This window comes from Marinococcus sp. LNSP9103-4 (genome assembly GCF_056034345.1).
This window is the reverse complement of sequence record NZ_JBQLIA010000020.1, coordinates 1-55,682: the sequence shown is the minus strand read 5'-3', so window position 1 is coordinate 55,682 and position 55,682 is coordinate 1. Positions and strand designations below refer to the sequence as shown.

Here is a 55,682-nt window from a genome sequence, read left to right as displayed (position 1 = left end):
CTGCTTTACAACAAGCTTCAATGTTTCAAGGTTGAAATACTCGTCGAGTTCACGGTCGTTTACAGTGATTTTTCCATCGCCTGGCTCAAGAAAAACTCTAGCCGATGAGTTTTTCCGGCGTCCAGTACCGTAATATTGTACTTGTGCCAAATGTAGTCCCTCCTTTTATTTTAACCGCGCAGTTGCAGTTCTTCTGGTTGTTGTGCGTGGTGTTTGTGCTCTGGGCCTTCGTATACGAATAACTTCTTGCCTTGTTCGCGGCCAAGAGTATTTTTCGGAAGCATGCCTTTAATAGCAATTTCGAGCATTTTTTCTGGTTTCTCACGGCGCATGTCGTCTGCGCGTGTAGATCTCAGTCCACCCGGATAACCGCTGTGACGGTGATAATACTTTTGAGAAAGTTTTTTCCCGGTTAAGTGGATTTTTTCTGCATTAACAATAATCACGTTATCCCCAACGTCAATGTGCGGGGTATATTGTGGCTTTGTTTTACCGCGAAGGATTGCAGCGACTTCACTGGCAAGACGTCCGAGTGTCTGGCCTTGTGCGTCTACTACGTACCATTTGCGTTTTACGTCGCCTGGCTTAGCCATGTATGTCGTACGCATAGTTATTTCCCTCCTAAATCAATTCTCTGCCGATTATATCATCGATCACTTGTCATATTTACGCTCATCATTCCGTATCCCGGGGCAGTGGGACGTGAAATGCCAAATAACATCGTATAATAATAGGGGCCAAATGTCAATGTTAAAACACCAGGAAACGTTGTTTTTTTATAATCAATTTTTTCCGTAGCCGGCTACGTTTTCAGCTGGCCTTAAAGACTGTTAACGCACGGCCAGCCAGAGTACTGTGTACAGTGCGCAGCCTGCGGCAAAATACCGGAACGTGCTCTTCCGGTGCTGAGGTATTTCTTCCTGCATTACCTGATAAATAATACCCCCGGAAATAAACGCATAGATAACTGACACCCACTCGTCCTTTAAATCAATGAGCAATCCAAAGAGCCAGCCTGCTAAAACTCCCGCTACTAAAAACCACCGGCCAAATTTATCAAAGAGACGATGATTGATGGAGCGCATGCTGATATCTGAGGTTAACAGATAGACCGAAAGGGCAGCGAAATAAAAGACAGTTTCCTTTGCTGTTCCCATTTGGCCATGAAGCAGCAGGTAGCCTACGATAACATTAAACAATGTATAAAATATAAGCGGAATTAAAAAGTAGAGGTTCCCGCTCCGAAGACGATCCCTCACGCTGTCTTCCCGATGAAACGAATGAGCAACCTTTTCAAGGGCATAGGTTAGAAGCAGGCCCCCCATAGCCACCAGGTAAGCATCATTATTTACCGTTTCTAAAAAAGCAGTACTGGTCTGGCTGTCAATCTGCTTTTGAGAAGTGCTCAAATTTGGCAGAGTGATAGAAAACACGTAAGCGATCGCTACTCCACCGGAAATCGAAATCAGCTTGCGGCGACCTGCGTTGGATATACGTCCGACAAATTTAACCGCAGCATGGACAGCAGCAAAAACAAGGACGAACAGAAAACTTACAAACGTCATAACCTCAGCTCCCTTAATTTTCTACCCACTACTGCTTTTTATAACCGGCCTGGATAAATACTTTCATCTGTCAGTAATTCACCTTCCAAAGATACAGACCGTGGCCGGGGGCCGTGTTACCGGCAGCAGCCCGCTCCTTCGTTTCAATAATAGATTTCATTTCTTCAGGGGAACGGTTGCCCTTTCCTATTTCGAGAAGCGTTCCCACAGCAATGCGAATCATATTGTATAAAAAGCCCGACCCGCGGAACGTAAACCACAGCTCCTCCCCGTCTAGCGTAGCATCTGCTTTGTATACCGTGCGGGTTTTTTCCTTCACGTCGGTATTGGCAGCGCAAAAGGAGGAAAAGTCGTGCTCCCCTTCAATGTAGCGGACTGCCTTCTGCACAGCTTCAACGTCCGTTGGATATGGGTAATAAAAGGCATGATTTCGGCGAAACACGTCACGCTCCTTACGCAGCAGCACGCAGTACCGGTACTCTTTCTCCACTGCGTCAAAACGTGCGTGGAAATCTTCATTGGCATACGCGGAGTGCCAGACGTGGATATCTTTTGACAGAAAGGATTCAAGGGCCTTTCCCCATTTGTGCTCCGGCAGCTGCAGCGGAGAATCAAAATGGAATACCTGGCCTTTTGCATGCACACCTGAATCCGTCCGGCCTGAAGCATGGATTGGCACATGGACACCTTTGTGCATTTTCTGGAGCGCCTCCTCGATTTCTCTCTGGACCGTCCGGCGGCCCGGCTGCACCTGCCAGCCTTCAAAAAACGTACCATCATACGCTACTGTTGCTTTCACTCTCGGCATTGGACTTTCCTCCTTTCGTTTACTGGCGTAAAAACAATAAAATAACTCCAAATGCCGCGATCAGAACGCAGCATAAAGTATCTCTCCAGCCCCACACGAGCAGACGGAGCTTTGTCCGCCCTTCTCCTCCGTTATAGCCGCGGGCCTCCATAGCATAGGCCAAATCCTCCGCCCGGCGGAAGGCACGTACAAATAACGGCACTAGAAGAGAAACAAATGCCTGCATCCGGTCCCGCATGGAGCCTTTGTTAAAATCAGCGCCGCGGGCCGTCTGGGCTTTAATAATTTTTTCTGTTTCCTGCAGGAGCGTAGGAATAAACCGGATCGCAATCGACATCATCATCGCCACATCGTAGGCGGGAAACCTAAAGCGCTCGAGCGGGGAAAACATTTGCTCTAATGCATCTGTAAGGTCAATCGGGCTCGTTGTCAGCGTTAAAAGCGACGTGAAATACACGAGCAGCAGCAAGCGAAGAGAAATAAACAGTCCCTGGCGGATGCCTTCCTCATAAAACGAAAATATACCGATCGAAAAGAGGATGTCTCCTTCTCTTGTAAAAAAAGCGTGCAGAAAAAATGTTAATATCACTAAAATAAATACCGGAAACATTCCCTTGCGGATATATCGAAATGGCACTCCGGAAAGAAAATAAACGGCTATCGCCGCCGCTCCGAAAAGCGCATATCCATTCCAGCTGTTCACGAGAAAAACTACAATGATTAAAAACAATACGGCGGCAATCTTCGCCCGGGGATCCATATGATGAAGAAAGGAGCGCCCCGGCAGATACTGGCCGATTATGACATTTTCAAACATGTGGCACCTCTCCGTTCTGAACGGCCTGCTCCCAGTAATCTGCAGCTTCTGCCGGAGAAAGCTTATAATGGGGGAAGCGGATGCCGCTGTCCCGTTCAATCTGCTGAAGCACCCGTACCTGCTCCGGGATATCCAAATCCATTCCCTGCAGCTTTTCCCGCTGGGCATAAATGGCTTCCGGTTTTCCCTGCATTTTGATCTCTGCATCCTCCATCACATACATGTACTCAGCAAATGCAGCCGCCTCCTCCATTTGATGCGTAATCATAATCGTTGTCGGCTGATACATAAGCTGCCAGTTCATAAATAGCTCCAGAATTTCTTTTTGTCCCTGGGGATCGAGACCAGCAGTTGGTTCGTCCAGAATAAGAATGTCCGGGTTGGTGGCAAGCACCCCGGCTATTGCTACCCTCCGCATCTGCCCCCCGCTCAGCTCGAACGGCGAGCGTTCCAGCAGTGTTTCACTAAGCCCCACCTGCTGCAGCAATTCTGGAAGCTTCTTTTGTATCTCCGCTATGTCCATTCCCTTATTTTTCGGCCCAAACAATAAATCTTTTTCGACGGTTTCCTCGAACAGCTGGTGCTCGGGATACTGAAACACCATTCCTACATGACTCCGCACCGTTTTGACCATTTTTCGCTTTGTTTTGGCTTCCAGCTGGTAATCCCCTACTGTTACCACGCCGGCGGACGGCTTAAGCAGTCCATTGATGTGCTGCACAAGTGTTGATTTCCCGGAGCCGGTACGCCCAATAACAGCCGTCACTGAAGAAGAGCGGAAGCAGGCATCTATGTTTTTAAGTGCTAATGTTTCAAACGGCGTTTTTTTCATATACACATGGCTTACGTTTTGAAAATTCACATCCATGCTGCTACTCTCCTTCAACCATGGTACGGAGCGTTCGTATATCGATCCTCCGCTTCTTTGCTTCTCTGTAAAGCTGATATTTATACGGAAGGGGCATCCCTTCTGCCTCCATCCACTCCAGCTGATCCGGGATGCTGGCCGTAGTTACATCTTTTTCGATTCGTCCTGCTTTCATGAACCAAATACGGTCGGACATAAAGGCTTCTTCAAGATAATGAGTAATCGATACGATTGTGATGCCCGATTCGCGGCACAGCCGGTTCATTGTTTCCAAAATTTCTTTTCTGCCATTCGGGTCAAGCATGGAGGTCGATTCATCAAACACCATCACCTGAGGGCGTAAAGCAAGAACTCCGGCTATCGCCGCCCGCTGCTTCTGGCCTCCCGACAGGCGGTGCGGCTCCATATGTAAAATATGCCCGATGTTTACCCAGCGGCTGACTTCGTCAATGCGTTCGAGCATTACTTCTCGCGGAATTCCGGCGTTTTCCATTCCAAAAGCAATATCGTCACGCACCGTCGGAGCCACAAACTGATGCTCAGGGTTTTGGAAAACCATCCCCACTTCCCGCCGAATCATTTGCAGAGAATTCTCATCTGTTGTCTTTTTACCCAGCACAAGAACAGCCCCTCCGGTCGGCTGGGAAAGGCCGTTAAAGAGACGGGAGAGTGTCGATTTCCCGGAACCATTGGCTCCTATAATCGAAAGCCATTCCCCTTTATGAATCTTTTTATTTAATCCTTTCAACACCTTTTCGTCGCTTTCCTCGTATTGATATTCAAGATTCTGGAGTTCGATAATCGCCATGCCCTCTCCCCTCCCTTTAATGTTCGATTTTTGCATAGAAAAAAAGCAAGACGCAGTCTTTACAGACATCGTCCTGCCTCTTTTACATGTTACCTTCATTTGCAAATGAAAGAAATGTATAAACGAGGGCTTCCCGTTTATACAAGTTCGATAATAGCCATTTCAGCAGCGTCTCCACGGCGCGGTCCGAGTTTCAGTACGCGCGTGTATCCGCCTTGACGGTCTTCGTAACGAGGACCGATTTCAGAGAACAGCTTCTGAACAGCATCCTGGCCTTCTTCATTAGCTGTTTCCTTGCGAACGAATGCAGCTGCCTGACGGCGGGCGTGCAAATCTCCACGTTTTCCAAGAGTAATAATTTTTTCTGCGATCGGCTGTACTTCCTTCGCTTTTGCGTGAGTTGTTTCGATCCGGCCGTTAATAATAAGGTCGGTAGTCAAATCACGAAAGAGCGCTTTTCTTGCCGATGTGTCGCGTCCAAGCTTTGAGTATGGCATTACAATTCCCTCCTTTGATCAAACAAATATTTATGATTAGTCCTCTTCGCGCAATCCGAGGCCGAGTTCACCGAGTTTTTCCTGAACTTCTTCCAGCGATTTGCGTCCGAGGTTGCGGACTTTCATCATATCTTCTTCTGACTTCTGCGTCAGCTCCTGCACAGTATTGATGCCTGCGCGTTTCAGGCAGTTATAAGAACGGACCGAAAGATCAAGCTCTTCAATTGTCATTTCAAGCACTTTTTCTTTTTGGTCTTCCTCTTTTTCCACCATAATCTCCGCATTCTGTGCTTGATCGGTCAGGCCGATAAAGATATTCAAGTGCTCATTCATGATTTTTGCACCAAGGGATACTGCCTCTTCGGGACGGATGCTGCCGTCTGTCCAGACATCCAACGTTAACTTATCGTAGTTGGTAATCTGTCCGACACGAGTATTTTCCACCTGGTAATTTACACGCTCGACCGGCGTATAAATAGAATCAATGGGAATGACACCGATTGGAAGGTCGTCGCTGTTGTTTCCTTCAGCCGGGACATAACCGCGTCCGCGATGAGCGGTAAGGCGCATATGCAGGTTGGCGTTTTTTGATAACGTAGCGATGTGAAGATCCGGATTTAGAATTTCCACGTCGCTGTCGTGCGTGATATCCCGTGCAGATATCGTACCTTCTCCCTGCACATCAACTTCAAGCACTTTTTCATCATCAGAGTACACCTTTAAAGCAAGCTTTTTCAAATTCAAAATAATGGTTGTTACGTCTTCAAGTACGCCTTCAATCGTAGAAAACTCGTGAAGAACCCCATCGATTTGAACCGTAGAAACCGCTGCTCCCGGTAACGAGGATAAAAGAATACGACGCAGGGAATTCCCCAGGGTAGTACCATAACCACGTTCCAATGGTTCAACAACAAATTTGCCAAACTTGGCATCTTCGCTCACTTCGACCGCTTCAATGTTAGGCTTTTCAATTTCGATCATTTGTTTGCGTACCCTCCTTCAAACGTCGTACATCCGGCAGCCGGTGCCGGAAAGTAAGGAAAACAGGAAAGCGAAATGCAAAAGCACTCCTTTTAGCCTGAATCCTTTGCAATAGTCATGTTCGCTTTCAGTTATGCACGTGGACGTTTTGGCGGGCGGCACCCGTTATGAGGTACTGGCGTAACATCACGAATGACCGTAACTTCTACACCGGTTGCCTGAAGGGAACGAATTGCAGCTTCACGTCCAGCTCCTGGACCTTTCACTGTAACTTCTACGCTTTTCAATCCGTGTTCCATTGCAGCTTTTGTTGCTGTTTCTGCAGTCATTTGAGCTGCGAATGGAGTGGATTTACGGGAACCTTTGAAACCAAGCACTCCAGCGCTTGCCCATGCAAGTGTGTTTCCCTGGACGTCCGTAATGTTTACAATCGTGTTGTTAAACGTCGAGCGGATATGAGCCACACCCGACTCTATATTCTTGCGCTGACGGCGTTTACGTGGTGCGTTCGACTTTGCTTTTGCCATAATAGGTAACCTCCTTTATGAATAAATTATTTACGTTTGTTTGCTACTGTACGACGCGGACCTTTACGGGTACGGGAATTGTTCTTCGTGTTTTGTCCGCGAAGCGGCAGTCCACGACGATGACGGATTCCACGATAGCTTCCGATCTCCATCAAGCGTTTGATGTCGAGGGACGTTTCACGGCGAAGATCCCCTTCTACCGTATGGTTGTTATCAATAGCCGTACGGATACGGGCGAGTTCGTCTTCTGTTAAATCACGCACACGGGTGTTTTGGTCAACGTCAGCTTCGTTCAGAACCTGAACTGCAAGCGATTTGCCGATGCCGTATACGTAAGTGAGTGAAATAGCAATACGCTTATCACGCGGAATATCTACTCCTGCAACACGTGCCATGCGGGCACCTCCTTTTTATTATCCTTGTCTTTGTTTATGCTTCGGGTTCGAGCAAATTACCATTACCGAACCTTTACGGCGAATAACTTTACAATTGTCACAAATCTTTTTAACGGAAGCTCTTACTTTCATTTTCCATTTACCTCCTTCACTGCATGCATGCCATGCATTGGTAAGAGTGCTCAAGAATGAACTTGCGGGTCTATTTGTAGCGGTACGTAATACGTCCGCGGGAAAGATCGTACGGTGAAATTTCTACAGTTACTTTATCACCAGGAAGAATCCGGATAAAGTGCATACGAATCTTACCGGAAACATGCGCTAAAATTTTGTGTCCATTTTCAAGCTCGACACGAAACATAGCGTTTGGAAGAGGCTCAACCACCGTACCTTCCATTTCAATAACATCATCTTTAGCCATGAATTAATTCTCCTTTTCAAATAAGGCTTCTTGTTCAAAAAAGGTGTAAAGAGCGTGCCGGATTTTCGCGTTAGTCACTCGGCCGGTTTCTATTAAACTCGACTGTACCTCCGGCGAAATATACGAAAGCAATTCTACGTGGGACGTGTTTTTTTTCTTTCCCCGATCGAACTTTCGTCTTTCCCCGTCCGCCAGCATCAGAAACTTATCATCCAGCACATCGATTACTACCGCGTACTGACCAGCTTCGCGCCCCCGGGTCACTCGAACGATTTGTCCCAGATCGGGTCGCCTTGACTCCGAATCTTTCATGCATGCATCCTCTTTTCCTTAGGCTTCGTTAGGATTTAGCAACCTGAAACCGTAATAAACGGACCAGGTTGTCCAACCATCGGAGAGGGTGTATACGTGTTTGCTCTAGGCAAATTCAGTGTACCCCTAAAATGATGGTATTGCATCATGTTCCCGGGTCGTATCCGATGGGCTCCGCGTTACTTATGAAACGCTTCTGCCACATCGCACTTCCCGTATTATAACGAGTTCCCGACCCGTTTTACAAACAATCATGCACGAAGGTCTTTCAAGAGTGCTTCAATGTCATGAAATACTTTATCTATATCCTGATCTCCATCGATGTTACGGAGATATCCTTTTTCTTCATAGAAATCAATCAGCGGCTGCTGCTGTTCAATGTTTACTTCCAAACGGCGCTTAACCGTTTCCGGTTTATCATCATCGCGCTGAACGAGTTCACTTCCGTCTACATCGTCAATCCCTTCCTGCTTCGGCGGATTGTAAATCACGTGATAAGTCCTGCCTGAAGAAGGGGAAACGCGACGGCCGGTAAGACGTTCTTCAAGTTTTTCTTTTGGAACATCGATGTTCAGTACGTAATCGAGCTGCCTGCCCATATCCGCCAGCATTTTTTCCAGTGCACCAGCCTGTGCCGGAGTTCTAGGAAAACCATCGAGCAAAAATCCGTTTCGGCAGTCTTCTTTCTGCAAACGTTCTTCAACAATACCGTTTGTGACTTCGTCTGGAACTAAATCACCAGCATCCATGTAAGACTTTGCCTGTCTGCCAAGCTCGGTCTCTTCTTTAATGGCTGCGCGGAACATATCCCCAGTAGAAATGTGGGGAATATTGTATTCTTCACTAATTGTTGCAGCCTGCGTGCCTTTTCCAGCACCCGGCAGCCCCATCAATATCAGATTCACGCTATCTCCTCCAACGACTATTTTACCCGAAGGGAAGCGGCATAGGCGAGCTTCGTCTTCGAGGCCAATTCTATTTAATGAAACCGCGATAGTTCCGTTTAACTAACTGGCTTTCTACTTGCTTCATCGTTTCCAAAGCAACCCCTACAACGATTAGAAGGCCTGTACCGCCAATTTGAATCGACTGTGGGAGACCCATCTGTGTGATGAAAAAGACTGGAATGATGGCAACCACGGTTAAAAACAGGGCTCCGACGAATGTAAGCCTGTAGAGCGTCCGCCGGATGTACTTTTCAGTGGCAAACCCTGGGCGTATGCCGGGAATGTAGCCCCCCTGCTTTTTCAGGTTCTCCGTCATTTGTTCGGGATTCACCTGCACAAAGGCATAAAAGTACGTAAACGCAATGATTAAAGCTGCATATACGACCATTCCTATAGGCTGCGTATAATCAAAGTTATTTACAATCCAGTTGGCAATCGCATTCTCTTCCCCAATAAAGCTCGCTGCTGTTGGCGGAAAAATAAATAACGCCAAAGCAAAAATTACCGGGATAACCCCTGCAGCGTTTACTTTTAAAGGAAGATGTGTCGACTGGCCGCCAACCGGGCTCCGTCCAACAGTTCGTTTTGCGTATTGAATAGGAATTTTGCGCAGCGCCTGCTGTACAAAAATGACGCCTACAATAATAGCAAGAACTGCTACTGCCAGAAGCGCTATAGTGATAATGCCTATATATAACTCTCCGCCAGCATCCTCGATCTGCGTCGCATAAATTTGGTTGATTCCATTAGGAATACCCGCCGCAATACCGGCAAAGATCAGGATAGAGATACCGTTCCCCACACCTTTTGCAGTGATTTGCTCACCAAGCCACATTAAAAAAGCCGTGCCGGCTGTCATTATCAACGCAATAAATATATACTTTGCAGCATTTGGGTCCGGAATAAGCCCTGGAAAATAGTTGTTAAACCCAACTGACATTCCAAGTCCCTGAACAAACGCAAGAACAATAGTAAAATAACGGGTGAACTGATTCAGTTTCCGTCTTCCTGTTTCCCCCTGCTTTGCCCATTCCGAAAATTTAGGCACAACATCCATACGAAGCAATTGTACCACAATTGAAGCGGTAATGTATGGCATGACGCCCATCGCAAATATGGAATACTGCGACAGCGCCCCGCCTCCAAACGTGTTTAAAAAGCCAAATGCACTTGCTTCATCAGAGAAATTTAGCACCTGGCGGTTTGTTCCAGGCACCGGAATAAAACTTCCGATCCGAAATATAATCAACATGGCTAAGGTGAACAACACCTTGTTTCGAATGTCACTCACACGAAACATGTTGATAATCGTGCGGAACATTAGACCACCTCGGTTTTTCCGCCTGCTGCCTCAATTGCTTGCACTGCTGAAGCAGAGAACTTGTTCGCGTGCACCTGAAGCTCTTTCTCCAACTTGCCGTCGCCTAAAATTTTCACGCCATCTTTGTACTTGCTGATTACGCCTTTTTCAAGCAACGCTTCTGGAGTTACTGTTGTACCGTTGTCGAAGCTGTTGAGCGTTTCCACATTAACAATAGCGTACTCTTTACGATTAATATTCGTAAAGCCGCGTTTTGGCAAACGCTTGAAGATAGGGTTCTGCCCACCTTCAAAACCTGGACGTACACCACCGCCGGAACGGGCGTTCTGCCCTTTTTGTCCGCGGCCGGAAGTTTTGCCGTTGCCGGAAGCCGGCCCGCGGCCTACACGGTTACGCTGTTTGTTTTTGCCTTTTGCAGGCTGAAGTTCGTGGAGTTTCATGTTGCCACCTCCCTGTCATTTAGGAATGAAATTTATTAGTTCAGTTCTTTTACCGTCAGCAGGTGAGATACTTTGTTCACCATACCGCGGATTGCAGGATTGTCTTCTTTTACTACCGTACGGTTGATTTTATGCAAACCAAGTGTACGGACTGTAACACGTTGTTCTTCCGGGCGCCCGATCATACTGCGGGTAAGGGTGATTTCCAATTGTTTGGCCATTTGCTTTCCCCCCTTATCCTAACAATTCTTCGACGCTCTTACCACGCAATTTAGCTACTTCTTCAGCTGTTTTCAAAGAAGTTAATCCGTTGATAGTAGCGCGAACCATGTTAATAGGATTGTTGGAACCGAGAGATTTCGACAGAATGTCCTGTACGCCGCCAAGCTCTAAGATGGCACGTACCGGTCCTCCAGCGATTACCCCAGTACCTTCAGATGCAGGCTTCAATAGAACGTTGCCTGCGCCGAAGTGACCAGTGATTTCGTGTGGAATAGTTGTTCCTACGATCGGAATCTGTACAAGGTCCTTTTTAGCGTTTTCTACCGCCTTACGGATTGCTTCTGGTACTTCAATAGCTTTACCCTGGCCAAAGCCGACGTGGCCGTTACGGTCTCCAACTACTACGAGTGCTGCAAAGCGGAAGTTACGTCCACCTTTTACAACTTTTGCGACACGGTTGATGGTTACAACACGTTCTTCAAGCTCCAGTTTATTCGGATCAATACTTTGCATTCTTGTCCCTCCCTTACTTTTTAGAATTTTAGTCCGTTCTCGCGGGCTGCTTCAGCGAGTTCTTGAACACGGCCGTGATAAACAAATCCACCCCGGTCAAAAACGACTGTGTCATAGCCTTTTTCTGTAGCACGCTTGGCGAGAGTTTCTCCGATTTTGCGGGCTGCCTCTTTATTGCCGCCATTTTCGATTCCGGAATTTTTCTCCATTGTCGATGCTGCTGCCAGAGTCACTCCTGCTTCGTCGTCAATCAGCTGCGCATAGATATGCTTTGCAGAACGGAAAACGTTCAGACGAGGACGTTCTGGTGTGCCGCTGATTTTGCGGCGGATACTCATATGGCGTTTCTTACGTTTTTCATAACTTGTTGCTTGAGCCATCGTACAGTTCCTCCTTTCGTGCTTGTTGCGATGTTAATTAACCGATTATTTACCCGTTTTACCTTCTTTACGGCGAACTTCTTCACCTTCGTAGCGGATTCCTTTGCCTTTGTAAGGTTCAGGAAGACGCACAGAGCGAATGTTGGAAGCTACTGCCCCGACGCGTTCTTTATCAATACCGCGGACGGTCACTTTCGTGTTAGAAGGTACTTCAATATCGATTCCTTCCTCGGAAACGAATTCTACCGGGTGGGAGTAACCAACGTTTAACACTAACTTCTCGCCAGTCTTCTGCGCACGATAACCTACGCCGACGAGCTCGAGGTTCTTTTCGTACCCTTTTGTTACACCTTCTACCATGTTGTTTACAAGGCTTCGGGTCGTACCATGAAGCGAACGGTACGTTTTATTGTCAGAAGGGCGTTCAAAAGTCACTTCCGACTCTCCAATATTCACAGTAATAACCGGGTGAAGATCACGGCTCAATTCACCTTTTGGTCCTTTAACTGTTACTGTATTTCCTTCTTTAGCGATTGTTACGCCTTCTGGAATTTCGATTGGTTTCAGGCCAATACGAGACATATTGCACACCTCCGTTCTTTATAACGATTTTATTACCAAACGTATGCGAGTACTTCGCCGCCAACGTTTTGTTTTCTTGCTTCTTTATCAGACATAACACCTTTAGATGTAGAAATCACTGCGATACCAAGTCCGCCCAGCACTTTAGGAACCTCGTTGGATCCTGCATAAACACGGAGACCTGGTTTACTGATACGTTTGATACCGGAAATAACTTTCTTGTTTTCCGTACCTGTTTTTAAGAATAAGCGGATCATTCCCTGTTTTTTATCATCGACATATTCAACGTCGCGAATGAAACCTTCCAGCTTGAGGATTTCAGCGATTTCTTTTTTAAGGTTCGATGCAGGAAATTCTACTTTCTCGTGGTTCACCATGTTTGCGTTGCGGATACGAGTAAGCATATCAGCAATCGGATCTGTCATGACCATTTGAATACCTCCCTCCCAGTTACGGGGTCGTGCGCCGGCGCCTGCCGGCGTTTACGTGAATAATTTATTTTTGAAATGGCATGCCCATTTGATCGAGCAGCTCGTAAGATTCTTCATCAGTAGAAGCAGTAGTAACGATAACGATATCCATTCCGCGTACTTTTTCTACCTGATCGTAGGAAATTTCCGGGAAGATCAATTGTTCGCGTACACCAAGCGTGTAGTTGCCACGGCCGTCAAATGCTTTGTTTGACACACCGCGGAAGTCACGGACACGTGGAAGCGTGACGTGGATTAATTTCTCCAGGAAGTCATACATACGTGCTCCGCGCAAAGTTACCTTTGCACCGATTGGCATACCTTCACGAAGTTTAAATCCTGCAATAGAACGTTTTGCTTTTGTAATCAAAGGCTTCTGCCCGCTGATTGCTTCCAGCTCTTCTACTGCTTTATCCAATGAGCGAGGGTTTTGTACTGCTTCCCCAACACCCATGTTAATAACAATTTTATCAACCTTCGGTACTCCCATTACGGAAGAGTAGTCGAATTTCTCGTGCAGACTCGGTACGATTGATGTTTGATACTTTTCTTTTAAAGCGTTCATTCGTGTGACCTCCTCTCGTCCTTTGTCTTACTTAGTTCAGGGCTTCACCTGATTTTTTGGCGACACGTACTTTTTTGCCGTTCTCTACCTTGTGACCAACACGTGTTGGTTCGCCGGATTTCGGATCAAGCGGCATAACGTTTGATACGTGAATGGCAGCTTCTTGGTTTAAGATACCGCCTTGTGGGTTTTCCTGGGAAGGCTTCGCATGTTTTTTCACGATGTTAACACCTTCGACGATTACACGTTCCTGTGCAGGCATTGCTTTAAGGATAACGCCTTCTTTGCCTTTATCCTTGCCGCTGATTACTTTTACTTTTTCACCCTGTTTAACATGAAGCTTATTTTGGGCCATTTTCGCACCTCCTTAACGGGACATCACGACTTCGCATGATATTTGTATTACAGAACTTCCGGTGCAAGGGAGATAATTTTCATATACTGCTCATCACGAAGCTCTCTTGCTACTGGGCCAAAGATACGTGTTCCACGTGGTCCTTTGTCCGTACGTACGATTACAGCTGCGTTTTCGTCAAAGCGAATGTAAGAACCGTCTGGACGGCGAACGCCGCTGCGGGAACGTACAATAACTGCCTGAACTATTTCGCCTTTTTTGACAACGCCCCCTGGTGTTGCTTGTTTGACAGAGCATGTAATCATATCACCGATATTAGCAGTTTTACGGCCGGAACCGCCTAAAACTTTTATGCACTGTACTTCGCGGGCACCAGAGTTATCCGCTACTCTTAAGCGTGATTCTTGTTGGATCATAAGTCACGGTACCTCCTTTCTTTAAAAACGATTTAAAGAATAACTGATTCTTCTATTACTTTCACGAGACGAAAACGCTTGTCTTTCGAAAGCGGGCGGGTTTCCATGATCTGGACGATGTCGCCAACTTTTGCAGTGTTTTCTTCATCGTGGGCTTTAAACTTTTTGGAGTCTCTGACACGTTTGCCGTACAACGGGTCTTTTTTATAAGTTTCAACAACAACAGCAATCGTTTTATCCATTTTATCGGATGTCACGCGGCCGTTATAAACCTTACGGTTGTTACGTTCTTCAGCCATATTGGTTTAACCTCCTTTTCCTTTTAGCCTTTGTTCATCCCGAGTTCACGTTCACGCAACACGGTTTTGGCACGTGCAATATCTTTTCTTACAGTACGGATGCGGGCGGGATTTTCCAACTGACCAGTCGCTAATTGAAAACGAAGGTTAAAAAGTTCTTCTTTCAGGCTTTTTGTTTGGTCTTCGATTTCTACTGTGGTTAGATCTCTCAATTCATTAGCTCTCATTTGCCTCACCACCCACTTCTTCGCGTTTCACAAATTTCGTTTTAATCGGTAACTTGTGAGCTGCAAGTCTCAAAGCCTCACGGGCAATTTCTTCGTTAACCCCGGCAATTTCAAACATGATCTTTCCTGGTTTTACAACAGCTACCCAGCCTTCAGGAGAACCTTTACCGGAACCCATGCGGACTTCGAGGGGCTTCGCTGTGTATGGCTTGTCCGGGAAGATTTTGATCCAGACTTTACCGCCACGTTTCATATAACGAGTCATAGCGATACGTGCAGATTCGATCTGGCGGTTCGTGATCCAGGAAGCTTCCACTGCCTGCAGTCCGTACTCGCCAAAAGTGATTTCTTTGCCGCCTTTTGCACGGCCTCTCATTTTGCCACGGTGTTCGCGACGATACTTTACGCGTTTTGGCAATAACATATTAGTTGCCTCCTTCCTCTTTGTTCGTTCCTTTCGTTGGAAGGACTTCTCCGCGATAAATCCAGATTTTTACACCCAGTTTACCGTACGTTGTATCTGCTTCTGCAGTGCCATAATCAATATCTGCACGCAACGTATGGAGAGGTACTGTTCCTTCACTGTATCTTTCAGAGCGGGCGATGTCTGCGCCGCCTAAGCGTCCGTTTACTTCTGTCCGGATCCCTTTTGCTCCTGCGCGCATCGTACGCTGAATAGACTGTTTCATTGCACGACGGAAAGAAATACGATTTTCAAGCTGGCGGGCAATGTTTGCCGCTACGAGACGGGCATCCATGTCTGCCTGCTTTATTTCTGCAATGTTAATGTGAACCCGCTTGTTAGTCAGGTTGTTCAAGTCTTTACGGAGTGCTTCCACTTCCGAGCCACCGCGGCCGATAACCATTCCTGGTTTCGCAGTATGGATCGTAATATTCACACGGTTTGCCGCACGTTCGATTTCCACAGTAGAAATAGAAGCGTCAACGAGCTTCGTTTCGATGTGACGGCGCACTCTGTAGTCTTCATGAAGCAAAGTCGCGTATTCTTTTTCCGAATACCATTTCGATTCCCAATCACGGATGACTCCAACACGAAGTCCGATAGGATTAACTTTTTGTCCCACGCGTTATCCCTCCTTTTTTTCTTCGACGATTACAGTAATGTGACTCGTACGTTTGTTAATGCGGCTTGCGCGCCCCATTGCACGTGGGCGGAAACGTTTGAGTGTTACTCCCTCGTCTACGAATGCTTGGCTGATGTAAAGATTTTCTGGTTCCATCTCATAGTTGTGCTCTGCGTTGGCGATAGCAGAGTTAATAACTTTCTCAACAATCGGAGACGCCGATTTTGGCGTGTTCTTAAGGATGGCAATAGCTTCTCCGACGGATCTTCCCCGGACTAGGTCTATCACAAGACGAGCCTTGCGGGGGGCGATACGGATCTGCTTTGCTACTGCTTTTGCTTCCATGTTTCTTTACCTCCCCTCAGGTCTTATCTTTTCGTTTTTCTATCGTCATTTTTATGGCCTTTAAACGTTCTAGTTGGTGCGAATTCACCAAGCTTATGGCCTACCATATCTTCAGATACATAAACAGGTACGTGCTTGCGTCCGTCGTACACTGCAATCGTATGGCCGACAAATTCCGGGAATACTGTGGAACGGCGTGACCAGGTACGAATAACTTCTTTATTGTTCGAATCGTTTAGTCTCTCGATTTTATTCATCAAGTGCAAGTCGACGAAAGGTCCTTTTTTTAAACTACGACCCATGAGAGAACCTCCTTTCGCGATTAACCTGCGATTCCGGAGAACCGCAGCTTCATCTTTTTATTATTTTTTCTTACGGCGACGGCCACGCACGATATATTTATTGGAATCTTTATTGCGTTTTCTTGTTTTATAGCCAACTGCAGGCTGACCCCAAGGGGATACAGGTGCAACGCGTCCGATTGGCGCACGGCCTTCACCACCACCGTGTGGGTGATCGCTAGGGTTCATTGCGGAACCACGAACGTGTGGACGTTTGTTTAACCAACGGGAACGTCCGGCTTTACCGATGTTCACCAGTTCATGCTCTACGTTTCCAACCTGACCGACAGTTGCACGGCAGGAAGCGAGGATTAGACGGGTTTCACCGGAACGAAGACGCACGAGTACGTACTTGCCTTCTTTACCAAGAACCTGGGCTTCTGCTCCAGCGGAACGAACGAGCTGTCCGCCGCGGCCCGGCTTCAATTCGATGTTATGAATAACAGTACCTACCGGAATATCACGAAGGTCCAATGCGTTACCAAGTTTGATATCTGCACTCGAACCAGCCATGATTTCCTGGCCGATTTTCAACCCTTTTGGAGCAAGGATGTACCGTTTTTCACCATCAACGTAGTTGATAAGCGCGATATTTGCTGAACGGTTTGGATCATACTCGATCTCAGCAACTTTACCTGGTACGTCGTTTTTATTACGTTTAAAGTCAATAACACGGTATTGACGTTTATGCCCGCCGCCCTGGTGACGACTGGTCATACGACCCTGGTTATTACGACCGCCTTTTTTGTGAAGCGGTTCAAGCAGCGAACGTTCTGGTGTTTCTGAAGTGACTTCGCTGTGCTTGTTTACCGACATGTGACGGCGGCCGTTTGTGGTCGGTTTATACTTTTGGATAGCCATGCTCATTACCCTCCTTCGTATCTATTTGTTAATTAAGCACCTTCGAAGAATTCAATATCTTCGCTATCTGCTGTAAGCGTCACGATCGCTTTTTTACGGTTGGGTTTGTACCCTTCATGACGGCCAAAACGACGGAATTTACCTTTTTTGTTCATTGTATTTACTTTCTCTACCTGAACATCAAAGATTTCTTCAACCGCGTTTTTGATTTGGAATTTATTAGCTTTCACGTCTACTTCAAACGTGTATTTCTTTTCGTCCATCAAGTCAGCGGAGCGTTCTGTAATAACGGGTTTTTTAATTAGGTCACGTGCTTCCATTATGCGAACACCTCCTCTACTTTCTTCACGGCGTCCTGTGTCATAACCAATTTGTCATGTTTCACAACGTCCAGGACGTTTACACTGCTTGCCGTGAGGAATGTTACGTTAGGAAGATTGCGTGCAGACAGACCGACTGTTTCATCGTCGTTGCCGGTAACAATCAATACCTTCGTATCAATGGAAAGAGAAGAAAGTACTTTAACCATCTCTTTCGTTTTCGGAGCATCAAACTTCAGCTCATCAAGCACGACAAGATCATTTTCCTGTGCTTTGCTTGCGAGTGCTGATTTGATAGCCAGACGGCGAACTTTTTTCGGAAGCTTATAGCCGTAAGACCTTGGCGTCGGACCGAACACGATACCACCTTTCACCCATTGCGGGGAACGGATGGAACCTTGACGGGCCCTGCCTGTGCCTTTTTGGCGCCATGGCTTGCGTCCGCCACCGCGGCGTTCGGAACGGTTTTTCACTTTGTGCGTTCCTTGTCGTAACGATGCTTGCTGCATGATTACTGCGTCATACAGGACGTGCTCATTTGGTTCAATACCGAAGACAGTGTCTGCTAATTCGATATCTCCTACGCGGGAACCGGTTTGGTTTAGTAAATCTACTGTTGGCATCTTGCGCCCTCCTTTCTATTATGCTTTTTCAGTGTTTGCTTTCACAGCGTTCTGTACTGTTACGTAGCTGCGTTTCGCACCAGGAACATTGCCTTTAACTAAAAGCACGTTGCGCTCGGTATCTACTTTAACAATCTCCAGGTTTTGTACTGTAACCGTGTTGTTACCCATACGTCCAGGGAGCTTTTTGCCTTTCAATACGTGGTTAGGGTCGATAACGCCCATCGCACCAGGGGCACGGTGGAAACGGGAGCCGTGCGTCATTGGTCCGCGGGATTGGTTATGGCGCTTGATAGCACCCTGGAACCCTTTCCCTTTGGATTTCCCAGTGACGTCTACGATATCTCCTTCTGCAAATGTTGCTACACTGACCTCTTGACCAACCTCGTAATCCTCTGGGTTTGTCCCGCGGATTTCTCTAACGAAGCGCTTGGGGGTCGTGTTTGCTTTCTCAGCATGTCCTTTTTCCGGTTTGATTGCGCGTGCTTCTTTTTTGTCGTGAAAACCTAGCTGAATAGCTTCGTATCCATCGGACTCAGTAGTTTTCTTTTGAAGCACAACGTTTGGTTCTGCTTCAATGACCGTAACTGGAAGCAGTTCGCCGTTTTCTTTAAACAATTGCGTCATGCCGAGTTTTTTACCCAAGATTCCTTTGGCCATGAGTCACACCTCCTAATAAATTTTGATTTTCATATATTTGTTATTATAATTTGATTTCGATGTCTACACCCGATGGTAGATCTAAACGCATAAGCGAATCTACCGTTTGTGGCGTTGGCGTTAAAATGTCGATTAAACGTTTATGTGTACGCATTTCAAATTGCTCACGAGCATCTTTAAATTTGTGCGTAGCACGAAGAATTGTATAAACAGATTTCTCTGTTGGCAATGGAATCGGTCCAGAAACACCTGCACCAGAACGTTTTGCCGTGTCTACAATCTTTTCAGCGGATTGATCCAACACTCTGTGATCATACGCTTTTAAACGAATACGAATTTTTTCATTAGCTGCCATTAAAAGCCCTCCTTCTCGTCCGATTTTACAGACATACTCCGCGAAAATTTCCTCACACCTGGTCATGGCAATGGACCCGGGTGTGTCAGCAACCTTCCGCATCATCGCCTGACCGTGGGTGGATATAGAAGTATTTCTATGTCTCCCATGGTCACACTTCATCTATTATAGTGATCGTTCGCCTTTTACGCAAGGGGTTTTTCAAAAAAATCTCGGTGTGTCCCCCCTTTTTCCCTTTTATCTTTAAGAGCTTTAATTAATATGGAAGAAATAAAAAAACCTCTAATGCTTTTCAGCATTAGAGGAGAATAATCGGGTGATTATTTTTGGATAGTAGAAACAACGCCGGCGCCAACTGTACGGCCGCCTTCACGAATAGAGAACTTAGTTCCTTCTTCGATAGCGATTGGGTTGATGAGCTCAACTGTCATTTCTACGTTATCGCCAGGCATTACCATCTCAACGCCTTCAGGCAGTTGGATGATACCAGTTACGTCCGTAGTACGGAAGTAGAACTGTGGGCGGTAGTTAGAGAAGAATGGAGTATGACGTCCACCTTCGTCTTTGGAAAGTACATAAACTTCTGCTTTGAAGTTAGTGTGTGGAGTAATCGAACCTGGCTTTGCAAGAACCTGGCCACGTTTGATGTCATCACGGGACACACCACGGAGAAGCGCACCAATGTTGTCGCCAGCTTCTGCATAGTCAAGAAGCTTACGGAACATTTCTACACCAGTAACCGTGGATTTGCGGGAGTCTTCATCGATACCGATGATTTCAATTTCGTCCCCAACGTTAAGAACGCCACGTTCAACACGGCCAGTTGCAACTGTACCACGGCCTGTGATAGAGAATACGTCCTCTACAGGCATCATGAATGGCTTGTCTTTGTCACGGTCTGGAGTTGGAATGTAGTTGTCTACAGCTTCCATCAGTTCAAGAATTTTGTTTTCATACTCTTCGTCGCCTTCGAGGGCTTTCAGAGCAGAACCGCTGATGATTGGTACATCGTCACCAGGGAAGTCGTATTCGGATAAGAGGTCACGAACTTCCATTTCTACGAGTTCGAGAAGCTCTTCGTCGTCTACCATGTCAACTTTGTTCAAGAAAACAACGATGGATGGTACACCAACCTGACGGGAAAGTAGGATGTGCTCACGAGTCTGAGGCATTGGGCCGTCAGCTGCGGACACAACGAGAATCGCTCCGTCCATTTGAGCTGCACCAGTGATCATGTTTTTAACATAGTCAGCGTGACCTGGGCAGTCAACGTGTGCATAGTGACGGGAATCAGTTTCATACTCAACGTGTGCAGTGGAGATCGTGATTCCACGCTCACGCTCTTCAGGTGCACCGTCGATTGCGTCATAAGCCATAGCCGTTCCGCGGGAATATTTTTTGTGAAGTACCGTTGTGATCGCAGCAGTCAAAGTTGTTTTACCATGGTCAACGTGACCGATAGTACCAATGTTCGCATGCGTTTTCGAACGGTCGAATTTTTCTTTTGCCATTATAATTGTCCTCCCTTTATTTCAGGTAATTAATGTTGTATAGCAGCCAGGCGGGCGCTGCTATCAGTAAACGCCCTACCTTAGCTTACAATAAATCCGTCATGCATACAATCATCAAGCTGCCGGATTTTTACTGTCCTGTTGCCTGCTTGATAACATCTTCAGAAACACTTTTTGGCACTTCTTCGTAATGATCGAAGAACATGGAATACGTTCCGCGGCCCTGCGTGTTGGAACGAAGAGTCGTGGCGTACCCAAACATCTCAGCAAGCGGTACAAATGACCGGATAACCTGAGAGTTGCCTCGTGCTTCCATACCGTCTACACGGCCACGGCGGGATGTTACATCACCCATAACGTCGCCCATGTATTCTTCTGGAACCACGATATCTACTTTCATTAACGGTTCAAGCAGTACCGGCTTACATTTTTGCTTTGCTTCACGCAGAGCCATGGAAGCCGCAACTTTAAATGCCATCTCGTTAGAGTCGACATCGTGATAGGAACCGTCAAAAAGAGTAGCTTTTACGTCGATAACCGGATAACCGGCGAGCATACCGCTTTGAAGGGACTCTTCAATACCGGACTGCACGGAAGGTACATACTCACGAGGTACCACACCACCGACGATTTTGTTTACAAATTCAAAGCCGGCGCCTTCTTCGTTTGGCTCAAATTTCACCCAAACGTGTCCGTACTGACCGCGTCCACCGGACTGACGTACGAATTTACCTTCGCAGTTAGCTTCCTGGCGGATTGTTTCACGATAGGATACCTGAGGGGCACCTACAGTCGCTTCTACTTTGAATTCCCGTTTTAAACGGTCAACGATAATGTCAAGGTGAAGCTCACCCATACCTTTGATGATCGTTTGTCCGGTTTCTTCGTCTGTTTCTGTCTGGAAGGTCGGATCCTCTTCTGCAAGCTTTCCGAGAGCGATACTCATTTTGTCATGGTCCGCTTTCGACTTCGGCTCTACAGAAAGGGAAATAACCGGTTCAGGGAAGTCCATCGATTCAAGCACGATGTTGTCTTTTTCTGCCACAAGTGTGTCACCGGTGCTCGTATCTTTCAAACCGACGCCCGCTGCAATATCACCGGCATATACCGTTGAAATTTCTTCACGGGAGTTTGCGTGCATTTGAAGAATACGGCCGACGCGCTCACGTTTATCTTTCGTGGAGTTTTTGACGTACGACCCGGAACTGAGTGTACCAGAATATACACGGAAGAAAGTCAGCTTACCGACATAAGGGTCTGTGGCCACTTTGAAGGCCAGTGCAGAGAACTTCCCGTTGTCGTCTGCCGGGCGCTCTTCCTCTTCTTCCGAATCCGGATATTTACCTTTAATAGCAGGAACATCCAATGGAGATGGAAGATAGTCGAGAACAGCGTCGATCATAAGCTGAACGCCTTTGTTTTTAAAGGCAGAACCACAAAGTACTGGATAAAACTCAACGTTCAGTGTTCCTTTACGGATTGCCAGTTTGAGTTCTTCATTTGTGATTTCTTCTTCTTCAAGGTATTTCATCATAAGATCTTCATCGAGTTCTGATACAGCTTCCACCAGCTTCTGGCGGTACTCCTGTGCCTGTGCCTGATACTCTTCCGGAATTTCACGCGCTTCCGCACGGGTTCCGAGATCATCAAGGTAGTAGTAAGCCTGCATTTCGATAAGATCAATAATTCCTTCAAAATCATCCTCAGCACCGATCGGAAGCTGAATTGCCTGAGCATTCGCGCCGAGACGCTCTGTCAGTGTGCTTAAGGAATAAACAAAATCCGCGCCTACCTTGTCCATTTTGTTAACGAAAACAATACGTGGAACATGGTAGGTAGTTGCCTGGCGCCATACAGTTTCTGTCTGCGGCTCCACGCCGGACTGCGCATCCAATACAGCAACAGCTCCGTCAAGTACACGCAGGGAACGCTCTACCTCTACGGTAAAGTCTACGTGGCCAGGAGTGTCGATGATATTGATACGGTGGTTTTTCCATTGGGCTGTCGTCGCAGCGGAGGTGATAGTAATACCACGCTCTTGTTCCTGCGACATCCAGTCCATTTGAGAAGCACCTTCATGGGTTTCACCAATTTTATGGATACGACCCGTGTAATAAAGGATACGCTCTGTTGCTGTCGTTTTACCAGCATCAATGTGAGCCATGATTCCAATATTACGGGTTTTTTCCAAGGAGAATTCACGTGCCATGGACTTTCTTTCTCCTTCCATTCATCAAAGTAGTATTTTCCGCGGTAGTGCTTACCAGCGGTAGTGAGCAAACGCTTTGTTTGCTTCAGCCATACGATGAGTATCTTCACGACGCTTAACAGCAGATCCTGTGTTGTTGGAAGCATCAAGAATTTCATTTGCAAGACGCTCTTCCATGGTTTTTTCTCCACGAAGACGAGCGTAGCTCACGATCCAACGAAGTGCCAGAGTCGTACGACGGTCTGGTTTAACTTCAATTGGAACCTGATAGTTAGCTCCCCCTACACGGCGGGCTTTTACTTCCAATACAGGCATAACGTTTTTCATAGCCTGATCAAAAACTTCCATCGGCTCCTGACCGGAACGCTCCTGCACGAGGTTAAATGCTCTGTATAGGATATTTTGCGCTTTTCCTTTTTTACCATCATTCATTACACGGTTGATCATGCGTGTAACAAGCTTGGAGTTATAAATAGGATCAGGCAGAACATCACGGCGTGGTGCTGGTCCTTTACGAGACATAAATCCTCCTCCTTTCTTTATATTATGAACGAGCTGTTATTATTTCTTTTTCTTCCCGCGCTTGGTTCCGTATTTGGAACGGCTTTGCATACGGTTTTGTACACCGGCAGTATCAAGAGCACCACGAACAACGTGATAACGCACACCAGGAAGGTCCTTAACACGGCCTCCACGGATCAATACTACGCTGTGCTCCTGGAGATTGTGACCAATACCAGGAATGTATGCTGTAACCTCGATTTGGTTAGTCAGGCGCACACGTGCGTACTTACGAAGAGCCGAGTTTGGTTTCTTCGGGGTAAGTGTGCCTACACGAGTACATACACCACGTTTCTGCGGAGCATTTTGATCTGTTGGGACTTTACGCAAGCTATTGTAACCTCGGTTCAATGCCGGAGAGTCAGTCTTTTTAGTCTTCATCTGACGGCCTTTACGAACCAGCTGATTAATAGTTGGCATAGTTGTTTTCCTCCTTTCCGACTAAGTTATTTCAAGACCACCGTTCCAGGTGGTTCATTGATAAGCAAAATGAAAGTTTTTGCCGATGAGATCCGAAATCCCACCAGCAAAAACTCGTTATTGCTTTTTTAAAGCGATCGTAGCCGCTCCTACATCAATTCCGCAAGCTTTTCCAAGTTTTTTCATCGAATCGACAAACTGGATGGAAACACTGCTTTCATTTGCAGCTTTAAGAATACGCTGCTGAATTTCTACAGCGGCATCTTCTGCCACAATGATTTCGGAAGCTGTGCCATGTTCAATCGCTTTAAGCGTTTGTTTAGTTCCAATTAAAACTTCGTCAGCCTGTGTTACTTTTTCATAAGACATCATTCATCCTCCAAAGCACAGGAGCTTAACGCACCTTAGATAGCATATCACCGCGTTTTTGCGATGTCAACACTATTTCATTCCGACGAATATACTTCTTCGCCCGATTCCTGCATTTCCTGAACAGCTTCTTCCGGGAGAACCTGTTCGAGGCTGCGGTAACGCTGCATGCCTGTACCGGCCGGAACCAGTTTCCCGATAATAACGTTTTCTTTCAGACCTAAAAGCTCGTCGCGTTTGCCGCGAATAGCTGCGTCCGTAAGAATTCTTGTCGTTTCCTGGAACGAAGCGGCCGAAAGGAAGGAGTCTGTTTCAAGCGATGCTTTCGTAATACCAAGAATGACCGGCTGACCGACGGCTGGCTGATGGTGTTTTTGAAGTGCTTCACGGTTTGCTTTTTCAAACGCATGCACTTCCACCAGACTGCCAGGCAGAGCATCTGTATTACCGGAATCAGTAATCCGGATTTTACGGAACATTTGACGGACCATTACTTCAATGTGCTTGTCGCCAATTTCAACGCCCTGCATGCTGTATACCTTCTGAACTTCTTTCAGAAGATACTGCTGTACCTGGTCGAGTCCGGTTACTTTCAACAGTTCTTTCGGATCGATCGAACCTTCAGTAAGAGCCTGGCCGACTTCCACCTGATCTCCTACTCCTATGCGGAGACGGGCACCATAAGGAGTTGTATAGGAGCGGCTTTCAAGCGCGCCCTGCACCGTAACTTCTTTTTTATCCGTCAGATCTTTCACATCGACAATTTCGCCGGAGAGTTCAGAAATGACAGCCTGACCTTTCGGATTACGGGCTTCAACAAGCTCCTGGATACGAGGAAGACCCTGGGTAATGTCATCCCCGGCTACCCCGCCTGTGTGGAACGTACGCATTGTAAGCTGCGTACCCGGTTCACCGATAGACTGGGCAGCAATGATTCCTACTGCTTCGCCCACTTCAACGTCGGCTCCTGTAGCAAGGTTACGGCCGTAGCATTTTTTGCAGACGCCGTGATGCGTATCGCACGTAAAGACAGAGCGGATAACGACTTTTTCGACGCCGGCTTCTTCAATAATACGGGCCGAATCTTCATTCAGAAGCTCGCCTTTTTGAGCCAGTACTTCGTTCGTTTCAGGATGACGCACTGTTTCAAAGGCTACACGGCCGATAAGGCGGTCCTGAAGTTTTTCAATGATTTCGTTACCTTCACGAAGCGTTGCTACCGCAAGTCCGCGGTCAGTACCACAGTCATCCTCACGGATGATAACGTCCTGGGCCACGTCCACAAGACGACGGGTCAGATAACCCGAGTCGGCAGTTTTAAGCGCTGTGTCGGCAAGACCTTTACGCGCACCGTGCGTGGAAATAAAGTATTCAAGTACAGTAAGTCCTTCACGGAAACTTGATTTAATCGGAAGCTCGATGATTCGTCCGGATGGATTGGCCATCAGTCCGCGCATACCTGCAAGCTGGGTAAAGTTCGATGCGTTACCACGGGCACCGGAGTCACTCATCATAAAGATAGGGTTTCTTATATCAAGCGTACCCATAAGTTTTTCCTGAATGACGTCTTTGGCGCTGCCCCAAATACTGATAATTTTATCGTAGCGCTCTTCTTCGGTAATCAAACCGCGTCGGAACTGTTTCATTACCCGCGAAACCTGTTCCTCGGAATCCGTCAGCACGTCCTGCTTATCCGGAAGTACAACAATATCCGAAATACCAACAGTAATACCTGCTTTTGTAGAGTAATGGAAGCCAAGATCCTTCATACGGTCAAGCATTTTCGACGTTTCGATGATCTGGAAGTTCTTAAATACCGCTGCGATGATATCCCCCAGGAAGCCTTTTTTAAATGGCTGTATGAGTTCGCGGTTTTTAAATTCTTCTTTTACATCTGTTGTGCTCGGTACTACATATTTTTCCGGGAGCTCCTGTTCAAGGTTCAATGCTGTCGGCTCGTTCACGTAAGGGAACGATGTCGGCAGAATTTCATTGAAAATGAGCTTTCCTGGTGTCGTTAAGACGAGCTTGCTCATCTCTTCTTCACTGAAATTCGTTTTATTTAACGCACGGACAGGCAGAGCAATCCGGGTATGCAGATGCACATAGCCGTTTTGGTAGGCAGTGAGCACTTCTTTTATATCGTTAAAGGTAGAACCTTCACCCATCGCATTTTCACGCTCAAGTGTCAGGTAATAGTTTCCAAGCACCATGTCCTGGGAAGGTGTAACAACCGGCTTGCCATCCTTAGGGTTCAGGATGTTCTGCGCTGCAAGCATGAGCACCCGGGCTTCTGCCTGCGCTTCTGCCGAAAGCGGCACGTGTACAGCCATCTGGTCTCCGTCAAAGTCGGCGTTATACGCTGTACATACGAGCGGGTGAAGCTTGATGGCGCGCCCTTCGACCAGCGTCGGTTCAAACGCCTGAATACCAAGGCGGTGAAGCGTTGGAGCACGGTTTAAAAGAACCGGATGTTCGCGGATAACGTCTTCAAGCACATCCCACACTTCCGGATGCACGCGTTCTACTTTCCGCTTTGCGCTCTTAATGTTGTGTGCCAGACTCCGGTTCACGAGTTCTTTCATTACAAACGGCTTGAAGAGCTCAAGAGCCATTTCTTTAGGAAGCCCGCACTGATACATTTTCAGGCTTGGCCCGACCACGATAACAGAACGACCAGAATAGTCAACACGTTTACCGAGAAGGTTCTGACGGAAACGTCCCTGCTTCCCTTTAAGCATGTGAGAAAGAGATTTTAGCGGACGATTTCCGGGACCGGTAACTGGACGGCCGCGGCGCCCGTTGTCGATCAGGGCGTCGACAGCTTCCTGAAGCATCCGTTTTTCGTTTTGTACGATGATGCTCGGTGCTCCCAGATCAAGAAGACGCTTCAAACGATTGTTCCGGTTAATCACACGACGGTACAGATCGTTCAGATCAGAGGTTGCAAACCGGCCGCCATCAAGCTGAACCATTGGACGTATTTCCGGAGGAACAACCGGGAGCACGTCGAGAATCATCCATGCTGGATGGTTGCCAGAGTGACGGAACGCTTCAAGTACTTCCAGACGCTTGATCGCGCGAGTGCGGCGCTGTCCCTGTGCTGTTTCGAGTTCACCTTTTAGGCCGTGCACTTCTTTTTCAAGGTCAATATCCTGAAGAAGCTTGCGGATGGCTTCTGCACCCATTTGAGCAGAGAAGGTTTTGCCGTACTTATCGTAATATGCACGGTACTCTCGTTCGGAAAGCAGCTGCTTGTATTCAAGCGGCGTCTCCCCTGGCTCCGTTACTGTATAAGAAGCAAAATAAATAACTTCTTCGAGCGAGCGCGGGGACATATCAAGAACAAGTCCCATACGGCTCGGAATACCTTTAAAGTACCAAATATGAGATACCGGAGCTGCAAGCTCGATGTGGCCCATGCGTTCCCGGCGCACTTTCGAACGAGTAACTTCCACTCCGCATCTGTCACAGACTACGCCTTTATAGCGAATACGCTTGTATTTGCCGCAGTGGCATTCCCAGTCTTTTGTCGGACCAAAAATACGTTCGCAGAACAGCCCGTCTTTTTCCGGTTTTAACGTCCGGTAATTGATCGTTTCTGGCTTTTTCACTTCGCCGTGTGTCCAGGAACGAATTTTTTCCGGAGAGGCAAGTCCAATTTTCATATATTCAAAGTTATTGACGTCTATCAAGAGGTCGACCTCCCTTTCGATCTATAAAGGTGGCATGGCTGAAAGAGGGACAAGAGGTGCCTACAAAAGCTGATAAGCTTTTAATTAGACACCCCGTGTTCTCCATTTTACCGATGAGACCTTATGCGTTTTCCGAGGACTCGAGTCTAAGATTCAAGTTATCTCCGGGTTGTTCATCTTCATCATCGAGTTCTTTCATCTCGATTTCCTCTTCATTGCTCGAAAGCATTTTCACGTCCATCCCAAGGCTTTGAAGCTCTTTAATCAGAACTTTAAACGACTCGGGAACGCCAGGTTCCGGCACATTTTCCCCTTTAACAATCGCTTCGTACGTCTTCACACGACCGACAACGTCGTCGGATTTCACTGTGAGAATTTCCTGCAGCGTATAAGCTGCACCATACGCTTCAAGCGCCCATACTTCCATTTCTCCGAAACGCTGGCCGCCGAACTGGGCTTTACCACCAAGCGGCTGCTGGGTAACGAGGGAGTAAGGCCCGGTTGAACGGGCGTGAAGCTTGTCGTCAACCATGTGGGCAAGCTTGATCATATACATGACCCCGACCGAAATACGGTTGTCAAAGGTTTCCCCTGTACGCCCGTCATACAATACGGTTTTTCCGTCCCGGGCGAGACCGGCTTCCTGAATGGTTTCCCACACGTCTTCTTCACGGGCACCGTCAAACACCGGTGTCGCCATGTGAAGGTTCAGGGAACGGGCCGCCATGCCGAGGTGCATTTCAAGAACCTGTCCGATGTTCATACGAGAAGGCACCCCGAGAGGGTTCAGCATGAGATCAATCGGTGTTCCGTCCGGCAGGTAAGGCATATCTTCCTCTGGAAGAATACGCGAAATAACACCTTTGTTTCCGTGACGGCCGGCCATTTTATCCCCTTCGTGAATCTTACGCTTCTGCACGAGGTACACCCGGACAAGCTGATTCACTCCTGGCGGAAGTTCATCTCCGTCTTCACGGTTAAAGATTTTTACGTCGAGTACAATACCGTCTGCGCCGTGGGGAACACGAAGCGAAGTATCCCGTACTTCACGGGCTTTTTCCCCAAAGATCGCGTGAAGCAGACGTTCCTCTGCGGAAAGCTCTGTCATGCCTTTTGGCGTTACTTTCCCGACAAGAATGTCGCCATCCTTCACTTCCGCACCGACACGGATAATACCGCGGTCATCCAGATCCTTCAGCGCTTCTTCGCCGACGTTTGGAATGTCACGGGTGATTTCTTCCGGTCCGAGCTTAGTATCGCGGGCTTCTGACTCGTATTCATCGACGTGAATGGAAGTATAAACGTCGTCTTTTACTACCCGTTCACTCAGGATAACGGCGTCCTCATAGTTATAGCCGTCCCACGTCATAAAGGCGGTTAATACGTTACGGCCCAATGCCATTTCCCCATTGTCCATCGATGGACCGTCTGCAAGTACTTCGCCTTTTTCTATACGATCCCCGTCTTTTACGATCGGACGCTGGTTGTAGCTTGTTCCCTGGTTAGAACGGACGTATTTCATCATACGGTATTTGTCGATATCAGTTTCGACTTCTTTTCCATCCACATTTTCAATGCGGCGGATCCAGATTTCACGTGCGGACGCCCGCTCAACCACGCCTTTGTGACGTGCGATAATGGCAGCGCCTGAATCTTTTGCTGAAACGTATTCCATCCCGGTACCTACAAGAGGTGCTTCCGGTTCAAGAAGCGGTACTGCCTGACGCTGCATGTTCGCACCCATCAATGCCCGGTTGGAGTCATCGTTTTCAAGGAACGGAATGCACGCTGTCGCAGCAGAAACTGCCTGCTTTGGCGATACGTCCATATAGTCAATTTTTTCTTTTGGAACGATCGTGTTATCCCCGCGGAAACGGGCAATAACTTCATCGTCGGCAAACGTGCCGTCTTCAGCAAGTGAAGCGTTCGCCTGGGCGACTACGTAGTTATCTTCTTCATCGGCAGTAAGGTAGTCACACTGTTCGGTGACCACTCCCGTATCCGGATCTACACGACGGTAGGCAGTTTCGATGAAGCCGAATTTGTTTACCTTGGCGTAGCTTGATAAGGAGTTAATCAAACCGATGTTCGGACCTTCCGGCGTTTCGATCGGACACATACGCCCGTAGTGGGAATAGTGCACGTCACGAACTTCAAAGCCGGCACGTTCACGGGTAAGACCGCCCGGTCCAAGCGCTGACAGACGGCGTTTGTGTGTCAGCTCAGCCAGAGGATTTGTCTGGTCCATAAACTGGGAAAGCTGCGAGCTTCCGAAAAACTCTTTAATGGAAGCAATTACCGGGCGGATATTGATAAGCGCCTGCGGCGTAATGGAGCTTGGATCCTGAATGGACATACGCTCACGTACGACACGTTCCATACGGGAAAGCCCGATACGGAATTGATTTTGAAGCAGCTCCCCGACAGAACGGAGACGACGGTTGCCCAGATGGTCGATATCATCCGTCCGGCCGACACCGTGAAGAAGGTTGAAGAAATAGTTAACCGAAGCAATCATGTCTTCAGGAGTAATATTCTTCGTATCATTATCAATATTTCCGTTACTGATTACGTTAATTTCACGGTCTTCGCCTTGACCGTCATCTGCATAAATCTTAATAGACTGTACGTCCAAATCTGCATCTTCCACCACTCCACCGGAAACGGTGTACCGTTTAAAACCAAGATTGTTTTCCAGGTACGGCATCAGACGGTCCAATGTCCGGCGGTCGAGCATCGTACCCGCTTCAACAATGACCTCTCCCGTTTCTGGATCAGCAAGCGTTTCTGCTAAACGCTGGTTGAATAAACGATTCTGGATATGAAGTTTTTTATTCATTTTATAACGCCCGACGTTTGCGAGATCGTACCGCTTCGGATCAAAGAAGCGCGTGTTTAATAAGCTCTTAGCGCTGTCCACCGTTGGCGGTTCTCCAGGGCGGAGACGTTCATAAATTTCGAGAAGGGCTTTTTCACTGCCTTCTGTGTTATCCTTTTCGAGCGTATTTCGCAGGTACTGGTCTTCACCCAGAAGATCGATAATCTCCTGATCCGAGCCAAACCCAAGCGCACGAAGGAGCACGGTAACCGGAATTTTCCGCGTGCGGTCAATACGAACGTGAACGACGTCTTTTGCGTCTGTTTCAAGCTCGAGCCATGCACCGCGGTTTGGAATAACGGTTGCAGTGTGGCCACGCTTGCCGTTTTTGTCCACTTTATTATTAAAATATACGCTTGGTGAACGTACGAGCTGGGATACGATAACACGCTCAGCACCGTTTATCACAAAAGTACCTGTGTCGGTCATAAGCGGGAAATCACCCATAAATACTTCCTGCTCTTTTACTTCGCCGGTCTCTTTGTTCATCAGGCGAACCTTGACCCGGAGCGGTGCAGAATATGTGGCATCGCGTTCTTTTGATTCATCAATCGGATATTTAGGCTCCCCTAAATTGTAATCGATGAATTCAAGCACCAAGTTTCCGGTAAAATCTTCAATCGGCGAAATGTCCTGGAACATTTCGCGAATACCTTCATCTAGAAACCATTGATAAGAAGCCGTCTGAATCTCAATGAGGTTTGGAAGGTCCAATACTTCATTGATTCGGGCATAGCTTCTCCGCTGGCGGTGACGTCCAAATTGAATAAGTTGACTTGACAACAGATTCACCCCTCAAATCTCGCATGATATCCGCCCGTTTTAAAAACAAGCGTTTTTCCAAGGCAATTATCGGTAATATAGCTAAATAGTGATAAATGCAGAGACGCGTCGTCATGTAGACGGACGGCTCTTTCTGTTCTGATAAAAACGCCTGCGTATCAGAACACAGAGAACAGCCCGCGCACACCTCGTCGTTAAAAAAGCTTCACAAACCGAATAGCCAGTTTGAGAACGTTGATCGCTTCTCCCTGACTTATGTTGATTATCTTAAATGGAATTGTTTTTCCTAATACTTATTACGATCGATTCTCCCATTTCTCATTCGAGTGTGTTAGAATAAGAAGGAATCAAAAGCACAAACGTTCTCGTTGTAGTGGATAAGCTTGCTGTAACCGTGATTCAGCCCAGCCGTGAAGTGGCAAATAGAAAAGAAATGGATGATACTTCTTACGGTATCACCTGATTTAATAAGTAGAATATTACATGTAGTTTGGCGCGTATGGATACTTATACGCATTAAATTATAATACCATATCAAAACAGCACCGTCAACTTCTGATGGTGCTGTTTTATTTATTTACGTGCCCGAAAAATATAATAGCCTTTATTCTTTTTCACATTTTTCACGACCGGAAAAAGCTCATTAAGCTTTTCCTTCGCTGAAGGTGCGCCCTGCTTTTTTTGAATGACAATCCAGCATTCGCCCCCCGGCTTTAGTGCTTCATAAGCTTCTTCGAACAGCCGGTGTACTACTTTCTTTCCGGCCCTGATGGGCGGGTTTGTTAAAACTGCTGCCGCTCCGCCTTTATAGGCGCTAAACAAATCACTCTCCGCCGCCTCTGCGTTATCCAGCTGGTACCGCTGGATATTTTTCTTTGCCAGCTCCACGGCGCGCTGATTGATATCAAAAAGCAGAACGCTTCGGGTGGTTTCTTTGGCGAGAGTAACTCCTACTACGCCGTAACCACAGCCAACATCCACGATGTCCCCGTCTACCTCCGGCCATTCAAAGGTTTCAAGCAGGGTCTCCGTACCAAAATCCACAGTTTGTTTCGAGAAGACTCCGCTGTCTGTAATAAATGACCAGTCTTTTCCCCTAAGCTCTGCATGAATGACTTTCTCGTTGCTCGCCGCGCTTGGATTTGCATGAAAATATTGTTCACCGCTCATAGCATCGCTCCGTTCTAATTATTGGAATATTATCATAGCAGGGCCAGACAGTTTATTGCAACAAAAAACTCACCCGCACAGATGCGGATGAGTTTTATACGAAACTTACTTCAATTCGATAGAAGCGCCTGCTTCTTCGAGTTGACCTTTCATTTCTTCAGCGTCTTCTTTAGATACGCCTTCTTTCAACGTGTCAGGAGCTCCATCTACCAATGCTTTAGCTTCTTTCAAGCCGAGGCCGGTAATTTCGCGGACAACTTTGATGACGTTGATTTTAGAAGAACCAGCGCTTTCGAGTACTACGTCGAATTCTGTTTGCTCTTCCTCAACGACTTCACCGCCGCCACCGCCAGCTGCTACTGGTGCAGCTGCTGTTACGCCGAATTCTTCTTCAATTGCTTTTACTAATTCGTTCAGTTCCAGAACGGACATTTCCTTAATCGCATCAATCATTTCTTGATTACTCATGGATAATCCTCCTCTTAATATTAATATTTAAGCCGATTTAAACGCCGGTTGGTTAGGCGCTCTCTTCTTCTTCTTTTTGCTCTGCCACTGCTTTTGTAGCCAGTGCGAAGTTACGGATTGGCGCCTGCATAACGCTAAGCAGCATAGCCACAAGTCCATCGTGGGATGGAAGGCTTGCCAATTCCTGGATCTGCTCCTGGGAAACAACGCTGCCTTCAATGACACCTGTTTTGATTTCCAGTGCTTCGTGATCTTTAGCGAAGTTGTACAACACTTTCGCAGGTGCTACAGCGTCTTCTTTGCTTGTCGCAATGGCCGTAGGACCTACCAGGTAATCGTTCAACTCGTCCTTCAGATTCACATCTTCTGCTGCACGACGCGCCATTGTATTTTTATATACTTTGAAGTCAACGTCTGCTTCACGAAGCTGCGCACGCAATTCTGTGATTTCCGATACGTCCAGACCGCGATAATCCACCAGTACGGTCGATACGCTGTCTTTCAGCTTAGCCGCGATTTCATCAACAACCGCCTGCTTTTGTTCGATTACTTTGCTCATCCGTTCCACCTCCTGCCATTCTTTATTGTTTGCCGCCTGCAACCGCAGACACAAAAAATCTTCCTGTCCAATTAGCAGACACGAAGACACTACTCCCGTAAAACGCATTAAAGCGTTCAATGTATAGGAATGGTACCTCGGCAGGACGTTTAAGCGCTTTGCACTCCTGCTGTCTGCGGCAACAATATAAAATTGTTGGCTGATCCGTCATTTAGTATAAATGGAAGCAGCACCCGGGTCAAGAGCTTTTTCAAGATCGCCCGGGAGCTGCCGGCAAACAAAGTATTACGGTTTAATTTATGCGAATTTCAACGACGAAGTGCTTACTTTTACGCCAGGACCCATGGAAGTCGTTACAGCAACGCCTCTCATGTACGTTCCTTTAGCAGCTGCCGGCTTTGCTTTTTGAAGCGCTTCGGCAACCGTGTTGAAGTTTTCCACCAGGCTTGCAGTATCAAAGGATACTTTGCCGATTGGCGCATGGATGTTACCGGACTTATCGACACGGTATTCCACTTTACCCGCTTTAATTTCTTCAACAGCTTTTGTAACGTCCATTGTAACCGTACCAGTTTTCGGGTTAGGCATAAGGCCTTTCGGTCCGAGGGTACGGCCCAATTTCCCTACCTGGGCCATCATGTCAGGAGTGGCTACTACTGCATCAAAGTCAAACCAGCCTTGCTGCACGCGGTTCACCAGATCTTCTTCTCCTACATAATCAGCGCCGGCTGCTTCTGCTTCCTGAGCTTTTTCGCCCTTAGCAAAAACAAGCACGCGCTGGCTTTTTCCTGTTCCGTTTGGAAGTACAATCGCGCCACGGATCTGCTGATCGTTTTTACGCGGATCAATTCCAAGACGAAACGCCACTTCTACCGTTGCATCAAAGTTTACGATCGATGTTTTCTTCGCAAGCTCAATCGCCTCTTCAGCATTGTACTGCTGCTCCTGGTCGATGAGCTGCGCCGCCTCGCGGTATTTTTTACCTCTTTTAGGCATTGTTTTTCCTCCTTGTTGTGGTTTAACGGTAAGACCTCCCACTAGTAAAGGTTGCGAGCCGTCCCTTCGGCAAAAGCGTCAGAGGCGTCCACACAACCTTCAGCAAGGCAAATCTTTCAATTAGTCTTCAACGTTTAAGCCCATGCTGCGGGCTGTTCCTTCAACCATACGCATTGCTGAATCAACGTCAGATGCGTTCAAATCCTGCATTTTCGTTTCAGCAATTTCACGAACCTGATCCCGGGTTACTGAACCGACTTTGTTACGGTTAGGCTCACCGGAACCGCCTTTGACTCCAGCTGCTTCTTTAAGAAGTACAGGAGCTGGCGGAGTTTTCGTAATAAAAGTGAACGAACGGTCTTCATAGACACTGATTTCTACAGGAATGATTGTCCCTGTCTGCTCCTGTGTACGAGCGTTGAATTCTTTACAGAATCCCATGATATTCACACCGGCTTGACCAAGCGCTGGGCCTACCGGTGGTGCCGGGTTCGCTTTACCAGCCGGAATTTGAAGTTTAACAACCTTCTCGACTCTTTTAGCCACGCGACACACCTCCTTCGTCCGTGATGTGGTAGCCGGATACAATGTATCCTCCCACTCATTCTAAAACACCATGTGCTTTAGGCTGTGATATCTTTCAATACCAAACAGGATGATTTTATCACCTGCAGCCAAAATAAGCAATAGCTAATTCAAGAGTGGGCGGAAACAATAAGCCGGCTCTAGATTTTTTCTACCTGAGTAAACTCCAGTTCAACCGGGGTTTCGCGGCCAAACATGTTTACATAAACTTTGACCTTCTGCTTTTCTGCATTAATTTCTTCGACCGTGCCAGTGAAATCAGCAAACGGCCCTTCGGTAACCTTCACTGCTTCTTTAAGTTCAAAATCAACCTCTGCCTTTGGTTCCTTCTCGCCCATCTGACCGAGAATAGCATCCACTTCGTCCGGCAGCAGCGGCGTCGGCTTCGACCCAGCTCCTGTCGAACCGATAAACCCGGTTACTCCGGGCGTATTGCGGACTACGTACCAGGAGTCATCTGTCATTACCATTTCAACAATGACATATCCCGGGAAAACCTTTTTGGAGACTGTTTTGCTCTTCCCATTTTTGGTTTCCGTTTCTTCTTCCACAGGTACCAGTACACGGAAAATCTTATCCGTCATCCCCATGGACTCCACCCGTTTTTCCAGGTTTGTTTTTACTTTGTTTTCATAGCCCGAATAAGTATGGACTACATACCAGCTTTTTTCCATATCTAGAGTGGGAGCTAAGTCCCTTCCCTCCTTTATTCCAAACGTTCAATCATTACTACTCTAAAAATACACGAACAAGCTCAGAAAGCCCTAAATCGATAACGGAAAAATAGATCACAAAAAAGATGATAGTCAGTACCGTGACAATCGTATATTTCGTTAGCTCTTTGCGTGTCGGCCATGTAACACGCTTCATTTCCTGCCCTACTTCTTTGAGAAAGCGGATAGGGCTTTTTTTCGTACCCCCAGCCATGCAGCCACCTCCATCAACCGGTGTTTACGGTTATAGAATTATTAATATAAGGTCTCGTACGAACAAAGTATCTGCATCTTTTTCTGCATCGAATGTACCACCAGGCTTCTTTGCCCTGCTTGTTTTCAACCATTAAAAAAACAGCCGCTCCTAAGGGCTCTGCGGTCTGTTTGCTTTAGGTGCACATATATTTCTACCAATATCAATCATAAACAACTTCCCCACTATAATCAAGAAGAAATTGAAGTGCATATAAAAACCGGCGCTCGCGGTAAGCGCCGGTCCCTTCATAATTATTAGTTAGCTGACTGCGTTGGTGCTTTCTTTTTTCCCGGTTTGAACGCTCTGGTAGCGTCCACTGCTTCTTTCCAGCCTTCGTACAGTTCTGTTCTCGTATCTTCATTAATCTGCGGGTCAAATTGTTTCTCTTTTTTCCACTGCTTTTTCACTTCTTCTTTGCTGCTCCAGAAGCCAGTAGCGATCCCCGCTAAATATGCTGCTCCCATCGCAGTTGTTTCAATAACAGCCGGGCGCTCTACGGGCACACCGACAATATCACTTTGGAACTGCATCAGGAAATCATTTGAAACAGCGCCGCCGTCAACACGGAGAGATTTCACTTCAATACCAGAGTCTGTTTCCATTGCGCCGAGAACGTCCTTTGTCTGATACGCAAGCGACTCAAGGGTTGCTCTTACGAAATGCTCTTTTTCCGTTCCGCGGCTGAGTCCGAAAATAGCTCCGCGCGCTTCACTGTCCCAATAAGGAGCACCGAGTCCTACAAATGCCGGTACAAAGTATACACCGTTCGTATCATTGACACGCTCGGCATACTTCTGGCTGTCCGGAGAGTTAGTAAACATCCGAAGACCATCCCGCAGCCACTGAATAGCCGATCCGGCTACGAAAATACTTCCTTCAAGAGCGTATTCAACTTTACCGTCAATTCCCCAGGCAATAGTAGTCAGCAGGCCATTATTTGAAGGCACTGGCTTATCCCCCGTATGCATCAGCATAAAGCAGCCGGTGCCATACGTGTTCTTTGCCATACCTTTTTCAAAGCATGCCTGGCCAAACAGGGCAGCGTGCTGGTCTCCTGCTACGCCGGCAATAGGAACTTCCTGACCAAAGAAGTGGTAGTCCACTGTATTGGCATACACTTCGGAAGAAGAACGCACTTCCGGCAGCATGCTCTTCGGTACGCTAAGCACATCAAGCAGTTCGTCGTCCCACTGTAGATCATAAATATTGTACATAAGCGTCCGGCCGGCATTGGTATAGTCCGTGACATGCGCTTTTCCTCCGGACAGCTTCCAGATGAGCCACGTATCAATGGTACCAAACAGGAGATCTCCGTTATCCGCTTTTTCCCGGGCACCTTCCACATTATCGAGAATCCATTTTACTTTTGTTCCTGAGAAATAAGCATCAATCAGGAGACCGGTTTTATTACGGAACATTTCTCCGTATCCCTGCTCGTTCAGTTCGTTGCAAATATCCATCGTCTGCCTTGATTGCCATACGATGGCGTTATAGACAGGACGGCCAGTGTGCTTGTCCCATACAACCGCTGTTTCACGCTGATTCGTGATCCCAATCGCGTTAATCTCTTCAGCCTGGATATCATTTTCCCCAAGCACCTCTGCAAGGACTGCAAGGACAGAAGTCCAGATTTCCTGGGCGTTATGTTCCACCCAGCCGGATTTTGGGAAGTACTGCTTGAATTCTCTTTGCGCAGTGCCTACAATTTCTCCTTCTTTGTTAAAAATAATGGCACGCGAGCTTGTCGTTCCCTGGTCGATTGCTAAAATGTATTTCTTCTCCATCCGCCTCATCTCCTCTTTCGTATATAATTTGTATTAGTTTTTAACTTCAGGGTTGGACATGATTGTTTTTTCGGAACGTTTGCCCATGTAGTACAGGCTTCCCAGGAAAACAGCTACGACAACCGAGTAAATCATTAATGCCATCGCGCCTTCTCCTAAGAAAAACGACCGGTAAACCATTGCACCGAACACACCGCCCGCAGCCGGAGCTACAACTGGAATCCAGGCATAGGACCAGTTGGAATCTCTTTTACCCGGAATCGGCAGCAAAGCGTGCGCAATACGAGGGCCAAGGTCACGGGCCGGGTTGATGGCATATCCTGTCGTACCACCGAGTGAAAGACCGATCGCTACGATTAGAAAGCCGACAATTAACGGGTTCAATCCTTCAGTAAACTGGTTGGCACCAATTCCTAAAATACCGCCGACAAGGACGGCTGTGCCGATGAATTCACTTAAGAAGTTATTAAACCTATTTGGAAGAGCCGGATCGGTCGAAAATACCCCGAGCTTTGTATTCGGGTCATCTGTTTCTTTCCAGTGACCGAGAAAGTGAAGATAAACTACTACGCCGCCTAGTGCAGCACCAATTAATTGAGCAATAATATAGCCTGGAACCTGGGCCCATGCGAATTCCCCAACAGAAGCAAGACCGAGCGTTACAGCCGGGTTAATATGCGCTCCGGAGAACTGGCCTACTGCGTAAACTGCCATTGCCACCGCAAACCCCCACCCAAGTGCTACAACAATCCAGCCTCCGCCCTGAGCTTTTGATTTGTTCAGGCTGATATTGGCAACTACGCCGCCGCCAAAGATAATAAGAATCATCGTACCGATAAGCTCTGCTAAATAAACAGACATTTCTTCTTCCTCCTTTTTTTATTAAAGCTTACTTATCGTCATAACGTTAGGCGGTTCGTCTTATTATTTGTTGCGGCGCCGCAAGACCCAGACCTTTAATCCCGGTTATTTTCCAGAAAAACGCTTTCATAATAATGAATAAAAATTAGCATGAACAACCGGAAATAACCGGGCGAGCCTGAAAAAAGCCGCACACGTATCCCAATGGAATGACTGGTGTGCGGCTTTCATATACTCAACCTAACGTATTAACTTAAATAAAGCTTACCACTACGAGAAAACGCTGTCAATAACTTGTCACATAATTATTTTTGATTTTTCTGAAATCAAAAAGCCTACAAACCCCGTCTTTCAAGAGATTAACGCATTCCACTCTTCACAATTTTCAAGTTTCCGCTTGATTCTCTGAAGCGCATTATCGATTGATTTATTTCTTCTGCCGAGCAGTCCGGACATTTCCTGATAGGAACGGCCATCGATGTACAGCTGCAGCACCTGCTGTTCGAGTTCACTCAGTACATTGCCAATTTTCGTTTCCATATCCTCCTGCTTCTCCCTGATAATCAGCAGATCCTCCGGACTTTTGGCGTGGGTCTCTACTAAAATATCGAGCAGCGGCCGTTCCGAGTCTTCCTCATACACTGGTTTATCCAATGAAATATATGAGTTCAGCGGCGAATGCTTCTGCCTCGTCGCCGTCTTTATAGCTGTAATGATCTGCCTCGTAATACACAACTCAGCAAAGGCACGGAATGAGGATAGTTTGTCTCCCCGGAAATCTCGTACAGCTTTGTACAGCCCTATCATTCCTTCTTGTATAATATCTTCATAATCTCCCCCGATGAGAAAATAAGATCGCGATTTCGCCCGCACCAGATGCCGGTATTTCTCAATCAGTCGTTCTAACGCCTGGTTATCGCCTGCACGTGCAAATTCAATCAATATTTCATCTTCGGTTCGGGTAGTTTGACGTTGTTCCGGTTTCTTGAGGTCTGTACTCAATACAATCCCTCCGCCCATGCGCGTAGTAGTGTAAATATAGCAATCATTATATCGGAGTGTTCATAAGAGCGTCAACTGCCTACAGATCCCTTTTGCGCCATTTGTCGAAAATTTCTGCCATTTCTTCCGTTATAGGAAGAGTAGTCTTATGAATTGCTTTTTTTTGATTTGCAAGCTGTTCTTCAATGCCTTTTTCAACAAGCTTTGCTTCATGCCGGAGCTCCCGGGCTGATTTTCTTAATGCCCCGCTCCCAAACGTCATTGACTGTTCGGCATAATCAGAGGTGGCGACGTGTACTCTTGTTTCCACATTTTTTAACTCTCCAACTAATTTTTCGATGCGCTCATCAGCTGTCTCGTGTTCTCTCGTATATACGACCTCCACACGTTTCAGCTGATAGTTTTTTCCGATACCGGGGACCATGTGGGCATCGAAAACAACAATAACTCTCCATCCTTTATACGCCTGGTATTCCGCCATCGCGTCAATAAGCCGGTCCCGTGCTTCTTCAAGATGACCGGCCCGGAGCGGCTTCAGCTCCGGCCAGTCGCCAATTACATTATATCCATCTACGAGAAGAATGTCCTTCATGGTGTCTGCCTTCCCTTCTCCTGGCGTTTGCGCAGCACTTCGTACATTAGAACACCACCAGCGACAGAAGCGTTCAATGAAGTAACCGGTCCGTGCATCGGAATCTCTACCAGAAAGTCACAGGCTTCCTTTACGAGCCGGCTCAATCCCTTACCCTCATTTCCGATTACGAGAGCAAGAGGCATATCCGCCTGCATCTGCCTGTAATCAGAGGCATTTTCTGTGCCTGTCCCGGCTATCCAAAGACCTTTTTCCTTTAATTCATCGAGCGTCTTATTAATGTTAGTGACCCGGACTACCGGCACGTACTCGACGGCTCCTGCTGATGTTTTTACCACAGTCTGGGTCACACCTGCCGCCCGCCTTTTCGGAATAATGACGCCGTGCACGCCGGAGGCATTCGCGGTTCGTATCATGGACCCCAGATTATGAGGGTCCTCCACCCCGTCCAGTACGAGGAAAAAAGGATCCTCATTCTGTTTTTCTGCTTTACGGAATAAATCATCCAGCCCTGCATACTGATACGAAGGGACAGCAGCTGCCACTCCCTGATGCACGCCTGCATCGAGTTCATCGAGTTTTTTCTTTGAAACCTCCTGAACCGTTATGCCTTTTTTTCCTGCGAGAGCGCGTATTTCCTGTGCTGCTCCTTTTTTGGAAGTGTCTGCGATCATAATTCTTTCAATTTTCCGGTCGGCTTTTAACGCTTCTATAACAGGATTTTTCCCCGCGATCCATTCCTGGCTCATAATGACTGGCCTCTTTCTTGTGTTTTGTCTATCGCAAATGCAATAATTTCGTTCACCCGTTCCTGTCTTCCGGCAAAATACAGATACCCAAGCATTGCTTCAAACGCCGTACTCATGCGGTAGGTGGCCAGATCCGCATTTTTGGGGATGCTTCCGGATTTCGCGTTACGTCCCCGCCTGGCTACGGCTGTCTCCTCTTCAGTTAAATACCCTTCATCCCACATGGACCGAAGCACTTCCGCCTGTGCCTGAGCCGATACGTAGGAGGTAGCCTGCTTATGCAGCTCCTGCGGCCGAACTTTCCCTTCCGAAATTAAATAATGACGGATGTGGGTTTCAAGCACTGCATCTCCCATATAGGCAAGCGCCAGCGCATTTAACTGCTTTTCATCCACTTTACTATAGTTTATCATGTTATTTCCTCTTCCACCGGGTTCCCTGCGGCGTATCTTCCAATAAAATTCCGTCGTTCTCGAGCTGGTCCCGGATTTCATCGGCACGGGCAAAGTTTTTGTTTTTTCTTGCTTCCACCCGTTCTTCGAGAAGCTGTTCAATATCTTCGTCGAGCATTTCTTCTTCTTTTTCCAAAGAAACCCCCAGGACGTTTCCGATTTCTGTCATCGTTTCAATAATTGCGTCCAGCGAATCAATACTTGTCTGCGGCTGCTGCATGTATTTATTTGCTTCCCGGGCCAGGTCAAAAAGCACACTGATGGCATTTGCCGTGTTAAAATCATCGTCCATTTCCTCCAGAAAGCGCGCTTTCGCCCGTTCTGCTGCTTCCCGTCCTTCCCTGCTGCCGCCGTCCGCGCTTTCGCCCCGGCGGTGCTTGACGTTTTCAATCGTCGAACGAAGTCGTTCCAGCCCGGCCCTGGCTGATTCAAGCAGGTCGTTGTCAAAGTTAATAGGATTGCGGTAGTGCGCCTGCATCATGAAAAAGCGGATTACTTCCGGATCGTGCTGCTGAATCATGTCATGCACCAGCACGAAATTACCGAGCGATTTCGACATTTTTTCATTGTTAATATTAATATAGCCGTTATGCATCCAGTAGTGGGCCATCGGTTTTCCGGTCAATGCTTCCGTCTGGGCAATTTCGTTTTCGTGGTGAGGAAATTTTAAATCCTGGCCGCCGGCATGGATGTCGATAGTATCTCCCATATATTTTTTCACCATCGCCGAGCATTCAATATGCCAGCCCGGGCGTCCTTCGCCCCACGGGCTGTCCCAGGCGATTTCGTTTTCCTTCGCTTTTTTCCAGAGCGTGAAGTCCATCGGGTCCTCTTTCTGTTCGCCTATTTCAATCCGCGCGCCCATCTGCAGATCCCCGACAGACTGGGAGGAAAGCTTCCCGTAGTTTTTGAATTTCTTCGTGCGGTAATACACATCACCGTTTGATTCATAGGCAAATCCTTTTGCGATCAGCTGCTCGATAAACTCAATCATTTCTGTCACTGTTTCGGTCGCCCGTGGATGAAGATCCGCTTTTTCAACTCCGAGCGATTCGATATCTTCAAGGTACGTATCAATAAAACGATTAGCGAGCACAGGCACTTCTTCATTCATTTCCTGCGCAGCTTTAATAATTTTGTCATCCACATCGGTAAAATTCGACACGTAATACACATTGTATCCACGGTAGATCAGATAGCGGCGGACAGCATCAAAAACGATAGCAGGACGGGCGTTGCCGATATGAATGTAGTTGTACACAGTCGGCCCGCACACATACATCGTAATCCGGTCCGGGTCTATCGGTTGAAACAGCTCTTTTTGATTAGTTAACGAATTGTATATATGAATCGCCATTACTGCTCTCTTCCTTTCACCGATTGTTCGCGGTTTGCACTTTTATGTTCCGGGAGTTGTTCTTTCAGCAGCTCGATTTCCTCTTCGAGTGAACGGATCTTATCAGCCACCGGATCCGGGAGATTCTGATGGTCGAGCGAGTTTCTGTTGATTTTCACGCCATCCTGTACAACGACCTTTCCCGGAATGCCGACGACCGTCGAGTTGGGCGGCACTTCATTCAATACGACCGAGCCCGCACCAATACGGGAATGCTTACCAATCGTCATGGAACCGAGTACTTTGGCGCCGCTTGCGATTAATACGTGGTCTTCAATCGTCGGATGCCGCTTGCCTTTTTCTTTGCCCGTGCCGCCCAGAGTAACGCCCTGGAAAATCGTGACATTATCGCCAATTTCACATGTTTCTCCGATAACGACCCCCATGCCGTGATCAATAAACAACCGTTCGCCGACCACCGCTCCCGGATGAATTTCAATTCCGGTGACAAAGCGGCTGAGCTGAGAGATCACGCGGGAAAGAAAAAACATCTTTTTCTTCCACAGCCAATGAGCGAAACGATGAGACCATACTGCGTGTACCCCCGCATACGTGAAGACCACTTCCAGACGGTTTCTCGCTGCCGGATCCTGGTCAAATACGACGTCCAAATCATTTTTCAGCGTTTTCCACATGGTGCTTCCCCACTTTCTATTCCTTCTCTCAGGCTTTCATATTATATGCTTAGTATATCAATAAAAAAAACGTCTCTGTGCGAATTCGCACAGAGACGCTTTAAAGCGCGGTTCCACTCTGTTTAAGCGCCGGGACAGACGCTTCTCTTTTTGCCGTAACGGGGCACACTCCGCCGCTGCCTACTATATTCAGCAGAGGACTCCAGGACGCATTTCAAAAACCGGCTCAGTGCCCTCTCTCAGCCAACGGAGAGCATCTCTGTATAAAGCCTGTTGTTTTTTACTTCTTCCTGTCATAGTTTTACCGATATTTATTTAGGAGGAGATAACCTGCTGCAGTCTTGCCTGCACGACGTTTCTTCCGAGGAGCGAAATGGCTGCCGGGAGCTCGGGTCCGTGCGTCTGCCCGGTCGTCGCCACCCGGACTGGCATAAATAGCTGCTTTCCTTTATAGCCTGTCGCTTTCTGGGTAGCTTTTACCGCTTTTTTCACCGTTTCCGGTTCAAAATCCGGAGCCTCGTCAAGCTCTTTCGAGAAGTGCTGAAGTACGGTGCTTACATGCTCCTGCTCGAGTACTTCCCGGGCTTCCTGGGTATAGTCGATTTCTGTTTTGAAGAACAGATCTGTCAGATCGACAATTTCTGCTGCATAGTGCATTTGTTCCTGATAGATCCCGACAAGCTGCTTCAGCCACTCGTACTGGTCTTCCGAAAGTTCTGCCGGCAGCTTTCCTGCTTCCTGCAGATGCGGAAGTGCAAGCAGCGTAAGACGTTCTGTGTCCACTTCTTTTACGTACTGGTTGTTCATCCAGGCAAGTTTGTCCGTATCAAAGACCGCCGGCGCCTTCGAAACCCGCTCAAGTGAAAACTGTTCTTTTAATTCTTCAATCGTAAACAGCTCCTCTTCTCCTTTTGGAGACCACCCGAGCAGTGCCAGAAAGTTCACGATAGCTTCCGGAAGATATCCAAGATCACGGTACTGTTCTACAAATTGAATAACGGAGCCATCACGCTTGCTCATTTTTTGGCGGTTCGGATTCAAAATCAGTGAAGCGTGGGCAAAACGCGGCTTTTCCCAGTCAAAGGCATCGTAGACCAGAGCCTGCCGCGGCGTGTTGGAAAGATGCTCTTCTGCACGGATGACGTGGGAAATTTCCATCAAATGATCATCAATCACTACCGCAAAGTTGTATGTTGGTATGCCGTCTTTACGGGCGATGACAAAATCACCGATATCGTTGGATTCGAAAATAACATTTCCTCTTACAACATCATCAATGATGACGCTCTGTCCTTCAGGAACACGGAAACGAACGACCGGCTTAATGCCCTGGTCTTCATATGCTTTCCGCTGCTCTGGTGTAAGATCCCGATCCCGTCCGCTGTATTTCGGCGCTTCCCCGCGGGCCATCTGTTCCTCTCTTTCCTGGGCAAGCTCTTCTTCTGTCATATAATCATAGTAGGCCTTGCCTTCATCGAGAAGACGCTGGACATATTCTTTATACAGTCCGATTCGCTCCATCGACTGATAAGGAGCATGCGGGCCGCCGACATCCACACTTTCATCCCATTCAATGCCAAGCCAGCGCAGGCTTTCCATTAAACGGGCCGTAGCGTCTTCCACATTACGCTCCTGGTCTGTATCTTCAATCCGCAGAATAAAATCTCCGCCCTGGCTTCTCGCGAATAAATAATTAAATAATGCCGAGCGCGCTCCGCCGATATGAAGATGGCCGGTTGGACTCGGAGCAAACCGTACACGTACTTTTTCACTCATTTCCTTCACCCTCCGTAGACTTTCTGTTTTTTATATTCTCTATTTTTACGTATATTTAATCGGCTGGCTGCAGAAGTACAACAGCATGAGCAGCAATACCTTCTTTTCGGCCGACGAATCCTAGCTTCTCTGTGGTCGTCGCTTTTACATTCACCTGGTCCTCTGCTTGTGCTTCAAGCAGTTCGCCGATACGCTTTTTCATTTCCGGAATATGCGGAGCCATTTTTGGCTGCTGGGCCAGTATAGTCGCATCGACATTTCCAAGCTTCCATCCCTTTGCTTTCACAAGACTGCAGGCATGAGCAAGCAGGTCCGCAGAATCAGCATCTTTAAATTCCGGGTCCGTATCCGGGAAATGCCTGCCGATATCGCCGAGCCCGACTGCCCCTAGTATCGCATCTGTTACTGCATGAAGTAAAACGTCTGCATCCGAATGTCCGAGCAGTCCTTTATCGTGAGGAACGTTTATCCCTCCCAGGATTAAAGGCCGTCCTTCCTGCAGCTGGTGTACATCATATCCATGTCCAATTCTCATTACTTTCTTCCCTCTCTTCGCTTCTGCAAAATCGCCCGGGCTACCACCATGTCTTCAGGAGTGGTCAATTTAATATTATCGTAGCTTCCTTCCACAATCTTTACCGGCCGGCCCATATATTCCACAAGGCTGGTATCGTCTGTGCCAATAATCTGGTGGGTTGCTGCGTAATCGTAGGCTTCCGTCACCACCGCTGCCTGAAACGCCTGCGGGGTCTGTACCGCCCATAAGCTGGAACGGTCGATCGTTTCAAGCACCGTCTCCCCATCTGTACGTTTGACGGTGTCTTTCATTTTTGTGCCAAGCACTGCTGCCCCTGTTTGCTCTGCCTGTTCCACGAGGCGGTGAATATCTTCCTGTTCCACGAATGGGCGGGCCCCGTCGTGCACCAGAACGACCCGGTGCTCGGGAAGAAGGCGTTTCAAGCCTTCGTGCACACTGTTCTGTCGCTCATTTCCACCTACAACCACCTGCTTCACCTTCCGAATGCCCCACTCTTCGAAAAGCTCTTCCATGTCATAAATTTCTGAAGCATTGGCAACAACAATAATTTCTTTACACCACGGATCCTGCTCGAAAACAGATGCAGTATGAATTATTAATGGCCGTTCTTCTAAAACGAGAAACTGTTTATTATGGCCTGCCAGCATCCGTTTTCCCTGGCCGGCTGCAGGAATGACTACCGCATAGTTCATAGTACCTCTCCAATTTCAAGACATTATGTTCCCGTTGTATGTATTGCTTTTTCTCTGCTTTTTTAGCAAAGTCCGCCTGTTAATAATATGCTGATACCCGAAAAACGCTGTATTTATTCTACCGCACCGCTTATCAAACATTAATTTTACCAAAACTTCCCCAATAGGAAAAGCTGCCAGCTGTTTATATTTGGTGGAAATCCGCATGAAAAAACCCTGTGCAGGCACAGGGCATCTCATTATAAAGCTTTTTCGCGTTTCGATACCTTTGGTTTTGCAAATATCATCCGTCCCGCACTTGTCTGCAGGACACTCGTGACTACCACTTCTATTTCCTGGCCGATATAGCCTTTGCCGCTTTCGACTACAATCATCGTGCCATCGTCTAAGTATCCAATCCCCTGGCTTTGTTCCTTGCCGTCTTTGATCACCTGGACCATCATTTCCTCACCAGGAAGAACCACCGGTTTGACTGCATTAGCCAAATCATTGATGTTTAATACACTGACGCCTTGAAGGTCGCACACTTTGTTTAAATTAAAATCATTGGTGACGACAATACCATTTCGCACTTTCGCAAGTTTTACCAGCTTGCTGTCCACTTCATGAATGTCTTCAAAATCGGCGTCCGTAATCTCTACTTCGATAGGAAGCTCCTTCTGAATACGATTTAAAATATCGAGTCCTCGACGGCCCCGGTTACGCTTTAATACGTCTGAGGAATCCGCAATATGCTGAAGCTCTTCAAGTACGAACTCCGGGATCACCAGCTTCCCTTCAATAAATCCTGACTGGCAGATATCTGCAATGCGCCCGTCAATAATCACACTTGTATCGAGCAGCTTCTCCCACGCCTGGCTTTCTTCTGAAGCTGCTGCTGCAGCCAGCGCTGCTTCTTCCTTTGCTGCAGCGTTTTTTGAGCTTGAAAAAAGGCCCAACAGTTCATCACGCTTTTTAAATCCAATCTGAAAGCCAAAATAGCCGCAGAAAAAGGATAAAAATAGGGGAAGAACGGAATCAATTACTGGAATACGGATAGAATTGAGTGGAAGAGAAATTAGAAAGGCAACCACCAGGCCGAAAATCAGTCCAAGCGTTCCAAACAGCACGTCTGTGACAGGAGCTTTCACGACCTTTTCTTCAAGGAACCGCATGCCGTTGACAATTGGCGTCGCGATCCAAAGGCTCACGGCCCAAAACACAAACCCAACGATTACCGCTCCTACAACAGCACCGATATAGGCATTGTAAACCCATTCAGGAAAAGTATAAAAAGGAAATAAAGAAATAAGTTCAGGAATATAAAGGAATCCTAACGTAATACCGGCAAGAACAAAAAATAATTGTACAATCTTTTCCAACACTTTCCAAACACCTCCTTAAGTGTATTATAAACATTTTTCCTCTGGTACAAACCACTAACGTCATATTTATCATAACTTTGGACAATTTGATACAATATGTTCATGAGATTGTTGAATTTTCTTAATTATTAGGAAAAAGGATAGAGAAGGTCCCCCTATGCAATCAGGACCTTCATCTTTAATTTATCTAAGCGGCGCTGGTTCGAGTGCAGCATCAAGTGCTTCTTCAAGCGTTTTGACGCCTACTACCTGAATGCCTTCCGGAAATGTCCAGCCCCCGATATTCTTCGATGGAATAATCGCCCGCGAAAACCCGAGCTTCGCTGCTTCTTTCACGCGCTCCTCCACCCTGGAAATACGACGGATTTCTCCGGTAAGGCCGACTTCTCCCATAACAATATCCCCCGGGTTTGTGGATTGATTCCGAAAGCTCGAGGCAACGCATATAGCAATACCAAGGTCGACTGCCGGCTCGTCGAGCTTCACGCCTCCGGCGACATTAATATAGGCATCCTGGTTTTGAAGAAGCATGCCAAGACGCTTTTCAAGCACTGCCATCAGAAGCGCAATCCGGTTCTGGTCGATTCCTGTAGCCGTCCGGCGCGGGTAAGCATAGCTGGTAGGGGCGATCAGCGCCTGCAGTTCTACAAGCACCGGCCGGGTCCCCTCCAGAGAAGCTACAACAGCTGATCCCGAAGTACCCTCCGTCCGCTCTTCAAGAAAGATTTCTGAAGGATTTGTTACTTCCTTCAGTCCAGCCTCCTTCATTTCAAATATTCCAATTTCGTTCGTCGAACCAAATCTGTTTTTAACGGCCCGTAAAATCCGGTACGTATTATGCTGTTCGCCTTCAAAATAAAGCACAGAATCCACCATATGCTCGAGCATTTTAGGTCCGGCAATGGACCCCTGCTTGGTCATGTGTCCTACAACAAATACAGCAATGCCCTGATTTTTTGCAATGTGCATAAACGTCGACGTCGATTCACGCACCTGCGCTACGCTCCCGGGCGCCGACTGGATTTCATCCGAATGGACGGTCTGAATCGAGTCGATAATCACAAGATCCGGCTTCACTTCCTCCATCGCAGCTTCAATGCGCTCCATGTTCGTTTCTGTAAAGACAAACAGCGTGTCTGCTTCCACTCCGAGCCGTTCCGCTCTCATTTTCGTCTGCTTGACCGACTCCTCTCCGGAAACATAAAGGACACGGTACTTCTGAGAAGCAAGCAGAGCAGAAACCTGCAGAAGCAGCGTTGACTTCCCAATTCCCGGATCTCCCCCAACAAGTACGAGTGACCCGGGCACGATGCCCCCGCCTAATACTCTGTTTAGTTCGCCTACAGACGTTGAAATGCGGTTTTCCTTTTCTCCGGTTACCTGGGTAATCGGTGTCGGTTTGTCAGCTTCGCTGAATACATTTGCCGCCGGGCGGCGGCCTGCTTTCGATGACGGTGCTTCTTTTTCCTCTACCATCGTATTCCAGTTGCTGCAGGCAGGACAGCGCCCCATCCATTTTTGGGTTTCATACCCGCACTCCTGGCAGACAAATTTTGTTTTAGCTTTTGCCATACGATCCTCCTCTTTTACTACGGGCTGTATCTATTTTTCGTTTCGATTCCACGTAATTTTATCGTTCATAAAAAGAAAAACAGCTGCCCCCTGACATTAATATGCCACAAGGCAGCTGTTTCGAGTATAGCTTTATTGCGCTTTCGCTGTGCCTGATTTTGTTTCAACGATAAATTCATCGTCTTTCACGTCAATCACAGCAGTGTTGCCTTCTTCAAGCGTACCTTTAAGCAGTTCATCGGACAAACGGTCCTCCACGTGACGCTGCAGAGCACGTCTGAGCGGGCGGGCCCCGTATTCAGGATCGAAACCTTCGTCAGCAATTTTATCAAGTGCTGTTTCAGTAATTTCAATGCTGATACCATGCTCTTCCACACGCTTTTTAAGCTGCTCTGTCATTAAGCGCACGATCTTTTTGATGTGCTCTTTTTCCAGGCTGTGGAAGACAATGATTTCATCCAGACGGTTGATAAATTCAGGACGGAAGGTGTTTTTCAGCTCGCCCATGATTTTATCCCGCATATCATCGAATTTCTGCTCGGTGGACTGGGCAGCGAAGCCGACACTTTTATTTTGACGCAGAGTACTTGCCCCGACGTTTGATGTCAGAATCAGCGCTGTATTTCTAAAGTCGACCCGGCGTCCTTTAGAGTCGGTAAGAAAACCGTCTTCAAGTACTTGAAGCAGAATGTTAAATACTTCCGGGTGAGCTTTTTCGATTTCATCCAGCAAAATTACGGAGTACGGGTTACGGCGCACTTTTTCTGTCAGCTGTCCGCCTTCTTCATAGCCGACATAGCCTGGAGGAGAACCGACCAGGCGGCTCGTCGCGTGGCGTTCCATATATTCGGACATATCGATTCGGATAATCGATTCTTCATCGCCAAACAATGTTTCTGCAACAGCGCGTGCCAGCTCCGTTTTACCTACACCGGTAGGCCCGAGGAAGATAAAGGAGCCGATCGGCCGTTTTGGATCTTTCAATCCGGCACGGGCACGGCGCACTGCTTTGGAAATAGCATTGACTGCTTCGTCCTGGCCGACAACCCGGTTATGCAGGATGTCTTCCATGTGAAGCAGGCGGTCCGTTTCTTCTTCTGCGAGCTTGGATACTGGAACGCCTGTCCAGCTTGAAACCACCTGAGCAATGTCTTCTGTCGTAATCGCAGAGTTTTCCTGCCCCTGTTTTTCTTTCCATTCGTTTTTCATCTCTTCGACTTCCGCCCGAAGCCGCTGTTCGGAATCACGGAGTGAAGCCGCTTTTTCAAATTCCTGACTCTGCACGGCCGCATCCTTTTCCTTACGCGTTTCTTCGAGATTCTGCTCGAGTTCTTTCAGGTTCGGCGGCGCTGTGTATGAGCGCAGGCGCACCCGTGAACCAGCTTCGTCGATTAAGTCGATTGCTTTATCCGGAAGGAAACGGTCCGAAATATACCGGTCGGATAATTTTACTGCCTGTTCAATCGCCTCGTCTCCGATAGTTACCCGGTGATGGGCTTCGTAACGGTCTCTCAGTCCGGCAAGAATTTGAATGGATTCTTCAAGTGTCGGTTCGTCCACCTGAATTGGCTGGAAACGACGTTCAAGCGCAGCATCTTTTTCAATATACTTGCGGTACTCATCCAGGGTGGTGGCACCGATGCACTGAAGCTCTCCTCGTGCGAGTGAAGGCTTCAGGATGTTCGAGGCATCGATTGCACCTTCTGCACCGCCGGCACCGATTAATGTATGCAGTTCATCGATGAACAGCAGCACATTTCCGGACTGACGAATCTCTTCCATTACTTTCTTCAAACGGTCTTCAAATTCACCGCGGTATTTTGTGCCGGCAACAACAGTACCCATATCGAGAGTCATAACCCGCTTATTGCGGAGTGTTTCCGGCACTTCATTGGAAACGATCGACAGAGCGAGGCCTTCAGCGATAGCTGTTTTACCTACACCAGGCTCCCCGATAAGAACCGGGTTGTTTTTCGTCCGGCGGCTTAATACCTGAATAACACGTTCAATTTCCTGGCTTCTTCCGATTACCGGATCAAGGCCTTCTTCTTTAGCTACTGCCGTCAAATCCCTTGCTAAACTGTCAAGAGTCGGCGTGTTGGCACTTCCACCTGCTCCCGGAGCCTGCTGGCTTCCGGAGCTCGAAGCCCCTTCATTGCTTCCGAGAAGCTGAAGCACCTGCTGGCGGGCTTTGTTCAGACTAACTCCAAGATTATTCAGCACCCGGGCTGCAACGCCTTCTCCTTCCCGGATTAATCCAAGCAGAATATGCTCTGTGCCGACATAGGAATGGCCAAGCTTTCGTGCCTCATCCATGGAAAGCTCAATAACTTTTTTCGCCCGCGGGGTATAATGAATCGTTTTCGACCCCTGCTGGCCTGTGCCGATAAGGGTTTCCACCTCCTGCTGAATCTGGTCTGTATCCAAATTCAGTGCCTGCAGAGCTTTTGCAGCAATGCCCTCACCTTCACGTACTAAACCGAGCAGAATATGCTCTGTTCCTATATTATTATGGCCAAGGCGGATAGCTTCTTCCTGAGCTAGCGCCAGTACTTTTTGCGCTCGTTCTGTAAAACGGCCGAACATCATGTTGCACGCACCTCCTACGCATTAGTAAATCTATAGTTCAAGTTTTATTCTCTCACGGATCACATTTGCCCGTCTTATATCTGCTTCTTCCTGACTCAGTGATTTTCCTGCATACTGCTCAAGAAAACCAGGCTGAGTCAGTAACATAAGTTCATTCAAAATATTACCCGGAATCCCTTTAATTAAATCCAGATCGATACCAAGCCTTACATCTGATAAACGGTTAGCAGCCTCTTTTGTCGTCATTGTCCGGCTGTATGCAAGGATACCGTAGGATCTGAACACCCTGTCTTCGAGCTTTAACCTTGAAGAGCTGAGCAGAGACTCGCGTGCATGGCGTTCTCTTTGAATCACCTGCATTACTACACCGCGCAGATCTTCGATAATATCTTTTTCAGATTTTCCCAGTGTCATCTGGTTGGAAATTTGGAAAAGATTGCCTAGTGCTTCACTGCCTTCTCCGTAAATGCCTCTTACGACCAGGCCAAGCTGGTGAATAGCCGGGAGAATACGGCTGAGTTGATTGGTCCAGACTAACGCAGGCAGGTGTACCATTACTGAAGCTCTCATACCTGTCCCTACATTCGTCGGGCAGCTTGTTAAGTAACCGAGCCGTTCGTCAAACGCATAGGTAAGGTTAGCCTCTGCCCAATCGTCCAGACGGTCAGCTTCATTGTAACATTCTTCAAGCTGCATACCGTTACTCAGACATTGAAGACGCAAATGATCTTCCTCATTAACCATAATACTGATTGATTCATCGTTATTCAAAAGAACAGCACTATGTTCCATATTTTTTATTAAATACGGGCTGACAAGATGCTTTTCCACCAGTACCTGCCGTTCATTCGGACGAAGCTCATTCATATTCAACGCTTCAAGAGAGCCTACTTCTTCTGACTGATTCAACAGAGTGGAGGAAGCATAGCGCAGAAGTGTTGCACTTGCTTCTTCTGAAGCAAAAACAGGAAAGGGGTACTGCTCTATATTACGGGCAAGCCGGATCCGGGTGCTGAGGGCAATATCGCCTTCCGGTCCCGGCCCTTCCTGCATCCACGGACTGATCGCTTCTGAAAAAAAGTGCTCGGATGCCATCAGCTGTCTTCCTCCCTTCCCTGAAACTGCTTTTCAAGGGTACGGATTTCGTCTCTTAATTCCGCAGCTTTTTCAAACTCTTCATTTTGGACGAGAATGTTAATCTGTTGTTTTTTCTCCTCGAGCTCTCTTTGGGCATGCAGCTTCTCGTGCCTGTGTTTTGGGACCTTGCCGGTATGATTGGTATTGCCGCTGTGCACCCGGCGAAAAACAGGCGTCAGCTTCGACTCAAATGCGTGATAGCAATGAGCACAGCCCAATCGGCCGGTTTTAGTGAACTGCTTATACGTCAGTCCGCAGTTGTCGCATGTCAGCGGCCTGTTTGTGTTTGTTTTTTTCGGCTGTTTTTTTTCAGCGTTTCCAGCTGTACTGGGCTGGTCCATGTTTAGTAAGTCCGACAATAAATCCTGGATGGTATAGCCGCCCGCAGCCGACATGAAAGAATGCTCTGTTTCAGAGGATTCCCCCTGTTCTTTGGCACACTCTTCGCATAAATGAAGCTCTGTTTTAGCTCCATTAACGATTTTCGTATAATGCAAAGAGGCCGGACGCTGACCGCAATTCTGGCAGATCATATATCTTCCCTCCCTTATTCATAGCGCAGACTTTCTATCATAGCTTGCATAATCCGCGCACGAACAATATCCCTTTCTTCTGGATACTTTAAGGCCAGTATAGACCTATCAACTGCCGCAAGCATCAAATTTGCTTCACGCTTATTCACCACGTTTTCCTCAAACAAACGCATAATAACGCTCTCTGCTGTTCTTTGGTCAATACCGTGCCCTACAAGATCTGAAACTTGCCGAAGCAGTTCTGCGTGATCTGAAATTTTAGCCCTTGTAATTCGTATATACCCGCCACCACCACGTTTACTCTCTACTACATAGCCTTTTTCAATAGTAAAACGCGTGCTTATGACATAGTTAATCTGGGAGGGGACACACTCAAAGCGCTTTGCAAGTTCACTTCTTTTAATTTCAATTAGATCCTGTTCACTCTGTGTTAAAATTTGTTTCAAATAATTTTCAATAACATCAGACATGCTTTTCATTCCCGCGACCTCCTCTCCGCCCCGGTTCGTCTTGCTATTATCAAAAAATTGATTTTGACTATCTTTGACTATAATATATAATATTATTCAACTGTTTTCAAGCTAGAGACGAGCAAAATGAAAAATCCGTCCTGCAGTATGTTACTCATAGGACGGATTAAGCTCTATTTCTTTTATGCTTTCTATTTTATATAAAGACTCATACAGTTCTGTTTCAGCTATCCCCTCCGGCAGTTGAACTTTAATATAATAATGAAGCAGAGGGGCTTCGTCTTCATCAAATTCCTTGCCCTTTATTTTTTGAACTTGAACTTCCATGCTTTCCAGACGTTGAATCGTCTCGCCGAGCTCATTTGCCTCTTTGTTCATAGCTATAAACAATACGTCCGTATCAGAAACGTTTTTAAACCATTTGTCTACGTGGTTTAAAAAGATAAGACTTGTCAATACAAGAACTGTAGCGGCAATACCAGCAAAAAACATGCCTGCTCCTATAGTCAAGCCGATAGCAGCGACTATCCAGATGGAAGCAGCAGTAGTCAGCCCCCGGATAGAAGCACCCTGGACTATAATGGTACCAGCGCCGAGGAAGCCAATACCACTTATTACATAAGAGGCCAGACGTGAAGGATCATAAGCAACCAAATCCCCGTTTTGGTTTAAATAATCCTGAAAGCCAAATAACGCAAGCAGCATCACTAAACAGGAACCGGTCCCAACCAGCATGTGGGTCCGAAAACCAGCTGGATGGCCTTTCGATTCACGTTCAATTCCTATTACTCCCGCCAAAAAGGCAGCAAGAATTAAACGAATGAGTATCGTAATTGATTCATATTCCATCCACTGCTCCACCTGAGTCACATCCTTTCATTTATTATACCTTATCTTTTTTACTTTGTTTAACGCTTCATGGTATAAAAAAACCGCTTCCCCAAAAAGGGAAACGGTTGAACTCGCCCGGCAGCGATCTACTTTCACGGGGGGAGAACCCCCGGCTATCATCAACGCTGAAGAGCTTAACTTCCGTGTTCG

General features: G+C 47.2%; 68 protein-coding genes, 1 rRNA gene and 2 other annotated features (1 of these 71 running past the window's edge). All 69 genes read right to left on the bottom strand.

Annotated features, from left to right (window positions below):
• On the bottom strand, positions 1–150 hold the start of the coding sequence (gene rpsI / locus ACTRXG_RS13075) for a 30S ribosomal protein S9 (protein ID WP_091616686.1). It extends 243 nt beyond the left edge of the window; the window shows 150 of its 393 coding nt (coding positions 1–150); it begins with the start codon at positions 148–150; the stop codon falls past the left edge of the window.
• Positions 151–170: 20 nt separating this feature from the next.
• The gene (rplM, locus tag ACTRXG_RS13070) at positions 171–608 is read right to left on the bottom strand and encodes a 50S ribosomal protein L13 (RefSeq protein ID WP_322527231.1); all 438 of its coding nucleotides are present in this window, start codon (positions 606–608) and stop codon (positions 171–173) included.
• Positions 609–830: 222 nt separating this feature from the next.
• On the bottom strand, positions 831–1,565 hold the full coding sequence (locus ACTRXG_RS13065; RefSeq protein WP_474285355.1) for a hypothetical protein: 735 nt from the start codon (positions 1,563–1,565) through the stop codon (positions 831–833).
• A 70-nt stretch (positions 1,566–1,635) separates the two neighbouring features.
• Entirely contained in the window at positions 1,636–2,373 is a 738-nt protein-coding gene (truA, locus tag ACTRXG_RS13060) for a tRNA pseudouridine(38-40) synthase TruA (protein ID WP_474285353.1), read from the bottom strand.
• Positions 2,374–2,392: 19 nt separating this feature from the next.
• Entirely contained in the window at positions 2,393–3,190 is a 798-nt protein-coding gene (locus tag ACTRXG_RS13055) for an energy-coupling factor transporter transmembrane component T family protein (protein ID WP_474263651.1), read from the bottom strand.
• The gene (locus ACTRXG_RS13050) at positions 3,183–4,058 is read right to left on the bottom strand and encodes an energy-coupling factor transporter ATPase (protein ID WP_474285352.1); all 876 of its coding nucleotides are present in this window, start codon (positions 4,056–4,058) and stop codon (positions 3,183–3,185) included. The genes ACTRXG_RS13055 and ACTRXG_RS13050 overlap by 8 nt, the downstream gene beginning before the upstream one ends.
• Before the next feature lie 4 nt (positions 4,059–4,062).
• Complete coding sequence (locus ACTRXG_RS13045; protein WP_474263647.1) at positions 4,063–4,866, bottom strand: energy-coupling factor transporter ATPase; 804 nt, start codon at positions 4,864–4,866, stop codon at positions 4,063–4,065.
• Between the two features lie 137 nt (positions 4,867–5,003).
• On the bottom strand, positions 5,004–5,363 hold the full coding sequence (gene rplQ, locus ACTRXG_RS13040) for a 50S ribosomal protein L17 (RefSeq protein WP_022794495.1): 360 nt from the start codon (positions 5,361–5,363) through the stop codon (positions 5,004–5,006).
• A 36-nt stretch (positions 5,364–5,399) separates the two neighbouring features.
• The gene (locus tag ACTRXG_RS13035; RefSeq protein ID WP_022794494.1) at positions 5,400–6,344 is read right to left on the bottom strand and encodes a DNA-directed RNA polymerase subunit alpha; all 945 of its coding nucleotides are present in this window, start codon (positions 6,342–6,344) and stop codon (positions 5,400–5,402) included.
• Between the two features lie 131 nt (positions 6,345–6,475).
• A complete protein-coding gene (gene rpsK / locus ACTRXG_RS13030) occupies positions 6,476–6,871 on the bottom strand; it encodes a 30S ribosomal protein S11 (RefSeq protein ID WP_022794492.1) in 396 nt (131 codons plus the stop codon).
• Positions 6,872–6,897: 26 nt separating this feature from the next.
• The gene (gene rpsM / locus ACTRXG_RS13025) at positions 6,898–7,266 is read right to left on the bottom strand and encodes a 30S ribosomal protein S13 (protein WP_022794491.1); all 369 of its coding nucleotides are present in this window, start codon (positions 7,264–7,266) and stop codon (positions 6,898–6,900) included.
• An 18-nt stretch (positions 7,267–7,284) separates the two neighbouring features.
• Positions 7,285–7,398, bottom strand: coding sequence for a 50S ribosomal protein L36 (rpmJ, locus tag ACTRXG_RS13020; protein ID WP_084687350.1), 114 nt, complete (start codon positions 7,396–7,398; stop codon positions 7,285–7,287).
• A gap of 70 nt (positions 7,399–7,468) precedes the next feature.
• Entirely contained in the window at positions 7,469–7,687 is a 219-nt protein-coding gene (infA, locus tag ACTRXG_RS13015; protein WP_022794490.1) for a translation initiation factor IF-1, read from the bottom strand.
• 3 nt (positions 7,688–7,690) lie between these two features.
• The gene (locus ACTRXG_RS13010) at positions 7,691–7,999 is read right to left on the bottom strand and encodes a KOW domain-containing RNA-binding protein (protein ID WP_022794489.1); all 309 of its coding nucleotides are present in this window, start codon (positions 7,997–7,999) and stop codon (positions 7,691–7,693) included.
• 251 nt (positions 8,000–8,250) lie between these two features.
• Positions 8,251–8,904 carry an adenylate kinase gene (locus ACTRXG_RS13005; protein ID WP_474285350.1) on the bottom strand — a complete coding sequence of 218 codons (654 nt, stop codon included), beginning with the start codon at positions 8,902–8,904 and terminating at the stop codon, positions 8,251–8,253.
• Between the two features lie 70 nt (positions 8,905–8,974).
• Positions 8,975–10,267 (bottom strand): preprotein translocase subunit SecY, encoded by a 1,293-nt coding sequence (gene secY, locus ACTRXG_RS13000; RefSeq protein WP_322527237.1) that lies wholly within the window; start codon positions 10,265–10,267, stop codon positions 8,975–8,977.
• Positions 10,267–10,707: a 50S ribosomal protein L15 gene (rplO, locus tag ACTRXG_RS12995; RefSeq protein ID WP_298788697.1), complete on the bottom strand. Its 441-nt coding sequence runs from the start codon at positions 10,705–10,707 to the stop codon at positions 10,267–10,269. The genes secY and rplO overlap by 1 nt, the downstream gene beginning before the upstream one ends.
• A gap of 35 nt (positions 10,708–10,742) precedes the next feature.
• Complete coding sequence (gene rpmD / locus ACTRXG_RS12990; protein WP_091616703.1) at positions 10,743–10,928, bottom strand: 50S ribosomal protein L30; 186 nt, start codon at positions 10,926–10,928, stop codon at positions 10,743–10,745.
• Between the two features lie 13 nt (positions 10,929–10,941).
• Positions 10,942–11,442, bottom strand: coding sequence for a 30S ribosomal protein S5 (gene rpsE / locus ACTRXG_RS12985; protein WP_022794484.1), 501 nt, complete (start codon positions 11,440–11,442; stop codon positions 10,942–10,944).
• A 20-nt stretch (positions 11,443–11,462) separates the two neighbouring features.
• Positions 11,463–11,822 (bottom strand): 50S ribosomal protein L18, encoded by a 360-nt coding sequence (rplR, locus tag ACTRXG_RS12980; RefSeq protein ID WP_298788702.1) that lies wholly within the window; start codon positions 11,820–11,822, stop codon positions 11,463–11,465.
• Positions 11,823–11,867: 45 nt separating this feature from the next.
• Complete coding sequence (rplF, locus tag ACTRXG_RS12975; RefSeq protein ID WP_474263643.1) at positions 11,868–12,404, bottom strand: 50S ribosomal protein L6; 537 nt, start codon at positions 12,402–12,404, stop codon at positions 11,868–11,870.
• A 32-nt stretch (positions 12,405–12,436) separates the two neighbouring features.
• A complete protein-coding gene (gene rpsH, locus ACTRXG_RS12970; protein WP_079475117.1) occupies positions 12,437–12,835 on the bottom strand; it encodes a 30S ribosomal protein S8 in 399 nt (132 codons plus the stop codon).
• Positions 12,836–12,899: 64 nt separating this feature from the next.
• Positions 12,900–13,439, bottom strand: a complete 540-nt coding sequence (gene rplE, locus ACTRXG_RS12965) for a 50S ribosomal protein L5 (protein ID WP_022794480.1) — start codon at positions 13,437–13,439, stop codon at positions 12,900–12,902.
• Between the two features lie 31 nt (positions 13,440–13,470).
• Positions 13,471–13,794, bottom strand: a complete 324-nt coding sequence (rplX, locus tag ACTRXG_RS12960) for a 50S ribosomal protein L24 (RefSeq protein WP_079475115.1) — start codon at positions 13,792–13,794, stop codon at positions 13,471–13,473.
• Positions 13,795–13,841: 47 nt separating this feature from the next.
• Positions 13,842–14,210, bottom strand: a complete 369-nt coding sequence (gene rplN / locus ACTRXG_RS12955; RefSeq protein WP_079475114.1) for a 50S ribosomal protein L14 — start codon at positions 14,208–14,210, stop codon at positions 13,842–13,844.
• 32 nt (positions 14,211–14,242) lie between these two features.
• Positions 14,243–14,509 carry a 30S ribosomal protein S17 gene (gene rpsQ, locus ACTRXG_RS12950; RefSeq protein ID WP_462868226.1) on the bottom strand — a complete coding sequence of 89 codons (267 nt, stop codon included), beginning with the start codon at positions 14,507–14,509 and terminating at the stop codon, positions 14,243–14,245.
• A gap of 23 nt (positions 14,510–14,532) precedes the next feature.
• Positions 14,533–14,736, bottom strand: coding sequence for a 50S ribosomal protein L29 (rpmC, locus tag ACTRXG_RS12945; RefSeq protein WP_091616711.1), 204 nt, complete (start codon positions 14,734–14,736; stop codon positions 14,533–14,535).
• Positions 14,726–15,160, bottom strand: a complete 435-nt coding sequence (gene rplP, locus ACTRXG_RS12940; RefSeq protein ID WP_022794475.1) for a 50S ribosomal protein L16 — start codon at positions 15,158–15,160, stop codon at positions 14,726–14,728. Before rplP ends, rpmC begins: the two co-directional genes overlap by 11 nt.
• A 1-nt stretch (position 15,161) precedes the next feature.
• Positions 15,162–15,821, bottom strand: a complete 660-nt coding sequence (rpsC, locus tag ACTRXG_RS12935; protein ID WP_462868227.1) for a 30S ribosomal protein S3 — start codon at positions 15,819–15,821, stop codon at positions 15,162–15,164.
• A gap of 3 nt (positions 15,822–15,824) precedes the next feature.
• Entirely contained in the window at positions 15,825–16,166 is a 342-nt protein-coding gene (gene rplV, locus ACTRXG_RS12930; RefSeq protein WP_022794473.1) for a 50S ribosomal protein L22, read from the bottom strand.
• A 23-nt stretch (positions 16,167–16,189) separates the two neighbouring features.
• Positions 16,190–16,468 (bottom strand): 30S ribosomal protein S19, encoded by a 279-nt coding sequence (rpsS, locus tag ACTRXG_RS12925; RefSeq protein WP_022794472.1) that lies wholly within the window; start codon positions 16,466–16,468, stop codon positions 16,190–16,192.
• A 60-nt stretch (positions 16,469–16,528) separates the two neighbouring features.
• A complete protein-coding gene (gene rplB, locus ACTRXG_RS12920) occupies positions 16,529–17,368 on the bottom strand; it encodes a 50S ribosomal protein L2 (RefSeq protein WP_022794471.1) in 840 nt (279 codons plus the stop codon).
• A 32-nt stretch (positions 17,369–17,400) separates the two neighbouring features.
• On the bottom strand, positions 17,401–17,688 hold the full coding sequence (gene rplW, locus ACTRXG_RS12915; RefSeq protein WP_022794470.1) for a 50S ribosomal protein L23: 288 nt from the start codon (positions 17,686–17,688) through the stop codon (positions 17,401–17,403).
• Positions 17,688–18,311 carry a 50S ribosomal protein L4 gene (gene rplD, locus ACTRXG_RS12910; protein WP_022794469.1) on the bottom strand — a complete coding sequence of 208 codons (624 nt, stop codon included), beginning with the start codon at positions 18,309–18,311 and terminating at the stop codon, positions 17,688–17,690. Before rplD ends, rplW begins: the two co-directional genes overlap by 1 nt.
• 18 nt (positions 18,312–18,329) lie before the next feature.
• The gene (rplC, locus tag ACTRXG_RS12905) at positions 18,330–18,971 is read right to left on the bottom strand and encodes a 50S ribosomal protein L3 (protein ID WP_079475105.1); all 642 of its coding nucleotides are present in this window, start codon (positions 18,969–18,971) and stop codon (positions 18,330–18,332) included.
• Positions 18,972–19,014: 43 nt separating this feature from the next.
• Entirely contained in the window at positions 19,015–19,326 is a 312-nt protein-coding gene (gene rpsJ / locus ACTRXG_RS12900; RefSeq protein ID WP_027847395.1) for a 30S ribosomal protein S10, read from the bottom strand.
• A gap of 320 nt (positions 19,327–19,646) precedes the next feature.
• Positions 19,647–20,837: an elongation factor Tu gene (tuf, locus tag ACTRXG_RS12895; protein ID WP_022794466.1), complete on the bottom strand. Its 1,191-nt coding sequence runs from the start codon at positions 20,835–20,837 to the stop codon at positions 19,647–19,649.
• Positions 20,838–20,967: 130 nt separating this feature from the next.
• Complete coding sequence (gene fusA / locus ACTRXG_RS12890; RefSeq protein ID WP_322527242.1) at positions 20,968–23,046, bottom strand: elongation factor G; 2,079 nt, start codon at positions 23,044–23,046, stop codon at positions 20,968–20,970.
• Between the two features lie 51 nt (positions 23,047–23,097).
• A complete protein-coding gene (rpsG, locus tag ACTRXG_RS12885; RefSeq protein WP_022794464.1) occupies positions 23,098–23,568 on the bottom strand; it encodes a 30S ribosomal protein S7 in 471 nt (156 codons plus the stop codon).
• Between the two features lie 39 nt (positions 23,569–23,607).
• The gene (gene rpsL / locus ACTRXG_RS12880; protein WP_022794463.1) at positions 23,608–24,027 is read right to left on the bottom strand and encodes a 30S ribosomal protein S12; all 420 of its coding nucleotides are present in this window, start codon (positions 24,025–24,027) and stop codon (positions 23,608–23,610) included.
• 117 nt (positions 24,028–24,144) lie between these two features.
• Complete coding sequence (locus ACTRXG_RS12875) at positions 24,145–24,396, bottom strand: 50S ribosomal protein L7ae-like protein (protein WP_474263638.1); 252 nt, start codon at positions 24,394–24,396, stop codon at positions 24,145–24,147.
• A gap of 77 nt (positions 24,397–24,473) precedes the next feature.
• Positions 24,474–28,091: a DNA-directed RNA polymerase subunit beta' gene (gene rpoC / locus ACTRXG_RS12870; RefSeq protein WP_474282601.1), complete on the bottom strand. Its 3,618-nt coding sequence runs from the start codon at positions 28,089–28,091 to the stop codon at positions 24,474–24,476.
• Positions 28,092–28,212: 121 nt separating this feature from the next.
• Positions 28,213–31,752: a DNA-directed RNA polymerase subunit beta gene (gene rpoB, locus ACTRXG_RS12865; protein ID WP_474263634.1), complete on the bottom strand. Its 3,540-nt coding sequence runs from the start codon at positions 31,750–31,752 to the stop codon at positions 28,213–28,215.
• Between the two features lie 573 nt (positions 31,753–32,325).
• Complete coding sequence (locus ACTRXG_RS12860; RefSeq protein WP_474285348.1) at positions 32,326–32,922, bottom strand: class I SAM-dependent methyltransferase; 597 nt, start codon at positions 32,920–32,922, stop codon at positions 32,326–32,328.
• A 105-nt stretch (positions 32,923–33,027) separates the two neighbouring features.
• Positions 33,028–33,390 (bottom strand): 50S ribosomal protein L7/L12, encoded by a 363-nt coding sequence (gene rplL, locus ACTRXG_RS12855; RefSeq protein ID WP_319630636.1) that lies wholly within the window; start codon positions 33,388–33,390, stop codon positions 33,028–33,030.
• 52 nt (positions 33,391–33,442) lie between these two features.
• Positions 33,443–33,949, bottom strand: a complete 507-nt coding sequence (gene rplJ / locus ACTRXG_RS12850) for a 50S ribosomal protein L10 (protein WP_298788738.1) — start codon at positions 33,947–33,949, stop codon at positions 33,443–33,445.
• A gap of 43 nt (positions 33,950–33,992) precedes the next feature.
• Positions 33,993–34,146 (bottom strand) — a sequence feature (ribosomal protein L10 leader region).
• A 100-nt stretch (positions 34,147–34,246) separates the two neighbouring features.
• Positions 34,247–34,945, bottom strand: a complete 699-nt coding sequence (gene rplA / locus ACTRXG_RS12845; RefSeq protein ID WP_474263628.1) for a 50S ribosomal protein L1 — start codon at positions 34,943–34,945, stop codon at positions 34,247–34,249.
• A 120-nt stretch (positions 34,946–35,065) separates the two neighbouring features.
• Positions 35,066–35,491 carry a 50S ribosomal protein L11 gene (gene rplK / locus ACTRXG_RS12840; protein ID WP_022794455.1) on the bottom strand — a complete coding sequence of 142 codons (426 nt, stop codon included), beginning with the start codon at positions 35,489–35,491 and terminating at the stop codon, positions 35,066–35,068.
• Positions 35,492–35,670: 179 nt separating this feature from the next.
• Positions 35,671–36,204, bottom strand: a complete 534-nt coding sequence (gene nusG, locus ACTRXG_RS12835; protein WP_091616735.1) for a transcription termination/antitermination protein NusG — start codon at positions 36,202–36,204, stop codon at positions 35,671–35,673.
• 55 nt (positions 36,205–36,259) lie between these two features.
• Positions 36,260–36,457, bottom strand: coding sequence for a preprotein translocase subunit SecE (secE, locus tag ACTRXG_RS12830; RefSeq protein WP_474263626.1), 198 nt, complete (start codon positions 36,455–36,457; stop codon positions 36,260–36,262).
• A gap of 296 nt (positions 36,458–36,753) precedes the next feature.
• Positions 36,754–38,283 carry a glycerol kinase GlpK gene (glpK, locus tag ACTRXG_RS12825; RefSeq protein WP_474285346.1) on the bottom strand — a complete coding sequence of 510 codons (1,530 nt, stop codon included), beginning with the start codon at positions 38,281–38,283 and terminating at the stop codon, positions 36,754–36,756.
• A gap of 33 nt (positions 38,284–38,316) precedes the next feature.
• Positions 38,317–39,144: an MIP/aquaporin family protein gene (locus ACTRXG_RS12820; protein WP_474263621.1), complete on the bottom strand. Its 828-nt coding sequence runs from the start codon at positions 39,142–39,144 to the stop codon at positions 38,317–38,319.
• 351 nt (positions 39,145–39,495) lie between these two features.
• Positions 39,496–40,164 carry an RNA polymerase sporulation sigma factor SigH gene (gene sigH / locus ACTRXG_RS12815; RefSeq protein WP_474263619.1) on the bottom strand — a complete coding sequence of 223 codons (669 nt, stop codon included), beginning with the start codon at positions 40,162–40,164 and terminating at the stop codon, positions 39,496–39,498.
• A 61-nt stretch (positions 40,165–40,225) separates the two neighbouring features.
• Positions 40,226–40,738: an NYN domain-containing protein gene (locus ACTRXG_RS12810; RefSeq protein WP_474263616.1), complete on the bottom strand. Its 513-nt coding sequence runs from the start codon at positions 40,736–40,738 to the stop codon at positions 40,226–40,228.
• Positions 40,735–41,487, bottom strand: a complete 753-nt coding sequence (rlmB, locus tag ACTRXG_RS12805; protein ID WP_474263614.1) for a 23S rRNA (guanosine(2251)-2'-O)-methyltransferase RlmB — start codon at positions 41,485–41,487, stop codon at positions 40,735–40,737. The genes ACTRXG_RS12810 and rlmB overlap by 4 nt, the downstream gene beginning before the upstream one ends.
• The gene (locus tag ACTRXG_RS12800; RefSeq protein WP_474263612.1) at positions 41,484–41,900 is read right to left on the bottom strand and encodes a Mini-ribonuclease 3; all 417 of its coding nucleotides are present in this window, start codon (positions 41,898–41,900) and stop codon (positions 41,484–41,486) included. Before ACTRXG_RS12800 ends, rlmB begins: the two co-directional genes overlap by 4 nt.
• A 1-nt stretch (position 41,901) precedes the next feature.
• A complete protein-coding gene (gene cysS, locus ACTRXG_RS12795; RefSeq protein WP_474285345.1) occupies positions 41,902–43,296 on the bottom strand; it encodes a cysteine--tRNA ligase in 1,395 nt (464 codons plus the stop codon).
• On the bottom strand, positions 43,296–43,970 hold the full coding sequence (gene epsC / locus ACTRXG_RS12790) for a serine O-acetyltransferase EpsC (RefSeq protein WP_474263608.1): 675 nt from the start codon (positions 43,968–43,970) through the stop codon (positions 43,296–43,298). The genes cysS and epsC overlap by 1 nt, the downstream gene beginning before the upstream one ends.
• An 88-nt stretch (positions 43,971–44,058) precedes the next feature.
• Positions 44,059–44,276 (bottom strand) — a binding site (T-box leader).
• 9 nt (positions 44,277–44,285) lie between these two features.
• Complete coding sequence (gltX, locus tag ACTRXG_RS12785; protein WP_474263606.1) at positions 44,286–45,746, bottom strand: glutamate--tRNA ligase; 1,461 nt, start codon at positions 45,744–45,746, stop codon at positions 44,286–44,288.
• A gap of 55 nt (positions 45,747–45,801) precedes the next feature.
• Positions 45,802–46,281 carry a 2-C-methyl-D-erythritol 2,4-cyclodiphosphate synthase gene (ispF, locus tag ACTRXG_RS12780; protein ID WP_474263604.1) on the bottom strand — a complete coding sequence of 160 codons (480 nt, stop codon included), beginning with the start codon at positions 46,279–46,281 and terminating at the stop codon, positions 45,802–45,804.
• On the bottom strand, positions 46,281–46,976 hold the full coding sequence (gene ispD / locus ACTRXG_RS12775) for a 2-C-methyl-D-erythritol 4-phosphate cytidylyltransferase (protein WP_474263602.1): 696 nt from the start codon (positions 46,974–46,976) through the stop codon (positions 46,281–46,283). Before ispD ends, ispF begins: the two co-directional genes overlap by 1 nt.
• Before the next feature lie 239 nt (positions 46,977–47,215).
• Positions 47,216–48,340 (bottom strand): PIN/TRAM domain-containing protein, encoded by a 1,125-nt coding sequence (locus tag ACTRXG_RS12770; RefSeq protein ID WP_474285344.1) that lies wholly within the window; start codon positions 48,338–48,340, stop codon positions 47,216–47,218.
• Positions 48,341–48,523: 183 nt separating this feature from the next.
• Positions 48,524–49,912 carry a DNA repair protein RadA gene (gene radA, locus ACTRXG_RS12765; RefSeq protein WP_474285342.1) on the bottom strand — a complete coding sequence of 463 codons (1,389 nt, stop codon included), beginning with the start codon at positions 49,910–49,912 and terminating at the stop codon, positions 48,524–48,526.
• A 132-nt stretch (positions 49,913–50,044) separates the two neighbouring features.
• Positions 50,045–52,501 (bottom strand): ATP-dependent protease ATP-binding subunit ClpC, encoded by a 2,457-nt coding sequence (gene clpC / locus ACTRXG_RS12760; protein ID WP_474263597.1) that lies wholly within the window; start codon positions 52,499–52,501, stop codon positions 50,045–50,047.
• Between the two features lie 30 nt (positions 52,502–52,531).
• Positions 52,532–53,596 (bottom strand): protein arginine kinase, encoded by a 1,065-nt coding sequence (locus ACTRXG_RS12755; RefSeq protein ID WP_474263595.1) that lies wholly within the window; start codon positions 53,594–53,596, stop codon positions 52,532–52,534.
• Positions 53,596–54,171: a UvrB/UvrC motif-containing protein gene (locus tag ACTRXG_RS12750; RefSeq protein ID WP_474263592.1), complete on the bottom strand. Its 576-nt coding sequence runs from the start codon at positions 54,169–54,171 to the stop codon at positions 53,596–53,598. Before ACTRXG_RS12750 ends, ACTRXG_RS12755 begins: the two co-directional genes overlap by 1 nt.
• Before the next feature lie 14 nt (positions 54,172–54,185).
• The gene (locus tag ACTRXG_RS12745; protein ID WP_322527264.1) at positions 54,186–54,650 is read right to left on the bottom strand and encodes a CtsR family transcriptional regulator; all 465 of its coding nucleotides are present in this window, start codon (positions 54,648–54,650) and stop codon (positions 54,186–54,188) included.
• Positions 54,651–54,791: 141 nt separating this feature from the next.
• A complete protein-coding gene (locus tag ACTRXG_RS12740) occupies positions 54,792–55,490 on the bottom strand; it encodes an MgtC/SapB family protein (protein ID WP_474285341.1) in 699 nt (232 codons plus the stop codon).
• Positions 55,491–55,605: 115 nt separating this feature from the next.
• Positions 55,606–55,682, bottom strand: a 5S ribosomal RNA gene (gene rrf, locus ACTRXG_RS12735); the annotation flags it as partial.

Coding starts and splice junctions, on each gene's coding strand:
- rplM (WP_322527231.1), bottom strand. CDS start 608: ATGCGTACGACATACATGGCTAAGCCAGGCGACGTAAAACGCAAATGG.
- ACTRXG_RS13065 (WP_474285355.1), bottom strand. CDS start 1,565: ATGACGTTTGTAAGTTTTCTGTTCGTCCTTGTTTTTGCTGCTGTCCAT.
- truA (WP_474285353.1), bottom strand. CDS start 2,373: ATGCCGAGAGTGAAAGCAACAGTAGCGTATGATGGTACGTTTTTTGAA.
- ACTRXG_RS13055 (WP_474263651.1), bottom strand. CDS start 3,190: ATGTTTGAAAATGTCATAATCGGCCAGTATCTGCCGGGGCGCTCCTTT.
- ACTRXG_RS13050 (WP_474285352.1), bottom strand. CDS start 4,058: ATGGATGTGAATTTTCAAAACGTAAGCCATGTGTATATGAAAAAAACG.
- ACTRXG_RS13045 (WP_474263647.1), bottom strand. CDS start 4,866: ATGGCGATTATCGAACTCCAGAATCTTGAATATCAATACGAGGAAAGC.
- rplQ (WP_022794495.1), bottom strand. CDS start 5,363: ATGCCATACTCAAAGCTTGGACGCGACACATCGGCAAGAAAAGCGCTC.
- ACTRXG_RS13035 (WP_022794494.1), bottom strand. CDS start 6,344: ATGATCGAAATTGAAAAGCCTAACATTGAAGCGGTCGAAGTGAGCGAA.
- rpsK (WP_022794492.1), bottom strand. CDS start 6,871: ATGGCAAAAGCAAAGTCGAACGCACCACGTAAACGCCGTCAGCGCAAG.
- rpsM (WP_022794491.1), bottom strand. CDS start 7,266: ATGGCACGTGTTGCAGGAGTAGATATTCCGCGTGATAAGCGTATTGCT.
- rpmJ (WP_084687350.1), bottom strand. CDS start 7,398: ATGAAAGTAAGAGCTTCCGTTAAAAAGATTTGTGACAATTGTAAAGTT.
- infA (WP_022794490.1), bottom strand. CDS start 7,687: ATGGCTAAAGATGATGTTATTGAAATGGAAGGTACGGTGGTTGAGCCT.
- ACTRXG_RS13010 (WP_022794489.1), bottom strand. CDS start 7,999: ATGAAAGATTCGGAGTCAAGGCGACCCGATCTGGGACAAATCGTTCGA.
- secY (WP_322527237.1), bottom strand. CDS start 10,267: ATGTTCCGCACGATTATCAACATGTTTCGTGTGAGTGACATTCGAAAC.
- rplO (WP_298788697.1), bottom strand. CDS start 10,707: ATGAAACTCCACGAACTTCAGCCTGCAAAAGGCAAAAACAAACAGCGT.
- rpmD (WP_091616703.1), bottom strand. CDS start 10,928: ATGGCCAAACAATTGGAAATCACCCTTACCCGCAGTATGATCGGGCGC.
- rpsE (WP_022794484.1), bottom strand. CDS start 11,442: ATGCAAAGTATTGATCCGAATAAACTGGAGCTTGAAGAACGTGTTGTA.
- rplR (WP_298788702.1), bottom strand. CDS start 11,822: ATGGCTCAAGCAACAAGTTATGAAAAACGTAAGAAACGCCATATGAGT.
- rplF (WP_474263643.1), bottom strand. CDS start 12,404: ATGTCTCGTATTGGCCTGAAACCAATCGAAATTCCAGAAGGCGTAACA.
- rpsH (WP_079475117.1), bottom strand. CDS start 12,835: ATGGTCATGACAGATCCGATTGCTGATATGCTTACTCGTATCCGCAAC.
- rplE (WP_022794480.1), bottom strand. CDS start 13,439: ATGAACGCTTTAAAAGAAAAGTATCAAACATCAATCGTACCGAGTCTG.
- rplX (WP_079475115.1), bottom strand. CDS start 13,794: ATGGCCCAAAATAAGCTTCATGTTAAACAGGGTGAAAAAGTAAAAGTA.
- rplN (WP_079475114.1), bottom strand. CDS start 14,210: ATGATCCAACAAGAATCACGCTTAAGAGTAGCGGATAACTCTGGTGCC.
- rpsQ (WP_462868226.1), bottom strand. CDS start 14,509: ATGGCTGAAGAACGTAACAACCGTAAGGTTTATAACGGCCGCGTGACA.
- rpmC (WP_091616711.1), bottom strand. CDS start 14,736: ATGAGAGCTAATGAATTGAGAGATCTAACCACAGTAGAAATCGAAGAC.
- rplP (WP_022794475.1), bottom strand. CDS start 15,160: ATGTTATTGCCAAAACGCGTAAAGTATCGTCGCGAACACCGTGGCAAA.
- rplV (WP_022794473.1), bottom strand. CDS start 16,166: ATGGAAGCAAAAGCAGTAGCAAAGCAGATCCGTATCGCCCCCCGCAAG.
- rpsS (WP_022794472.1), bottom strand. CDS start 16,468: ATGGGTCGTAGTTTAAAAAAAGGACCTTTCGTCGACTTGCACTTGATG.
- rplB (WP_022794471.1), bottom strand. CDS start 17,368: ATGGCTATCCAAAAGTATAAACCGACCACAAACGGCCGCCGTCACATG.
- rplW (WP_022794470.1), bottom strand. CDS start 17,688: ATGGAAGCACGTGACCTAATTAAAAAACCCGTTATTACAGAACGCTCC.
- rplD (WP_022794469.1), bottom strand. CDS start 18,311: ATGCCAACAGTAGATTTACTAAACCAAACCGGTTCCCGCGTAGGAGAT.
- rplC (WP_079475105.1), bottom strand. CDS start 18,971: ATGGCCAAAGGAATCTTGGGTAAAAAACTCGGCATGACGCAATTGTTT.
- rpsJ (WP_027847395.1), bottom strand. CDS start 19,326: ATGGCAGCTAATGAAAAAATTCGTATTCGTTTAAAAGCGTATGATCAC.
- tuf (WP_022794466.1), bottom strand. CDS start 20,837: ATGGCAAAAGAAAAATTCGACCGTTCGAAAACGCATGCGAACATTGGT.
- fusA (WP_322527242.1), bottom strand. CDS start 23,046: ATGGCACGTGAATTCTCCTTGGAAAAAACCCGTAATATTGGAATCATG.
- rpsG (WP_022794464.1), bottom strand. CDS start 23,568: ATGTCTCGTAAAGGACCAGCACCACGCCGTGATGTTCTGCCTGATCCT.
- rpsL (WP_022794463.1), bottom strand. CDS start 24,027: ATGCCAACTATTAATCAGCTGGTTCGTAAAGGCCGTCAGATGAAGACT.
- ACTRXG_RS12875 (WP_474263638.1), bottom strand. CDS start 24,396: ATGTCTTATGAAAAAGTAACACAGGCTGACGAAGTTTTAATTGGAACT.
- ACTRXG_RS12860 (WP_474285348.1), bottom strand. CDS start 32,922: ATGAGCGGTGAACAATATTTTCATGCAAATCCAAGCGCGGCGAGCAAC.
- rplL (WP_319630636.1), bottom strand. CDS start 33,390: ATGAGTAATCAAGAAATGATTGATGCGATTAAGGAAATGTCCGTTCTG.
- rplJ (WP_298788738.1), bottom strand. CDS start 33,949: ATGAGCAAAGTAATCGAACAAAAGCAGGCGGTTGTTGATGAAATCGCG.
- rplA (WP_474263628.1), bottom strand. CDS start 34,945: ATGCCTAAAAGAGGTAAAAAATACCGCGAGGCGGCGCAGCTCATCGAC.
- nusG (WP_091616735.1), bottom strand. CDS start 36,204: ATGGAAAAAAGCTGGTATGTAGTCCATACTTATTCGGGCTATGAAAAC.
- secE (WP_474263626.1), bottom strand. CDS start 36,457: ATGGCTGGGGGTACGAAAAAAAGCCCTATCCGCTTTCTCAAAGAAGTA.
- glpK (WP_474285346.1), bottom strand. CDS start 38,283: ATGGAGAAGAAATACATTTTAGCAATCGACCAGGGAACGACAAGCTCG.
- ACTRXG_RS12820 (WP_474263621.1), bottom strand. CDS start 39,144: ATGTCTGTTTATTTAGCAGAGCTTATCGGTACGATGATTCTTATTATC.
- sigH (WP_474263619.1), bottom strand. CDS start 40,164: ATGGGCGGAGGGATTGTATTGAGTACAGACCTCAAGAAACCGGAACAA.
- ACTRXG_RS12810 (WP_474263616.1), bottom strand. CDS start 40,738: ATGAAGGACATTCTTCTCGTAGATGGATATAATGTAATTGGCGACTGG.
- rlmB (WP_474263614.1), bottom strand. CDS start 41,487: ATGAGCCAGGAATGGATCGCGGGGAAAAATCCTGTTATAGAAGCGTTA.
- ACTRXG_RS12800 (WP_474263612.1), bottom strand. CDS start 41,900: ATGATAAACTATAGTAAAGTGGATGAAAAGCAGTTAAATGCGCTGGCG.
- cysS (WP_474285345.1), bottom strand. CDS start 43,296: ATGGCGATTCATATATACAATTCGTTAACTAATCAAAAAGAGCTGTTT.
- epsC (WP_474263608.1), bottom strand. CDS start 43,970: ATGTGGAAAACGCTGAAAAATGATTTGGACGTCGTATTTGACCAGGAT.
- gltX (WP_474263606.1), bottom strand. CDS start 45,746: ATGAGTGAAAAAGTACGTGTACGGTTTGCTCCGAGTCCAACCGGCCAT.
- ispF (WP_474263604.1), bottom strand. CDS start 46,281: ATGAGAATTGGACATGGATATGATGTACACCAGCTGCAGGAAGGACGG.
- ispD (WP_474263602.1), bottom strand. CDS start 46,976: ATGAACTATGCGGTAGTCATTCCTGCAGCCGGCCAGGGAAAACGGATG.
- radA (WP_474285342.1), bottom strand. CDS start 49,912: ATGGCAAAAGCTAAAACAAAATTTGTCTGCCAGGAGTGCGGGTATGAA.
- clpC (WP_474263597.1), bottom strand. CDS start 52,501: ATGATGTTCGGCCGTTTTACAGAACGAGCGCAAAAAGTACTGGCGCTA.
- ACTRXG_RS12755 (WP_474263595.1), bottom strand. CDS start 53,596: ATGGCATCCGAGCACTTTTTTTCAGAAGCGATCAGTCCGTGGATGCAG.
- ACTRXG_RS12750 (WP_474263592.1), bottom strand. CDS start 54,171: ATGATCTGCCAGAATTGCGGTCAGCGTCCGGCCTCTTTGCATTATACG.
- ACTRXG_RS12745 (WP_322527264.1), bottom strand. CDS start 54,650: ATGAAAAGCATGTCTGATGTTATTGAAAATTATTTGAAACAAATTTTA.
- ACTRXG_RS12740 (WP_474285341.1), bottom strand. CDS start 55,490: ATGGAATATGAATCAATTACGATACTCATTCGTTTAATTCTTGCTGCC.